The organism is Paraburkholderia sp. GAS33 (assembly GCF_050436645.1).
GTDB lineage: Bacteria > Pseudomonadota > Gammaproteobacteria > Burkholderiales > Burkholderiaceae > Paraburkholderia > Paraburkholderia phenazinium_B.
On sequence record NZ_JBNDMP010000003.1, the window covers coordinates 172,441 to 230,111 of the forward strand.

Consider the following 57,671-nt stretch of genomic DNA (forward strand, 5'->3'; position numbering starts at 1 on the left):
AATCGATGCCTCTTCGCGCGCGAGATCGAGCAGGTAGCGGGTCTCTTCAACCGTGGGCGCCGCCTGGACGACGACCGTACGCTGCACATCGGCGCGCTCACGCAGCGGGGCGAGATCTTGTGGCCCGAAGGTCCGGTACAGCGACTTCAGATCGGGCGTCAGCCAGCCATAATCGCCACGGGCCGGATCCCAGTAATGCTGGTGAGCGTCGATGTGCATGGTTAGTCAATCCTTAGGCACCGGCGCCCGCGGATCCAGCAGACCTTCGTCACGCAATGCCGTCCACAGTTCAGCAGGAATCGGGCGATCGAACGAAGCGACGTTCTCGCGCAATTCTTCGACACTGCGCGCCCCGGTCAGCACGGTCGCGACGGCTGGGTGAGCGTAGGGAAACTGCAGCGCCGCCGCGGCCAAGGGTACATCGTGCGCGCGGCATACGGCTTCGAGCCGCGCCACGCGCTCGATCACTTCTTTGGGCGCAGCGCCATAGTTGAACTTCAGATCCCCTTGAACACCGCGAGCCAGAATGCCCGAGTTAAATGCTCCGCCTAACAGGATACTTACGCCGCGCGCCTCGCAGGCGGGCAACAGGTCGTCGAGCGTTGCCTGTTCCAGCAACGTATAGCGGCCCGCCAACAGCGCGCAGTCGATGTCGAAATCCGCCATCATCTCGAGAACCGCCGCGCCTTCGTTGACACCAAGGCCGACAGCCTTGACCACACCCGCCGAGCGCAATTCATCGAGCGCGCGAAAGCCGCCGCCGTCCGTCAGTTGCTTCCAGTAGACCGGATTCTTATCGCCGTGTGTGACACGGCCGATATCATGAATCAGCAGGATATCGATCTCGACGATGCCCAGCCGCTGCTGGCTGTCCTCGAACGAACGCAGGATGCTGTCGTGGGTGTAATCGAAGATGGCCTCGAACGGCAGCGGGTCTTGCCAGCCTTCGCTGCCGTCATACGGGTTGGTGCGCGGCACAAAGCGCCGGCCGACCTTGGTGGACAGCACATACTGGTCACGTGGATAGCGACGCAGCGCATCGCCCAGCCGGTGCTCGGCTTTCGTATGGCCGTAATGCGGCGCAGTGTCGAAGAAACGCACGCCTGCATCCCAGGCTGCGGCGACCGTGGCGAGTGCCTGTTCTTCCGTCAGATCGTGGTAGAGGCCGCCGAGCGGTGCCGTGCCCAGACTGAGCCCGCTCACCTGCAGATCGCGCCGGCCAATCTGGCGGCGCTTTACGACGTTTGAATCAATCGCTGCTGTCATGCAGATGTCTCCATTGTCGACACGAGTTAGCGCTTTAGCGCTTACTCGCGTCCCATGCAGTTTTATCGCGGTCGGTCCAAGTTAGCGCTTTAGCGCTTACTCGCGCCTCATGCAGTTTTAATGCGAAGCGATCTCCACCACCCGCTGCGCAGACCCCGCGCTCGACGGCAGACACGCCGGGCCAACCGGCTCGAATGTCTTGTACGTCAGGATAAACTCCTGGTGCCCAAGCGTTTCGGACTTCGATGCTACACCTTGCGCCACCGCCACCGTCTGCTCGAACACTTCGCGGCCGACTTCTTCCAGCGTGCCACGTCCTTCGAGAATCCGGCCCGCGTCGACATCCATATCACCCGCGAGGTTGCGATAGGTCGCCGGATTCGCACACACCTTGATGACCGGCGAAATGGCCGAGCCCACCACCGATCCGCGTCCGGTCGTGAACAGGATAACGTGCGCTCCGCAGGCGATCAGCTCGCCGATCTCGGCATTGTCGCTAATGTTGGGAAAGCCAAAGCGCGGTTCGCCATCCGGCACCACGTCGAGCAGATACAGGCCGCCGGTCGGCGGAACATCGCCCGGTTTGATGATGCCGACAATCGGCGACGCCCCGCTCTTCGCATATGCGCCGAGCGACTTCTCTTCCTGCGTGGTCAACCCGCCGTCTGCATTACCCACGGCGAAACTACCGTGGCCGAGGATCGAGTAGTAGCGCGCGGCCTTCGCCACGCAGGCGACGATTTCATCGCCCAATTCCGGCCGCGCGGCGCGCGTTTTCATATGGAACTCGCAGCCCACCAGTTCGCCCGTTTCTTCGAAGATGCAGCTCGAACCGGCCTCGATCAGATGATCGAACGCGCGGCCCACGGCGGGATTCGCGGTGATGCCGCTGGTTCCGTCCGAGCCGCCGCAGATTGTGCCGACCACCAGTTCGCTAAGCGCCATCGGCACGCGCTGTTGCGCCGCCAATTGCTTGCGCGCATCGCGTACCCAGTCCACGCCATACTGGATCGTGCTGCGGGTGCCACCCTTTTCCTGGATCGTGAGCACTTCCACGGGCCGGCCGCTCTCTCGCACCACGTCCACGAGATAGTGCTTGTTCATGCTCTCGCAACCGAGCGACACAAACAGCACCGCACCCACATTCGGATGCGTAGTGAGCTGCTTGAGCATCTTTTCGGCATAGCCATTCGGATAGCAGCCGGGAAACCCGATCAGATGAACCGCTGGCTCGCGCTCGGCTGCGGGGTCATCGAACGCATCGAGCGGCTCGCGAAACTGTGTGACGATTTCCCGTGCCACGTGATGCGCGCACTCGACGAGATACGCGACCGCAACGACATTGCGGATGCCCTTGCGGCCGTCGCTGCGCAAATAGCCTTGCAGCGTTGGCTGCGTGCCGCCGGCCGCGGGAATCGTTGCTTCGGAAGTGTCAGTCATGATCGTTCCAGCGCGGTATTGCACCGCATCAATGATGCACGAACTCGTGACCTGCATCGTGCGTGTACGTGGGCAGGTAGTCGCTTTCGAGGTTGTGGGTATGAAGATGTTCGCCGCGCGCAACGGCTCCGGTCACGTGGCCGATGACCGCGCCGTAGCGCAGCACCTTGTCGTCTTTCGCCAGCGCGCCGCGCGCGACTTTGTGACCAAGTTCGATCGTCTTGGCGAGCGTAACGCGCTCGCCTTCGATCTCAAGCTCGGTGCCGGCTTCGAGCCGCGCCCCTGCAATCAGGCAGTTGTCCTGCGGACTTAGCAGGATCAGGCGGGCGTCGGTATGCGATGGGCTGCTCAAAATTGTCTCCGCAATGGGTCCGTTTTAGTTCTGGCCTTCGCCGCTCGCGAGGCGCGCCACCATCAGCGAGCCGAGAATAATGGCGCCGTAGATGGCCTGAATCCAGAACGACGGCACTTGTGCGAGCGTCAGCAGGTTTTGCACGACACCCAGCAATAGTACGCCGGATAGCGCGCCGAGCATCGTGCCCTTGCCGCCGTCGAGCGAAATGCCGCCGATCACTGCCGCCGCGAACACGGTAAAGATCATGCCATTGCCCTGATTCGCGTTGATCGCGCCAACGTAGCCGGTGACGATCAGGCCGCCAAGCGACGCCAGCACGCTGCCCAGCACGAACACGCCCCACGTAATGCGTTCGACGCGAATCCCGGCCGCGCGCGCCGCTTCCGGATTGCCGCCGATCGCATACAGCGCACGCCCAACACGATGGTAGCGCAGCATGAACGCGGCGACAGCGAAGGCCACTGCGGCGAGCCACACGGAGACAGGCAGCCCAAGCACGATCGTGGTGGCGAGGGTGAAGAACGACGGCGGCATATCGAACAGCGTGCCGCCTTTGGTGGCGCCCACGAGCATGCCGCGCAGCACAATCAGCATCGCGAGCGTGACGATGAACGCATTGAGCCGTAAGCGCACCACCAGAAAGCCGTTGATAAAACCAATCACCGCGCCGACGACGAGAATCGCCAGCAAGCCTGCCGCGGCCGGCCATTGCCAGCCAAAACCGGCGGACGCCGCCGGCATGACCAACATCGCGCCGACAGCGGGTGCAATTCCCACCGTCGACTCGAGCGATAGATCGAACTTGCCGGTCAGCACGATCAGCGATTCGGCGAGCACGACGAGCGCGAGCGCCGCGGAGGCGCCAAGCACGCTGATCAGATTCGCCCTGGTCAAGAAACTCGGGCTGACGAAAGCGCCTATCACAAGCAGTAAAGCAAGCGCGGGCAGCAACGCGAGGTCGCGCAGACGCGCGAGCTCGATCCGCGCCCGGCGGCTGCGCGCGGCAGGCGCGCCGGCCGCTCCTTGAGCCGTAGCGAATGCAGGGCTAGGCACACTATTCTTCATGGAGACTGACTCCTTCAACGGATGCGATCAGGTCGTGGTCCTGCCAACCCGCGGGAAATTCGGCCGCGACGCGGCCACGAAACATGACCAGCACGCGGTCACAGGTACGCAAATCATCGAGTTCGCCCGAGACCACGATCACCGCTTTGCCCTCTTCACGCACACGGTCCACGACAGACAGCAGCGCTTCCTTCGATTTCACGTCCACGCCAGCGGTGGGGTCGATCAGCACGAGGACGTTCGGATCAGTCGCCAAGGCGCGCGCCATCACGACCTTTTGCTGATTGCCACCGGACAGGCCCGATACGACGTGCTCAGGACCCGGCGTGACGATGCCGAGCGCCTCGATCATCTTCTGGCCGAACGCGTTCTTCTTTGCGGGCGAGGCGAGGCCGAACTTGCCGAGCAGGCGCGTGATCGTCATCGAGGCGTTTTCCGCAACCGATTGCGTCAGCACCAGGCCTTCGTGATGCCGGTCTTTCGGCACGCAGCCGATACCGGCCGCCAGCGCCGCCGGCACGTCACCACGCGGCAACGACTTACCTGCTACGCGAATGTCGCCACGGGTCGACGAGCGCAACCCTGCGATCGCTTCCGCGACACTGGTGCGGCCGCTACTCGTCGCGCCAGTCAAACCGATGACCTCGCCGCGCTTCACCGTGAACGACACGTCTTCGTAATCGGCGCCGCCGAGACCCGCGACTTCCAGCGCTACTTTCGTATCGGCCGGTAGCGGCTCACGCGAGGCAGCGTCGGCGACTGCAAGGCCGCCGCGCTCGCCGGTCATGGCTTCGATCAACTGCTCGCGCGGCAACGCAGAAACCGGCGCGCTGACGATATGCCGCGCATCGCGCAACACCGTCACCGCCTGGCAGATTTCGTACACCTCCTGCAAATGGTGCGAGATAAACAGAAACGTCACGCCTTCGCGCTGCAACTCGGTGATGCGACGAAACAGGCGCTTGATTTCATCGCCGTCGAGTTGGGCGGTCGGCTCGTCGAGAATGATGAAGCGCGCGCCATACGACAGCGCCCGCGCAATCTCCACCAGTTGACGTGCTTCGACACTCAGATCGCCCGCGCGTGCATCTTCGCGCACGTCGATCTTCCAGTGATCGAGCAGTTCACGCGCGTCGCGGCGCATGGCCTGCCAGTCGATCATGCCGCGCCGTTCAGGCTGACGGTTGATGAACAGATTCTCCGCGACGCTGAGATCGCGGATGATCGTCGAATGCTGATAGACGCAGGCCACACGCTCGCGCCAGGCATCGCGGTCGGCGAGCGAAGGCGCCGGCGCGCCGCCGAAGCGCACCTCGCCGGTATCCGGCTTGCGCAGGCCGGTGAGGATCGACACCAGCGTCGATTTCCCGGCCCCGTTCCGCCCGACGAGTGCATGCGACTCGCCAGGCATCACGCGGATGCTCACGTCGTTCAGTGCGGCGTACGAGCCGAAGCGCTTGGTCACTTCCAGCGCTTCGACCATCGCCTGGCCAGAGGCAGCCGCCGCAACGCCAGGCGCGTGCATGAGCTCGCTCATTTGACGGTGTTGCCCCACAGGTTCTTGTCGTCGACATTCGCCTTCGTCACGAGCGGCGCAGGCAACTGATCTTCCAGCATGCCCGGCGCGATCTGGATGATCGTGCTGCCGTGATCGGTCGGACCCGGCTTGAAGGTCTGTCCGGCGAGCGCGGCCTTGATGTAGAACAGGCCGTACTTCGCGTACAGGTCAGCCGGTTGCGAAACGGTGGCGTCGATCTCACCCTTGCGGATCGCCTCGAACTCTTGCGGAATGCCGTCGTTGCTGACAATCACGACGTGTTTCGCATCACCCACCGGAAACAGCATCTGCTTGCGGCGCAGCGTCTGCAGCGTCGGCGACAGATAAACTCCGCCTGCCTGCATGTAGATCGCTTTCACGTCCGGGTTGGCGGTCAACAGGCTGTCGAGCGCGGTGGCCGCGACGTCGCCCTTCCAAGCGGCCGGAATTTCCAGCAGCGACAGCGACGGGTAATGCTTCAGGCATGTGCGGAACGCTTCCGAACGGTCACGGCCGTTCACCGACGCCAGATCGCCCTCGATCTGCACGACCTTGCCGGACTTCACATGCTCGCCGATGTACTTGCAGGCCATCTCGCCGTACGCGTGATTGTCGGCGCGGACCACCATCGCGACCTTGCCTTGGGTCGGCGCGACGTCTACGGCCACCACTGGCACGTTCTTGGCGGACGCGGCGTCGAGCGCCCGGCTGATCGCAGCCGAATCCAGCGGACCGACGACGATGCCCTTCGCACCCAGATTCAGGATGTTGTTCATATCGGTGATCTGCTGCGCAGGGTCACCGTTGGAATTGACCGGCGCGAGGATGTCGAGCCCGCTCTGCTTCGCGTAGACGGGCAGGTAGTTGTTGTACGACTGCCAGAACGGCGAGGTGAGGAGCGGCAGATCGAGGCCGATCTTGCCCGAATCGGCAGCGCGGGCAGCGCCGCTCGTCACGAGGCCGGCCACGCATGTGGCCGCTACCCCAACTGATAAAGCGCCACGAATGAAGCGATGGGCCGCGCGCGGCCCCTTAGCGAACGTCATGTCTTGTCTCCTGATAGGTGTTGTTGAACTACCCCGCCGCTCCGCTCAGCGGCCGGCGTATCGCCCTGCGCGTTCTTCGTTCTTATCGATATTGGTGCACGACAATTCACCAATGAACGTATTATTCATATATGCATCATTCGAAGTCAAGGCATGTCCGGCGTAAGAGCCGTCCGTACTTTCCCTGGCCGCACGCGCCAATTGCGCTCTACACTCACGCGCCAGATGACAATGAAACCTGCACTGCTTTGCATGGGAGCGGCGTGAGCACTAAAGCGCCAACTCAGGTCGACACATGGAACTCCACCGATGATGGATGCGGAAGAAAGAGACGACGCCGACCGTTACCGGGCGCCCGCGCTGGACAAGGGGCTCGATATCCTCGAACTGCTGGCCGAGCAGAAAGATGGATTGACGCGCGCCGAGATCACCAAGCTGCTGGGACGTAATGCGAGCGAGATGTACCGGATGCTCGAGCGGCTGGTCGCCCGTCAATATGTGGTGCGTTCGGCGGGGGGCGACCGCTATTCGCTGAGCCTGAAGCTGTATGCGCTTGCGCACCGGCACCCGCCGATGAACCGGCTGATCTACGAAGCGCTGCCGCTGATGCAGCGTTTCTCAGACCGCGCGGAACAGTCGTGTCACCTGGTGGTGTACGACCGCGGCAATCTTCTGGTGATTGCGCAGGTGGACGGTCCGGGCACGTGGGGGATGTCGGTGCGGCTCGGTTCTCGGGTCGGTCTCATCGATACCGGCTCGGGCCGCGTCATGCTGGCTTTCCAGACCGCCGAGCAGCGCGCCCATATGCTCGCCGAGCATACGAAGGTGAAAGGCGAAGTGACGATAGACGAGGAAGCGCTCGAGGCGACCTGCGAGCGGATCCGCACGGCAGGGTTCTCGCAAAAAGACAGCCAGCAGATCTTCGGCGTCACCGATGTCACGTTCCCCATCCTCGGGCCGTCCGGGCAGGCGATTGCCGTGCTGACCTGTCCGTACCTGCGGCGTATCGACGAATACGTCGCGCCCGCGCTCGACGCAGCGACCGCGATGCTGCGGGAAACTGTCGCGGCGCTGTCGATGTATCGCGAAGAAGCGAGCTAGCATCCCCCACCGGCCTGGCCTGGCAATATTTGACAGTCTCCGGGAAGCGGCACGTCAGCCGATCACGGGGCTCGCGCGTTTTATCAGGGTCGCGCTCATGCGCGTACAAAAACCGCAGCATGCACGGCTCTCAAGCAGGCCGGATTGTCTGCGCCTCCCCGATGAACGCGGCGATGCCGCGGCAGGTCAACAGGATCAAAACGATGAAAAAACTCATTCTCTCCATGGCCGCCGTGGCCGGCCTGTTCGCAGCGAGCGCCAGCTATGCACAGGTTCCCGCGAGCGCGCCGAGCGGCACGACGGGTCTCTGCAAGGACGGCTCGTTCTATTCCGGCGCGACGAAGAAGGGTGCGTGCAAGGGTCATAAAGGCGTCCAGACCTGGTACGGCGCAGCGTCGAGCACAGCCGCGGCTTCGGCTCCGGCAGCAGCACCGGCCATGGCGCCGGCGGCAGCCAGCAGCGCCAAAGCGGCACCCTCCAAGGCGCCTGCAGCGGCCAGCACCGCCCAGGCAGCCCCTGGCGGCGGCCCCGGCCAGGTGTGGGTCAACACCAGCACGAAGGTCTACCACTGCCCGGGTGACAAGTACTACGGCAAAACCAAGCACGGCTCGTACATGAGCGAAGCGGACGCGAAGACCAAGGGCTACCACGCCCAAGGCGGCAAGGCCTGCCAGTAAATATTGACCGTCGTACAATCCTGCGTCCGTGCCGGAAGGGCTGCAAAGGCTCCAACGGCCGGACCCAGGATGAGGCGTATTTCGCCTTACGTTTCAAGCTTCACACCGATACATCATCATGAAGAAATCGTCTTGTTCTCTCGTTTTGCTGGCTCTTGCGCTGGCGGGTTTCGCAGGTTCGGCTTCCGCGGCCGGCTGTCTGAAGGGTGCCGTGGTCGGCGGTGTCGCGGGTCACTATGCGGGTCATCACGCCGTTGTCGGCGCGGTTGGCGGATGTATCGTCGGACACCATCTGGCGAAGAAGAAGCAGGCTGAAGAGCGGGCGGCCGCTCACGCGCAGGAAGGCCCGATTCAATAAGGCGGAGCCGCCCGGACGCACGCACAGGCGTGGAGCCCGCCAGGTCTTTCGCCACACTCACATGGTTTAAGTCTGCATGGTTTAGAATGGCGACCCTTTCAAAAATGTCGCCGCGCGGGCAACGACCTGCGCGCGCTATCGATACCTCATGGCGAAACTTCTGACCGATTCCGAATTCCAGCGTTTTTCCGAACTCCAGCAGAAGCAGGCGAGCTTCACGATCACCAGCGAAGAAGCCGACGAACTGCGCGACATCGTGGCCCGCGCGCAGCAAAAGCGCGACGACCGCGCAGCGGCCATGCAGGCGATGGAAGCGTACATCCAGCAATTCGACATCAGCCCGGACGAACTGTTTTCGCCGGAGCAGATCGGCGACGCCGCACGCACCTATGGCCTGATTCCGGCTGCGAAGAAGGAACGCGTGCTGCCGCCGTCGTTCACGTATAACGGCAAGCCGTACCAGTGGACGCGCGCGCTGCCCGACGATATCCGCGTACCGCTGTTCGACGCGTTCAAGGCGGGGCAATCGGTGAAGGACTTCATCGCGACGCCGAAGGACGCCGCTCGCTGCGCGGCAACGATTGCCCGCCTCGAACGTGAGACGGGTGCCGTGTATGCGCAGGCGTGGCTCGAAGAGTTGTCGGTGTCACGCAGCCAGGTGGACGAGGCAGCAGGCAAACTGCCGGCCTGAGCACGCTGCCGTCATGACGACGCCGGATGAAGCTGCCATCCGGCGTTACGATCCGGCCGTCTCAGCGATGGTGATGGTCTATCTTTGCTTGACGACTGCGCCCGAACGACTTCCCAATACTCAACATTGAGTCCCAGTCTCAACGTCATCAGGCGGCAAGGCCAGCCGAGGCCTTAAGGCTTCGTGGCCGTATTGGAAGCGCCCGTTGCGGCGGATGCCTCAACCGCTGCCGATGCATGGTGCTTATGATTTTTGTGATGCTTGTGGTGATGCTTCACAGCGGACGCTGCCTCGGCCGGAGCGGCGCTCTGCTCCTGAGCGGGCGCGGCGACGGGTGCGGATGCCTGTGCAAACGCGCCGAGCGAAAACAACCCGGCGAGAGCGGCGATAGTGATCTGCTTGTTCATCGTTAGTCCTTCCTGAAAAAATCTCGGTTGAGGGTACGACCTGATAACGGTCGTGTGTTTAACGGCCTTCTGCGGAAGCCGTTGACTCATTCATGATTTAATCTGGAATCCTTGACGATTCTTTGCAACATTGCGCACGAGATAAGCTCACGATCCAATAATCGTGATCGCCCATGCAAAGGCACACCCTGCCGGCGCGCCAATCAGACGTCCAAGCGCGCTCGCCTTGGTGAAGTCGCCAATCTGGCATTCAACGCCACCCTTCAGAATTCCCTGATGACGCAGAAGCGGTTCGACGGTGCAAACGACGGTCGCGGCAAGCCATGCAACGCCTTCGCGGCCCAACAGATGGTCCGGATCGATGAGATTGGTTAGCTGAAGCACGAAGATCGAAACAGCGCTGAAGAGAAACGCGAACAGCAGTGATTTGATGAATTGATCGGAGTCGGCGAAGTTATCCATGGGAGTATCGGTCCAGATATATCGTGGTGAGCTCAGCGATTCGGACTTGCCCGTAGGACGGCGAACGACATATGCGTTCACGCCGTGGGCGTGCTAAACGACGCCGTGATTGCGATCGCTGAAGGGAGCATAAAAATATATCGGAAGCGAGCGCGGCAAACACTCGGACGATTCTCAAAGGGACGACACAAGAACCCGAGACGCGACGCAATGGCTTCCGAATCAACCTTGCGCGGCTTCTGCGTCATCCAGCGCCATCCTGAAACCCACCACACCTGGATCTTCGGTGTGCGTCACCGTAAATCCACTCGCTCTGGCCAACGCGATCATCGGTCCGTTCTCGCGCAGCGCTTCGCCCACCAGCCAATGCGTGCCGCGCGAGCGCGCATAAGCGATGATCTTCTCCATCAGCAGTGTGCCGAGGTGCCGCCCCTTCTGATCGGAGCGAATCGCCACCGCGAATTCAGCGGTTTCGTTATCGGGATCCGCCACGGCGCGCACCACCCCTAACGTCCGCGTGAAACCTTCCTCGCATGGAACCGTCGCGATCAACGCCATTTCGCGGTCATAGTCAATCTGCGTCATGCGCGCGAGTTGCGAGTGATCGAAGCTGCCTACGGCGCCGAAGAAACGCAGACGCAGATCGTCGGGCGTCATCGCTTCGACGAAGTCGTGATGAGCCGCCTCGTCTTCGGGGCGAATGGGTCGTACAGTGATCTGCAGACCGTGCCAATCGAGTGTCTCCTCGTAGCGGCGCGGATACGGCATGATCGCGAGCCGGCTGCGCTTGGCGCCGAGCCGGATAGACGGCGCGATGACAGCGACGTGCTCGCGGAATACCCGCAGCACGAGCTTTAAGCCGACTATCTCGCGTACGTCGCATACCGCCTGTGAGAGCGCCGTGAACGCCGCCAGCACCGGTTCGGGCGCAGCAACCCGCGCGTAAGGCGAGCGCATCACCATATCGCGCGCCAGCATGGGATTGAGCGGCGGCAAGCCGAAGACCCGCTCCGGCGCCGACACGCCATCCGCCAATGGCGTCGTGAAACGGAACACGGGACCAAAGTTATCGTCGTCGTGCAGTTCGACGTCGATGTCGACGATCTTGTCCTGCATCGCATCGAGCGGTTCGACATGCAACCCGAAGTGCGCGAGCAGATGTGCTGCGGGTTCCTTCGTCAACGTGTCCTCACCCGCAGCCAACGCCGCGCGCGCCTGCGCCTGAGCGGCGTCGGTCTCAGCGGGGATCTGCGCCGGCAGCCCTTCCGGCGTTTGCATCAATAGCTCGCGCCCCAGCCGGTAATCGACCAGACGAGCGAACGCCCGGGCGAGGCGCTGCGGGGTCGTATGCACCGGAATACCCTGCGCATGCAATGCATCGCGCATCGCCGCGTCCACTCCGCCAAAGAAGCACGCCAGCAAACCGCGATACGCGAATCGCTGATTCGCGATCAGCGCCTGCGCGACCTCGCCGACCGGCGCGTTATGAGTCGACGCGTGAACCACGAACGCCGTCCCGGTGGCGCCTTGCTGCGCGAGAACCTGCAACGCCGTGCCGAAATGCTCGGCACGAGCGTCGTCACCGAGAAGCAGCGGGTTGCCTGGGACCGCGCGCGGCAACGCCTTGGCGACCTCGTCCACGGTCTCCGCGGGCCACTGCGCAAGCGTGTCACCGGCCGCCGCGAACGCATCGCAGGCGAGCGTCGCGACACCGCGGTCGCTGGTGATCAGCGTCGCCGTCGCGCCGGCCGCAACGCGGCCAACACCGAGCGTTTCGATCTCGTCGAGCAGATCGTCGAGCGAGTCGACGCGCACCATCCCCGCGCGGCGGAACGCAGCTGTGTACAAGCCATCGGCGGGATCGGCACGTCCCGAGCGCAGCGCCAGGACCGGCTTGTTGCGAGCCGCCGCCCGCGCCGCCGACATGAACTTGCGGGCCGCGCGTACCGTATCGAGTTCGAGCAGGATCGCGCGGGTGCCTGGATCGCTCGCCAGGTAGTCGAGCACGTCGCCCGCATCCACATCCGCCTCACCGCCGAGCGCCACCGCGTGCGAAAAGCCCAGTCCACGCGCATACGCCCAGCCCAGCACGGCATTGGTCAGCGCATTGGATTGCGAGACCCACGCCACCCCTCCCGCCTTCACGAGGCGCGACGGCGCGCCCAGATGCGCCCGCAGTGCCGGCGACATCACCCCGAGACTGCCGGGTCCGACAATGCGCAGCAGATGCGGCCGCGCCGCCGACAGCGCGTGCCTGAGCGCGGTGCGGTCCTCGTCCGTGTGGACTTCCCCGACGATGATCGCGGCGCGCGTACCCAGACCGCCAAGTTTGTGGATGATGCCTGGCCACGTCGACGGCGGTGTACAGATCAGCGCCACCGTAGGAGCCTCCGGGAGGTCGCCGGCATCGGCCACGGCGGCATGACCGTCGAGTGCGTCGTATTTCGGATTCACAGGCCACAAGGGGCCATCAAAACCGCCGCCCAGCAGGCTCGTCCATACCATCGCACCCGTGCTGCGCGGCCGTCGTGAAGCGCCGATCACGGCAACGGATTTGGGTCGAAACAGCGCATCGAGATTGCGAACGGTCACGGGACACTCCGCGAGTCGAAAGAGGGTGCGTTCAGGAGCAACGCGCATCCCCTCAGGATAGGCGATGCCGGCACCGTTGTGCGGCGCTTCGGGTCAGGAAAGCGCACCGACGGCGCACACTGTCAGACGTGTTCCCAGGCGAGCGAATTTTGTTGCTTGCGCCCGCTCAAACACCATCCGAAATGCGACAATCCACGCCATGACAATCATTGCGGGCGGTAGGACCGCGCCAACCCGGCGCACCGCCGGACGACCAGAAAAACGGAAGGTGAAGTTATGCGGCGCTTGCCATCGCTGATTGCGTTGCGCTTCTTCGAGGAGACGGCACGTCATCTGAGTTTCAATCGCGCGGCGAGCGCCCTGTGCGTGACGCAGGGTGCCGTAAGCCGCCAGATCAAGATACTCGAGGAGTCGCTCGACGCGAAGCTGTTCGAGCGCGATCACAAGGGCATCCGCCTGACCGCGGCGGGCTTGCAGTTGCTGCCGTGCGTGTCGGAAGCGTTCGATACGATCGAGCGCGGCACGCGTCAGATCACCACCGCCAAAGGCCGGCGTCGCCTCGTGCTGTCGGTGCCGCCTACCTTCGCGACTCAATGGTTCTCGCCGCGACTCGGCTCGCTGGCGGTGGAACTGCCCGATGTCGAACTGTCCATCCGCACCGAGCCGACTGAGGATTGCCACTGCAACATCCGCTTTGGGCGCGACGCGCTGCCAGAGGCGCATTCCGAGTTGCTGATGACGGAGCGCCATACACTAGTGGGAGCGCCGCAGTTGCCCGGGCGCCCGCTCGACACGCTGCTCGCAACGATGCCCGCGCTGCATGTGCTGCACAACGAAACGCGGCTCGATCTGTGGCCGAACTGGCTTGCAACCGCAGGCATGCCAGCGCACTACGCTGAGAACGGCATCGAGTTTTCGAATCTGGAGCAGGCCATTCACGCCGCGCGCAAAGGCGTGGGACTGGCCATCGTCGACCGCAACATGATCGTCGAAGAACTGGCGGACGGAAGCCTGGCGCAGATCTCCGAGATCGAGGTCAGCGGGCCGTTTGGGTACTGGCTCGATATCGCGCATCGGCACGAGGCGCTCGAGCATGTGCAAGCGTTTGCCGGATGGTTACGGGAAGAGGTGTTGAAGATGGGGTGAGGAGGCGGAGCCGGCGATCGGAAAACCCTTCACTACGCTCGACACCTTATACTTTCGTTGCCGTCCATACAGCGGCAGTGGGGTTCGACGGCCGGATCTGTCCAGGACTGCCCGGAACCCTGTCCAAGGAAGCCAATCATGAATGAAAGCAAACCCCGTCTCCCAGAAGCGCTGGAAGCACCCGCCAGCGATCAACTGCTCGACGGCATCCTCGCAAAGGCCGCCAACGCGGGGCAGCGCAACGCGGAACAGTTCGCCAAGCTCGCTGCGCTCGCCCGGGCCATCGAGCAATGCAATTCATCGCCGGCCGCGCGCGCAAAGATGCTGTTCCGCTTCGAAGAACTTGCCAGCAGCGCCGAGGCCGAGGCCAGGCTCGACGCAGAATTTTTCGAAGGATTGCGCGACGGGCAAGTCATGAAGCAGCAATTGCGTCGGGAACACGAGCAACGCGAAGAGCCTGCTCCCGAGGTCACGATTCTCGCGCCGTCTACGACGACGAAGCACTGAGGGCTGCGTTACATCGCCTTCTTGAATGGCGCGCCCGAATGCTCGCGCAATTCGTTGAAGACGATCTTCGGCCACGCCTTCTGCGCAACTTCGATCTCGGAGATGTGTGAGGCGAGATACGTCGGTGCGTTCGATGCATCGAGCGCAATCCGCGCCGCATACGCATCGGTGAATCGACGCAATTCAGCCGCGTCGTCGCAGGTCACCCAGCGCGACATCCGATAGCGCGCCGACGCCATCCGCACATCGACCTTGTACTCGGTCGACAGACGGTGCGACACCACTTCAAACTGAAGTTGGCCAACCGCACCCAGAATCATCAAGCCGCCGCCCACCGGGCGAAACACCTGAATTGCGCCCTCTTCGCCGAGTTGCTTGAGCGCTTCGCCAAGTTGCTTGGCGCGCATCGGGTCCACCACTTCGACGGTCTGGAAGATTTCCGGCGCGAAGAACGGCAAGCCGACGAACTGCAGGGTCTCGCCTTCGGTCAGCGTATCGCCGAGGCTCAGTGTGCCGTGATTCGGAATGCCAATAATGTCCCCCGGATACGCTTCGCTCACGGTCTCACGACGCTGCGACAGGAACGTCACCACGTTATTGGCGCGGAACGTCTTGTTCGAGCGCGTCACCTTCAGCGCCATACCGCGTTCGAAATGCCCCGAGCAGACGCGGATGAATGCCACACGGTCGCGGTGCGCCAGGTCCATGTTCGCCTGCACCTTGAACACGACACCGGTGAATTTCGGCTCATCCGGCTCGACCGAACGCTGCACCGCCATGCGTGCCGACGGCGGCGGCGCCAGATCGACCAGTGCGTCGAGAATTTCCTTCACGCCGAAGTTGTTGATCGCTGAACCGAACAACACAGGCGATTGCTGACCGGCGAGAAACTGCTCGCGATCGAAATCAGGCGAGGCGCCGGTGATCAGATCGATTTCTTCCTTCGCCTTGACCCAGGCATGACCGAAGCGGCGCTCGCCTTCTTCGTCGCTGAGCGCGTGGATCGTTTCGACCTCGCCGCCCGCCTTGTCCTGTCCGGCGCGAAACAGACGGACCTGATCCCGCTGCAGATCGTAGACACCCTGGAAGTCCTTGCCCATCCCGATCGGCCATGTAAACGGGACGGCGGCGACCCCCAGATGCTGTTCGATCTCGTCGAGCAGCTCGAGCGGCTCGCGCACTTCGCGGTCGAGCTTGTTGATGAAGGTGACGATCGGCGTCTTACGGCTGCGACAGACCTCGAGCAGCTTCAGCGTTTGTGCTTCGACACCGTTCGCGCCGTCGATCACCATCACGGCGGCATCGACCGCCGTCAGCACACGGTAGGTGTCTTCCGAGAAGTCCTCGTGGCCTGGGGTATCGAGCAGGTTGATGACGGCATCACCATACTCGAACTGCATCACCGAACTGGCTACGGAAATGCCGCGCTGCTTTTCGATCTCCATCCAGTCCGAAGTCGCGTAGCGATTGCTCTTGCGGCCCTTCACGGTGCCGGCAATCTGGATCGCGCCCGAAAACAGCAACAGCTTCTCGGTCAGCGTGGTCTTGCCCGCGTCCGGGTGGGAAATGACCGCGAACGTGCGGCGGCGTTTGAGTTCAGAGACTGACATCGGATCGGGCGGTCACAGATAGAGGTTCAAGCGGTATACGGGGCATCGCCGGCGCAGAACCGCGCAGGGAACGAATGATACACGTCATGGGAAACGACGTAGAGAAACGGGGGGCGACGACGGCGGCCGCAGCGGCAGTTTGCGGCGCGACGTGTCAGGACAACCACGCACGTCGACCGCCAATGTCCTGGCAGATAAGACACTGCGGTCTAAGAAACAGGTGAATCGAAAAACACAATGATCGCAAAAGGCTTAACGGCCCTGAAAACACGGCGGCGACTTGCAGATGAATCAGAGCTACATGCAATTACCGGAAGATGCAAGCAAATAACTTGTTTGCGAATTTTTACTACATCACCTAGGATTAATCGCGGTGATTGAAGGGCCTAACGATCACTAACCCCCATTGGTTCCTCGCCATGGGACCTTCGGAAAACCTGGAGGTATGTGTATGTCCGACGATAACAATCCGGCTTCCTCGACTAAACGCAGGGAATTTTTAAGAGGTGTCGCCACCGTTAGCATTGCGACGGGTTTCGGTGCAGGAGTGGGTGAGGCGTTGGCGCAAAGCCCCGCAGCGCCTAGGCCAACCGGAATTGGCTCAAAGCCGCCTACTAAAGCAACACGAGATGCCAATTCGGTTTACGCCAATCAGCTGGCATTTAACGATACGCAGGATTTTCAGGACGCCACGCGTGGACTGATTGCTACATTACCCGATCCTGGCATTATTCCCAGTTCTAAAGGGGGTGCCGCCTGGGATTTAGGCCAATTCTCATTTATTACAGGCGGACCAGAAAACAACGCACCGGATTCGGTTAATCCCAGCTTATGGCGAAACGCCAAGCTGAATATGAATCATGGATTATTCGAGGTCGTCGACGGTATCTGGCAGGTTCGCGGTTACGATTTATCGGTGATGAGTATTATTCGCGGCGATACCGGCTGGATTGTTATCGATCCGCTAATGACCGAAGATGCTGCCGTGGTTGTCTGGAAGCAGCTGGTTATTCCGCACCTGGGCGATCGCCCGATTACCCATATCATTTACACCCACAGTCACGCAGACCATTATGGCGGCGTTCGCGGTGTGGTCGACGAAGCGGACATCAAGGCCGGCAAGGTAAAGATTTACGCGCCAGCGGCTTTCACTGAAGCCGCGGTGGGCGAAAACGTGATTGCCGGCAACGCCATGAGCCGGCGGGCGGCCTACATGTACGGCAATCTGCTGCCGAGAAGCCCGACGGGCGTGGTGGACGGCGGGTTGGGCAAGACGACCTCCATCGGCGCAATCACGCTCATCGTGCCAACCGATTTCGCCAACTCGACGGGCCAGAAGCTGACCCTGGACGGTATCGACATGACCATCATCATGGCGCCGGAGTCCGAAGCGCCGTCAGAGTTCATGTTCTACATCCCGAAGTTCAAGGCCTTCTGCGCCTCGGAAGACGCCACCCACACGTTGCACAACCTCTATACGCTGCGTGGCGCGAAGGTTCGCGATGCATTGCTGTGGTCGAAGTACCTGCAGGCTGCCATCGATATGTTCGGCGGCGAAATGGAAGTCCTGTTCGCCTCGCACTACTGGCCGACCTGGGGCAACGAGCGCATCGTCGACTTCCTGCGGGCGCAACGGGACATGTACCGGTATCTGCATGACCAGACCATGCGTCTCGCCAATACCGGCCTGACCCCGCTGGAAATCGCCGACACCCTGCACCTGCCCGATAGCCTCGCCAGGCACTGGTACTGTCGGAGCTATTACGGCACGGTCTTTCATGACCTGATCGCGCAGTACAACTTGCGGCTGGGGTTCTTTGACGGCGTGCCCGCCAACCTTCACCGGCTGCCGCCGGTCGACAACGGCAAGCGCTATGTCGAGTTCATGGGTGGCCCCGCAGCGGTGCTACAAAAGGCGCAGCACTACTACGACAAGGGCGACTACCGTTGGGTCGCCGAGGTGGTGAACCACGTGGTCTTTGCCGATCCAGACAACGTGGCCGCCAAGCACATGCTGGCCGACGCTTACGAGCAGATGGGCTATCAGGCCGAGTCGGCCAGTTGGCGCAACTTCTATCTGACCGGCGCAATGGAGCTGCGTAACGGCGTCCATAAGGTGCCGTTCGGCAGCTCGCAAAGCCCGGACACCATCAAGGCCATGCCTCTGGAGATGTTCCTCGACTACCAGGGTGTGCGCCTGAACGGGGCGCGCGCGGCTGGCAAGACGATCAGTTTCAATTTCGTCATGACCGACACGAATGAGAGTTATGTGGTCGGTGTCGAAAATTCCGCTCTGCATTATTCCAAAGGTAAAACTTCGGATACAGCGGATGCGTCAGTGACGATGACACGCACTGATCTCAACGAAGTGATGATGGGTAATACGTCAATGGAGAAATTGGTCATGGCTGGTAAAGCCAAGATTAGCGGGAGCGCACCGAAATTAGGTGAATTTGTCTCCTGGCTCGATAATTTCGACTTCTGGTTCAATATTGTCACACCGTAAAAACCGACTAGCCCTAAAAACGGAATCAAGACGATGTGTGCAATCTGCGAGCTGAAGATTGAATTTAATATCGGGCATCCTCAGGCGCTCACGGTAGCCGTTGCGACGCGAGAAGCAATGGATACCGGAGTATTGCCGGAAACGCAGGCCGAGGGCGCGTTGAGCAATATGAAGCTGCGATTGGCGGCTATTGATGCGCTCAAGGGCCTGCAAGACCGGCTAGAAGCCGCTGCGCCGACTACGCAATTAATGGCACTCCCTGATTTCTATGTGCTCCTGATTGAAATCGGAACCTGGGGATTTTTCCATGCTACTGAGACTGGCTTCGACCCCGACATTCAGCCCGAACCACCCGACGTGACCTCGGAAAATCAGGCTGATCGCGATGTGGTGTTTGTTTCATCCGAAGCAACGATGCAGGCCATTATGAATGGGAAATTAAACATCGACTCAGCGTTCGACGATAATCTGCTCATTCTGGATGCAAGCGAGACGCATACGAAACTACTACGATCCGTGCTTGATCGCGCGTTTCCTGTAGAAAGGGGCCGAGCAGTTAATTTCTAGAAAAGGTGCAATACCAAAGACTGTTTCTATTTCATCAGCATTGCTGTTACGGAATATGGCCGAACATTTAACGTTCGGCCATATTTTTTGGACACGATGGATTTTGTCTGAAGCAATGCAACGCTATGCGCCGCTCGCCTCATTCAACGTCAGGTGCTTCGTTTCCGGCGCCCATGCGGTCGACACCACCATGCCAATCAGAAGCACTACGGCTAGCGCCATCATGGTCGCGTGGAAACCCAGCTGTGCAATGCCCAGCGGTAGCAGAAACGTCCCCACCGCCGATCCGAGCCGGCTACAGGCAATGGCGAGACCCACACCACATGCCCGCACCTCAGTGGGAAAGCACTCCGGCGGAAACACGCCCACCAGATTCGAGAACGCCGACATGGTCAACGTGAAGATCGCGAACGCCACGATCATCGCAATCGTCGACGACTCCGGCAGCAGACTCAGCGCCACTAGCGACAGGCAAGTCACCGCGAACGAACCAATCAGAAACACGCGACGCGGCAGCGCGATGGTAAGCCAGATGCCGATCAGCGCGCCCAGCACGAGGAATCCATTCAGCAGAAGATCCGCTCCAGAGCCGTCGTTCAGATGGATCGCCTTGAGGATGGTCGGGAGGAATGTGTAGACCGCGAAATAAGGAATCACCAGGCACACGAAGAACGCGCAGTTGAAGAGCGTACGGCGAATCAGATCTTTTTTGAACAGGCGTGCGAATCCGCCCTGCACTTTGCTGTGATCGTCGGCACCGTTGCCGTCGAGCGTCACGTTCGGCCCGAAGTGTTTGAGCAGGACGGCCTTGGCCTCCGCAATACGCCCTTTGCCGTGGAGCCAGCGCGGCGACTCCGGCGTACCCATACGCATTACCAGCACGATCAGCGCGGGAACGCCCGCCGAAGCCAGCAACCAGCGCCACGCATCCGGTGAAGCGTGCGCGTACTGCATGCCGAGTACGTTCGCAACGACGTAGCCGACTGTCCACACCACACTGAACGAACCGAGCAGCGTCCCACGATGTTTGCGCGGCGAGAACTCGGCCAGAATCGCATGGCCAACCGCGAAGTCGCCGCCCATGCCAAATCCGATCAACACCCGCAACACGCACAACTGCGCCGGCGACGTCACATAGAACTGCGCGAACGCGGCTGCCGTGATGATCAAAAAACTCAGCAGGAAAATTTTCTGGCGGCCCATGCGATCCGATAGCCACCCAAACACAAGACTGCCCAGAAAGATGCCCATCAGAGCGGAGCTGCCAATCATGCCCATCCAGAACGCGTCGAGCGGCATCTGACGATTCAGCGAGGCAAGCGCATAGCCAATCGTGCCGAGCGCGTAGCCTTCGGTGAAGTGCGCCCCAAAGGTCAGGCCGGCAATCTTGACGTGGAAGGCGTTCAGTGGAACGTCGTCGAGGGGAACACAATCATGTGCGGACGCGGTGTGGTTTGCACGCGGCGGCGTTGAGGCAAGATCAAGTGCACTTACCTGGATATCCTGAATACTCACGCTGTCTCCTCCTTGTTCGAGCAGCCGTGCGCAGCCAGCTTGTCGCCGGTCATCGCGCACGGTACTGCGTCATCCGCTTCGCGCATGCGCAACGCGAAGCGGACCGTTACAGATAACGCGACGATCAGCGACCAAGGCCGCCCATCATCATGTACTTCAGTTCCATATACTCATCGAGACCGTACTTCGAGCCTTCGCGGCCCAGACCCGATTCCTTGACGCCGCCGAACGGCGCCACTTCCGTCGAGAGGATGCCTTCATTGACCGCCACCATGCCGCTTTCCAGGGCTTCGGCCACGCGCCACGCCCGGCCGAGATCGCGGGTGTAGAAGTACGCGGACAAACCGAACGGCGTGTCGTTAGCCGCTGCGATCGCTTCTTCTTCCGTCTTGAAGCGGAAGCAGGCGGCGACAGGGCCGAAGGTTTCTTCGCCAGCAACCAGCATCGACTTCGCCGCGTCGATCAACACCGTCGGCTCGTAAAACGTGCCGCCGAGCGCGTGACGTTTCGCGCCTGTCAGCACCTTGGCACCCTTCTGCAAAGCATCCGCGACATGGGTTTCCACTTTCTTCAAGGCGGCTGCATTGATGAGCGGACCTTGTTCGACTTCGCCTTCGAGCGCATTGCCGACCCGCATCTTCTGTACGGCCTTCGTCAGCGCCTGGGTGAAAGCGTCGTAGACGCCGTCCTGCACGTAGAAGCGATTGACGCACACACAGGTCTGCCCAGTGTTGCGAAACTTTGAAGCCATCGCACCTTGCACGGCGGCTTCAATGTCCGCATCGTCGAACACGATGAACGGCGCGTTGCCGCCGAGCTCCAGCGAGAGCTTTTTCAGCGTATCCGCGGATTGCTTCGCGAGCAGCTTGCCCACCCGCGTAGAACCGGTGAACGACAGCTTGCGCACCACCGATGAGGCCGTCAGCGCCCCGCCAATCGCAACGGCATCGCCGGACACGATGTTGAACACGCCAGCGGGAACGCCGGCCTGTTCGGCCAGCACGGCCAACGCGAAAGCGGACAGCGGTGTCTCCTCGGATGGCTTGAGAACCATCGTGCAGCCAGCCGCCAGCGCCGGGCCCGCTTTCCGCGTAATCATTGCGAGCGGAAAGTTCCACGGCGTAATCGCCGCGACGACGCCCACTGGCTCGCGCGTCACGATGATCTTCGCTTTCGGATTCGGGCTCGGAATCACATCGCCGTAAGCGCGCTTCGCTTCTTCGGCGAACCACTCGAAAAAGCTCGCCGCATAACCCACCTCACCGCGCGCTTCAGCAAGCGGTTTGCCCTGTTCACGCGACATCAGTTCAGCGAGCGCATCGCGGTTCTCGAGCATCAACTCGCCCCAACGCTTCACCCGTGCGCCGCGTTCCTTTGCGGTCAACGCACGCCACGCAGGGAATGCACGTTCGGCGGCGGCAATCGCCTGAGCGGTTTCAGCAGCACCGCCTTTGGCCACGTTGGCAATCAGCTCGCCGGTAGCCGGATTCGACACGGCATAGGTCTCGGCGCCTCGATACCATTCGCCGTTGATGTAATGCCCGGTACGGAGAAAATCGCTCATGCTGCTTTTTCCAGAGTTTGGGCGAACGCCGCTTGCGCCGGCCGCGGCTCGCGGGCGATGCGCTTACCTGCCGTGTAATCGTTGATGAGATCGCAAGGCGTGTAGTTGCGTTCGAGTTCGAAGAGTTCGTCGGCGGAGAGCTTGGTGTCGAGTGCGGCGAGCGCGCTATCGAATTGCGCCGGCGTATCCGCGCCGACCAGCATGCTTGCCACGCCGCCATGATTCAGCACCCACGCCTGGGCGATCTGCGCGGCGGACACGCCACGCGCTGCGGCCACTCGCGCTACGGATGCGGCAATCTCACGCGAGGCCGTATCGCCGTACATTTGCGCGGTGAAGAAGTCGGTCTGATTGCGCGTCGAGTTCGGATCGCTCGTCAACAGACCACGAGCCAATGGACTAAACACCGAGACACCCACGCCCTGATCGTCGCAATACGGAATCATCTCGCGCTCTTCCTCGCGATAGGCCAGATTCAGTTGCAACTGCATGTTGATCGGCTTGTGCCAGCCGTTGCGTTCGCATACCTGCATGATCTTGGCGAACTGCCATGTGTACATCGTCGATACGCCGATATAGCGCGCCTTGCCGGCACGCACGATATCGTTCAGCGCACCCATCGTTTCTTCGACCGGCGTGTTGACGTCGAAAAAGTGCAGCATATAGATATCGACGTATTCCATGCCCAGACGCTTCAGCGAGCCGTCGATGCCATCCATGATGTGCTTGCGCGAATGGCCGCCGGCGTTCTGATACGTGCCCATGTCGTAGCCGACCTTGGTGGTCACCACGATCTCTTCGCGCCGCGCGATGCGCTTTAGAATGCGGCCTACGACTTCTTCACCGACACCCGTCGAATAAAAGTCCGCGAGATCGATGAAGTTGACGCCGGCTTCGAGCGCGTGGCGCACGATCGGCTCGCTTTGCGCTTCGTCGAAAATCCAGGGCTTCCAGTCGGGCGTGCCCATGTTCATCGTGCCGAGGCATAGGCGCGACACTTTCAGGCCCGATTGGCCGAGGCGAATGTATTCCATTTTGTTTGTCTCCTGATGGCGGCGACGCTCGTGTGGCGCGAGCAGCGGCGCGCCAGTTAGCGTTTTTAGCGTTGCTTCGGCGTATAGAACGGGTTCGACACTTCGCGCGCGGCGGCAAATACTTCGTCGCGATGCGGCAGACCCTTCATCGCAGCGAGGATCGCGTTCTTGCAGGCGCGGTAGTTGTTCTCGAACACGGCGTCGAGATCGTCGGTCTTCGGGTTGACCCAGTTCGCCGACACGACAACCCAATCGTTTTCCGCTTCCGGCGGCAGCGTGCCGTTCTCGAGCGATTCAGCCACGGCCTTGGCGATACCCGCTTGCGAAGCACCCCAGGTGGCGTTGCCATGGAAGTCGCTGTCGATCTGCGCCTTGTTCACATATAACGTGAGCGGCTTGGTCGGGATACCCGGACGGGCAATGACGACGAACGGCGCGTGACCCGCAGACGGCGTCGACAGCGCGGTGGCGAACGCCTGGCCTGCCGGGCCATTACGCGGGCCGACCAGAACGTTGATGTGCGCGAGATTCACGCCCGGGCCTTCGAAGCCCTCGCCGATAAAAAGTTGCTTTTCTGTCGTTACGCTCATGTCTGTTCCCATCAAGGGTTAGGTGGATGAGCGGATTGTGCTATTCGAGATGAGCGACCATGAATCGATGTTTTTTGATCTGGGGTATGAGACGCGCTCAACTCCGGGTATACCTGCCCGCTGGCCAGACGTGAGCCGACGTGTATCGCCCGTTACGCTGCTAGACAGACTGCAATTTACGCGCGGTCTCGTGGCGCGTCGTCAAGGTCCCGACATTCTTCCCCATTCCTTAAGGTGAGGGTTTTCGGGACCTGCACAGCAAACCGCAAAAAGACCGCTTGAGGTGACGGCCAACCTCATTGCGCATGCACCGAACGTTTTGGATGTGGGAGTAGTTCGAAACGAAGTGAGGAGAGCAAAAGAGCGCATCGGACATCACTCATTCACCGCAGAAAGTGCGATGGACAAATCGCGCAAAGCCTTGTCAGACAAGGTGTTCCGACTTCACAACGACGGCGTCGACGCAAACGTCAACTCGATCGAGGCTTGCGCAATCGCACCGCGAGCATCAGACAAAAACGGCTCGCAAAAGCCCACGGCAGCGAAACGCAAAATGCAGTCATCCGCGGAATCAGTGGCTGCGACCAAACGCAAAGGTGAGAGTTTTCGGGACCACCGCGGCGGTGCGAAAAATTCTCACCGCCGCATCACTTCACTCGGAGATCAGGAAGCGTTCGCGATTCTTACCCGCCAGCCAGGCCGGCGAACGCCCACGGCCACTCCAGGTTTCGCCCGTCTTCGGATTGCGGTACTTCGGTGGTAAAGGTGCCTTTTTCGGCGTTGAACGTTTGCTCGAAAAGCCAAGTTCCTCTGCGGTAATGCCGTATTCCACAATCTTCTGCTTGATATCAGCAATCGCCTGCTCAATTTCTTTTTCGCGAGCAACCGCGACTTCCTTATGAAGTTTTTCGAGCTGCGCAGTCAATTGTTTGTAAGTGGCCATGAAGAATCGCCTCCAGTCGGTTGGATAACTGCAGTGTGACCCTATCAGACCTAAAAAGTGCCGGGTAGCATCTCCTGTCCGTTTTCGGATTAGATGCGTGTGAAACGTATCCTGAGTCAGCAACGCGGCAATCGCCCGAGCGCCATCCGGCATGAATGATACGTAACGTTAAGTCATCGTCGGCAACAACGTTACCGCACATCGGCTGACGCGAGCGCTAATCCTTCTCGCGCCTCGAGCGCGCTCAGTGCCACATGGAGCCGTCTGACGCGGCTCGCCAGCGACGGCACCAATGCCGCGTCCGATACCGACTTGAGCCGGTTGCGCCAATACGATAGCGGAATACGGTCAGCGGCGGAAATCCGCGTAATCACGTGTTCGAGATGCTGAATGTCTTTTTCTAATTGATGGTGATTCATTACGTCTCCCCCGATATTCCCAGGCACTATCCGACCTTAAAGCATGAAGCGTGCCGTCGAGACCTATCGATCAAGCAACGAGGCAATAGATCGTAAGGAAAAGAGGAATAGCGGCGATAAAGTCGCTTATGTATTCCTGATTCTTCGGGGGAAAGCATTCATGGATTCGCAAAGCGCTCATGGCATCGCATCCTGAACGCCGCGATATAGGGAATTAAGCCGAGGTCAATACGATCGCTTTGCGCGCCGCATTTATGAAGCGGAGTGGGTGGTCCGGATCGACGCGCGGCAGAAAGAGACGCTGCGGCCTGGGCGCCGCCCGAGCCCCTTACACCGCGCTTGCCGCTGCAATTCGCCCAGCATCTTCCGGGCGAACCACTCGCTACTGAACGCCCGACTTCGCAGGACACGCGTAGATCAGGCTGTGCGTGCCCTCGTCATTCGACTGACGCACCACGTCGAACTGGCCGCCGCAACTGGCGCGCGCCTGCTGCGTACACGAATCGGAGCCCTCCGGACACTGGACCAGCGTAGTGGGCCGGCCGTCAGGCAGGAACAGCGGCGGACTGCTGCTGCAACCGGCCAGCGCCGCAAGCAAGGCGAACCCGGAAGCCGCGCCAAGCGCCGCAAGTTTCACGCGGATTACATGTTCCATTCGAGCAGAAAATGAGTAGCTGCGTTTCATTGAGAACCCCGGTCCCTTTCTAATTCTTTGACCCAGCGATTGTGCCATGCGCACGCTGCACTGCGTCACTTGGGAGCCGTGTCTTCGTCGGCATGGCCATTCGCCGGATCGTCAGGCGCAGCAAGCGTCTTGTAGGGAAGCGGCCCGTGGGGATCCGCGCCGATACGCATGAAAACCTGCTCGACATCGGGAATTGCTTCGAGCTCCTGTTGCAGCGCGTGACGATCGAACGAGCGCGGCGCGCAGCCGTCAACGTAGACAAAGCGACGCTGCACCATGATCCAGATACTCGTGCCGTCGAACGCGTGGGGATCCGTGAAACGCGCGTGAATCGCGTCGGCGATCGGTGCGTCGTACAGGTACGAGTTCGGCTTCGAACATTTATGTGCAAGCCAGCAGGTTGTCCCGCGCTCGACCCGGTAGTGCGCATCGCTTTCCATCTGCGCGTGCGTCATCAGCGGCCCGAGCGGCACCGGACAATCGGCAAAGCCCTGCGAGAGGGTGAAGAACGGATCGTTGTACCAGTTCTTGAGGTCGCTCTGCTGCGCATGCAGCGAACTGCCAAACAGGAATAGCAATGTAGCGACAGGCCAGGTCTTCATCGCACCTCCCGACTGCTTCGAGATCGCTCTAGCGCTCATATTGCGCAATTCCCGCATGTTGCCGGGCCGCACGCGCCGACACAAGAGAAGTGACGCGTCCTGGTGCTCCATTGAGACGATTCGGTACAATCGGTCGCGTCGGTACAAGTAGAACAACCCAGCTTTCGGAGACTCAATGTCCTTTGTCATCGTCCTCGCCGCCCTGGCGTTCCTGATGCTCGCCGCATATCGCGGCTACAGCGTGATTCTCGTCGCGCCAATCGCCGCCCTCGGCGCCGTCCTGCTGACCGATCCATCGGCGGTCGCGCCAGTGTTTTCCGGCATCTTCATGGACAAGATGGTCGGCTTCGTGAAGCTGTACTTTCCGGTATTCATGCTCGGCGCCGTGTTCGGCAAAGTCATCGAACTGTCGGGCTTCTCCGAGTCGATCGTCGCCGCCGCGATCCGCTATATCGGCCGCTCGCGCGCCAATGCGGTGATCGTCGCGGTCTGCGCGCTGCTCACCTACGGCGGCGTCTCGCTGTTTGTCGTCGTGTTCGCGGTGTATCCGTTCGCGGCCGAACTCTATCGCCAGAGCAATATTCCGAAGCGCCTGATGCCGGGGGCGATCGCACTGGGCGCATTCTCCTTCACGATGGATTCGCTGCCGGGCACTCCGCAAATCCAGAACATCATCCCGACCACCTTCTTCAAGACGACCTCGTGGGCCGCCCCGGTGCTCGGCACGATCGGCTCGGTGTTCATCATCGTCGTCGGGCTGACCTATCTGGAATGGCGCCGGCGTGCTGCGATGGCGAAGGGTGAGGGCTATGGCACGTCGCTCGTCAATGAGCCGGAACGCGTCGAATCGAAACAACTGCCGAATCCGCTGCTGGCCGTGGCGCCGCTCGTGCTGGTAGGTGTGGCGAACTTCGCGCTCACCAAGCTGATCCCGGACTGGTACGGCGCCTCATATACGATTGCGCCGGAAGTGCTGCCCGGCATTCATGCGCCTGTCACGACATCGATCAAGGCCGTCGTCGGGATCTGGGCTGTGGAAGGCGCGCTGCTGCTCGGCATCGTGATGGTCATGCTGACCGCGTTTCCCCGCATGCGCGAGCGCTTCGCCTCCGGCACCAAGGCAGCCGTCGCGGGCGCGCTGCTGGCCTCGCTCAATACGGCGTCGGAATATGGCTTTGGCGGTGTGATCGCGGCGTTGCCCGGCTTTCTGGTCGTAAGCGATTTGCTCAAGAGCATTCCGAACCCGCTCGTCAATGCCGCCGTGTCGGTCAGCTCGCTCGCGGGGATTACCGGTTCGGCATCGGGCGGTATGAGCATCGCGCTCGCCGCCATGTCGGATACCTTCATCAGCGCGGCGAACGCGGCGCATATTCCGATGGAAGTGCTGCACCGGGTGGTGGCGATGGCGAGCGGCGGGATGGATACGCTGCCGCACAACGGCGCGGTGATCACGCTGCTGGCCGTGACGGGATTGACGCACCGCGAGTCGTACCGCGAGATTTTCGCGGTGACGATCATCAAGACCCTGGCTGTGTTCTTTGTGATCGCGGTGTACTACACCACGGGGCTGGTTTGAGTAGTCTCAGGCGATCCTCATTCGCCAATCTTCATACGTCATAGATCGCCTCCAGATAAGCCGCCTCCATCTTCAACCTCGACATATGCCACGCCCAGCGCTCCGCACCCTCACGGATGTCGAGCAAGGCTGCGGCGTGATGAGCACGACCGTTCATGCAAGGTTCCGGCACGTCGCCTTCCTCCAGCAGACGAAAGGTCTTGCCGTACGCTGGTGGAAAACGGCGCTCAATCGTGAGTTTCTGCCGCGAGGTCATCACGAGAATAAAAGTCGCCGCATCGATCATCCACGGGGTGACGGCGTGAGCACGGTGATGTCGAATATCGAGGCCCTCGGAGTCCATCAAATCCACGGCCTCGCCGTTCGGCGACGCTCCCTCCACGACAAACAACCCTCCGGACAGCACCTGCGTACCCGGTAGCGCGCGGGTAAGCAGCCCCTGCGCCATCGGGCCACAGCAGACATTGGCTGTGCAGATCACAAGAATGGTATTCATCAGGCCAGTCAAACTCCAGAAGGACGATTAGCTTGCTGAAGATGTCGATGCGGCTGCGCCGTCCTGCGTTCAGGTACTGCTTCCGGTTCCACCCGTCGGCGTCGTACCGCCGCTAGCGCCTTTACCCACCGCTGCACCTGCCGCCGTCACCGACGCCACCAGGGTGGCGGACGGAGATCCGTCGCTATTGATTGCGCCTGCAGCCTGCAAAGCATCGAGCTCCGAGTCGATACCCGGCTGACCCGGTGTGAACGACGCCGTCAAAAACGATGTAGTCGAGAGCGAAATGCCATACGTTTGCTCCAGTATCTGCACAACCGCAGTTTCCGCGCTTGCGATCAAAGCGCTGTTGGTCAACGCACCCTGAAACGATGAATTGCTCGAAATACCGGCGAGTAACGCCGACAACGTCGTGCCTTGCTCCGCCGCAATGTAGTCGAGGAGCAATTCGGTCAACGGCGTCACGTTGAATGTCCCGGCCCCCGAAGCAAACGAGTCAACCGTCACAGCGCCGCTGGATGCGGTAATCGCGCAAGGTCCGTCAAAGCTGAAAGTCACGGAATATGCACCATTCGCGTCCGTGGTGGTGTTTCCCGAACCGTTCTTGCACGTTAGCTTGACCGTTGCATTGGCCAACGCTGCCCCGATCGCTGCCGTGCCGCCAACCGTGCCAGACGGAGGGTTCCCGCTAGATCCTCCACCGCCGCACGCCACGATCGTACTGGTTAGGAAAGCTACAGACCCGAATTGCAACGTGCGCCGCATTGAAGCGTTAAGAAGTTTCATTCATTCTCTCCAGGAAAAGGTAATGCACAATTGACAGAACCAGGTTCTTGGTCTGCTGTTTCGTGTGAGGGATCGTCAGTCATGCCGGCAGCGCACCGTAAGCGCGCTGTCTGTGACACACTCGCAGCCGGGCTTGGCCCGCCGGGTTCGTGTGTCCCTTCGGCGGGTTGCGCGTAACGCAGATAGGCGTCACGCATGCGGTAAAGCTGTGTCGAGAAGTACTCGCCGCTGAAGCGGCCTTGATTCAACAGATACTGTTGTGCGCCATAAGCGAACGTGACGTTCTCAGCCGCATTGCCTGGCAGATAATTGGTGGAACCTGCACGCGTGCGGAAGTCGAGCCCAAAGCTCTCGTCGCCATACAACTGCGTGATGCCAGGTTTCATGCCTTGACGCGGAGTCAGCGGGAAACTCACGGTGGCGCCCACAAAGCTGCCAAGGCCGCTATGCTCTGCGTGGACACTGAACGAGACGTCGTCGAACCAGCGCGTAAACGTGACCAACGGCCCCTTGTCCCCGCCCACATAACGCGCCACGCCCGCCTCAACCCAGACGTTCCAGTCCGGCTCGACCCAGCGATACGTCAGCACCGCATTCTTCTCGGTTGGAACGGTGTCGTTACCTGGTTCGTGATGCAACCCCGCGAGCAGCAAACGAACGACGTCCGGGCGGCCCGGTACAAACGCCGTTGTTTCGTTCTCCACACCTACGTAATCGAAATCGAACTTCCCGATCGCTGCGACGTTGAACACGCCCGGCACTATCCAGAAGCTTTGAGCCAAAGCTGCCGATGCGAGACCGCCGCGCAGGCGGTAATCGCTATAGACATGACCGTTATCCAGGTTCTCGCTGTTGAAGAGCGGCGCAATGACGCTCGCGTACAGTTCAGCGCCTCGCCAGAGAGGAACGAACCCCTGCACGTCGGCCCCGACCGAATAATCGAAGTTGCCGTACTCGGTGCCGTACAGATATCGCGTCACGGGCAAGATCTGGATGCGACTCAGACCGTGCGGACTCTCATTGCCGGACCACGCCACCGCGGAGGAGTTGTAGGTCGGGTGCATGCTCATCGTGAGCGTCGCCCCCGCGGCTAAAGCTGGACCACCGGCCATAAACCGGGCATAGGCATCGCGCTCGACACTCACCTCGCCCAGCGGCTGGTCAGCCTTCTTGATGATGACGCGGATGCGCTGGATGTCGCGTGGCGCGCTGGAACTGGCAACTCCGAGGACAATCCCTAGCGCATCAGCCTCGTTCTGGTTGTAACGGTGATTTTCGTACTCGACGATAAGGTCGCGTCCAGCGACCCCGACACGCACGCGTTCGAGCCCTGCCGCGATCAGCCGCTGTTTGATCATGTCCAGCGCATTCGCATCGAGCGCGTCGGGCAAGCTGGGCGAAGCCGACGTCCCGGCCGTCGCGGCGTCTTCAGCAACGAGGAGCCCCGGCGATGCGAGTTCAGGTACATAGTTGATCGGTGTGGTGTCGAGAGGACTGGCCGGGGTCGTTGACGCCAGAATCGGTGGCAGGCCGGTGAGCATCCTGGTGTGAGGTGTCTCTGCCTGACCCGCGTCGGCGTTGGCGTTGGCGTTGACATCGATCGGAGCCGCCGTCGACTCGTCACACAAGCCACTGTGGCAACGCGGCGCATCGAAACGCTTGCCCAACGGAATCTGGATAGCAATCGATACCGAAGTTCTTGGCGTTACACCATCAGTACTCCGCATCGAACGCATGACCGTGCCGACGATGCTCGCATCGGCGAGCCAGCGTATCTCCGGCGAGTGATAGCGTACGCCGGCATACGGGGTTTTCGAGTCGTCTTCGGCAAGCAACGAGACCCCCGTGTGCCATACCGACAGTTCCGCGCCGCCGAACAGGCCATCGAGCCGGTCACCCTGGCCATAGCCGAGTGTGAGCGTAGCGGGACCGAGTTCCTGAGAAACGACGCCGTATTTCGAGCGAAAAAAATGCGTCTGGCCACCGACGTCCGTCATGCCAAATGCAATGGCCGGCTGATACTGGAAGAACTGAGGTACTTCCACCTTCAGATCGCCCATCAGATGCCGTAGAACGAAATGGTCGGCTCCGGAAAACGGCGCGTGCACGTCACCCGGATAATTCGCGAGGCCACCGGAGACTTCGACATAAGGCAATAGCCCGACGGCGCCCCAGTAGACCTGGCTGCCCGTCGCCACATTTCCGTAGCGCGGGTCGATATAGTTGTTGTATTGAGCTTCGACAGTGCCCGTAGGCAAGACAAAACCGTATGGAATCATCAGTCCGCCGCTTTGGCCTAGCGCGTTGAGCGTCGGGTCTGCCGACCAGGCGGCTGTCGAAAACGCCAATGCTGCGCCAAGCGCAATGGTCTTAGGCCCCCGAGTGACTGCTGGTAGAGCGCACAATCGTTTAAGCATGGTTTTAGTCGTGGCGCTCATGGGCGCTTTTCTATGAATAGAACGGTAGGAAAAATGGCAGACAACCCGCACTGTCATCAAACCCCGGTCGACATGGCGAGCATCAACGCAATCAACGCTGGCGTTTACCCCTCGCCTGGCGTCTTGCAGAAGGGCGTACCGCCCCTCCTCACTTCCCCGTTGCCAAGCCGCGCCTTCAAGAGGTCGTCCATCGCCGTCCCTGTTTTTTATTGGTGGTGCTTGTGCACCGCGTCATTCGAGAGCAACTAATGTGCCAAAAATTACATAGGCGACACCGCGCGTCGTTTGGTGGACGAACGCGCGTCGGTGCCATGCCCTGAGGAAAGAGCCGGCTCTTTAGACGCGGCGTGGCGATGCGAACGAGTTCGAAACGGGTCGTGCATTACGTAACGTTCCCCGTTACAGGCGGTAACACGCAGGGAACATGACTTCACTCCGTGAGTGCTTCCAGCAGCCTCCCGCGCGATCCGCTGTCGATGATGTTGTCGTAACCATCGCCGACGTCCTTGGCATAGATCTCGCTGAACCCGTTCACCGGCTCGCTATCTGTCGGCAGTCACCGCCACCGCATTTAGCATTGCCTCTTTTCAGAAAGGCTAAACGTTGAACATCGCTTTCATGATCGTCGCGCACCACCAGTTCGCCCACCTTGATCGACTGTTAGGCACACTAAAAACTCGCGATTCGACTTGCTATCTGCACATTGACGCCAAAGTTGCAACGCTCCCGCACCTGCGCAACGATGCGGTACTAACCGCTAAAAGATTTGACGTGCAATGGGCGGGCTTCTCACAGGTCGAGGCGACCCTGGAACTGATTCGCACCGCTGCAAAGTGTGAAGCGCACGACTATTTCATTCTCCTTAGCGGTGCCGACTACCCACTCAGGCCGATTTCGGAACTCGCGGCGTTTTTGTCGAAGCATCAACAAGACTGCATCAACCTGACGGAGTTTGGGCGCCTGGGAAAATCGATCGATCGCGTGGTGATTCCGTATCTCGAACGAGGCGGTGGACGCAACGCAGGACTTGGCGCCTCGATGAGCCGCTACGCCAATCTTTTCTTCCGACTCGCGAACCGGCTTGTAGGAGCGCGCCGCAAACTGCCATGGGGCTTCGAGGAACCCGACTTTCTGGCGGGTTCGTCCTGGTTCGCGCTGAAGAAAAGCACCGTCACGGCGATCCTGAACTTCATCGACCAACGGCCGGACTTTGTCCGCTATTGCGCGCGCACCAGCTTTGCTGACGAGTTTTTCTTTCAAACCATCTTGCGCCAGTGCGGCCTGGACAAAGACTGCCGCCCTAACCTGCACTACACGGACTGGGATAAAGCTGCTCCACCCTATCCAGCGGAACTGACCGGGATACATCTCGAAGATCTGGTGCGAGGGTTCGTTCGCGAGGACGGGTATGGTCCACAACGACCTGCGTTCTTTGCCCGAAAATTCGGACCGCGGTCCAGCGCATTACTGGAGCTTCTCGACGTGCAACTGGCGGCGCAGGCCCTCGCTGCTGCAGAGATCTGATCCGGTCAAGCCTGGCCGTAGCCGCGCCAACGGTCTCCCGGCCGGACTCAGCTTGTCGCTACTCCACTCCGTGGTCATCGCCGCGATTCGAAGATGAAAAACCGGTGATACGGATTGTCGTGCACGCGATAGGTCTTGCTGAGACCGCAAATCTTCGAGAAATCGGCAACGATTTTCTCTAACGAATAATCGCGCTTATTGACTTCCCAATAGTGCTCACCATCGAATTCATGCGCCCGTGGAGCCGAAAACGGCTTGGGAAGCAAAAAGTTGATGATCCCAACCTTCGGAAGCTGAAAGGAATAAGGCCAGACTGCTTTGGAGTCCGGAAGACTGATCACGACATTCTTGCGGGTGACGCGTACCATTTCTCGGAATGCGGCCAGTGCATCCGTGTAAGGCAGATGTTCGAGCATCTGGAAGGCGCAGACGACGTCGTACGTCTTGTCCGCGAACGGCAGCGCTGTTGCCGAACCGACGTAGTCAGGCATGAGCTCCGGATCGAGATCGACGGTCTCGACCTTCAGACCGAAAACAGACGCGGTGTTTTTGAATACTCCGGTTCCAGGCCCGATCTCGAGTACATGTTCTGGGGCGAGCTTGATTATTTCATCAAGTTGATGCCATACGCTGCTCCAGCGCCTCTTATCCATGTATTGGCCAAAAGCATAGTGTGAGCGGCTAACCTGTTTCATTGATCCTCGCTGCTTTTATTCATGTCAGGTCCGCTGCAGGATGCCGAACTTTGATGCCAGCGAATGAGGGTAACGAACCATCTTCTTCGCGAGCGCTCTTAGCAGCCCCTTCGCCGTGGCGTTATGCAGCAACCCATCTGGATGACAATATTTCCTCAACACGTCCAGCTGAATGGACTCTTGCACTGTCAACTGCGCAAAGAACGCATCCATCTGTACACCTGCTGTGTGCCGCCCATACCCCGATCCTTTCGGATGCAGGATCGTAATCGACAGGTCGCGCAGCACCAGCAGGTTGTTAGCCATCGAGTAAGCGATAGCTGCCCATTCGACGCCCCAACCCATATTGTTGACGTCGTAGGCAAGTTCGCTCAAACGGCGGACCACAGACTCCGACATACTCCAAACCACCCCATCCGTATTGGCGACCGCAACCGTTTCGGCGCTATCGACGCGCCTGATTGAAACCCGCTCCGTCCCCCACGCATTAAAGTCGACGTTCGGTGCCCATACACCGACGTTGGGCTGCGTCCGGTATGTCTTTCGGCATTTCTCAACTACGGCCCTCCAATCGCGAGAGCTGGCATCCGCCTGGATTTGCAGCATCACCCCGGAGGTATGCCGACGAAGACATTCCTCGAACTTCTTTCCATAAAACCATTCGTTTGGGACTTGAATCCAATGTCCCTTTCCGGTTTCGATCGAATCGTCTTCGTTTGAGTAAATCACCGTTACATCGTCGGCAAATTCAAACACCGCATCGGCTATGTCACTTGCGCGGCGCTGCATCCCTTTCCAGCTGATGATGAATGCATGAACCCTCACGTGAGGGTTGTCGTGGCCGGCGATTTTTTTCATATCAAGTAACCAGATGAGCGTAGTGATAGCGAACCGATCCTCATCGACACTGCACATAGCAGTGCTCACGGCGCCGGTGGGGAACGTAACCACTAAAGCTATAAGCGTGCCAGTAGCCGCGCTCGCGGCAGCGCTGGACGAATGGCAGGAACCCTTGAGTCAGAAGCGTGGTGTACCCGTAACATCGCGGGATGTTACGTCCGGGCTATCAAGACATAGGCTAAAACGGCAACACAAAGCATCGTCCTGGAGACTCAATTCCGATGGCACGCTTCTCGCTTAATCGTGATTGATCACGCGACCTCGCATTTCAGATATCCATCGTGCCCGCCAATCGCATGGGGCGACGAGGCGCAAAATAACTATCGAAATTTCGGGGAATCACGCCTGCCATGCAAACAAGCCGACCCATGCCGTTGGTGAGCGTCTATATACCCACCAAAAATCGGATTGAGCTCTTAAAGCGCGCCATCGATTCCGTTCTAAGCCAGTCGTATCCCAGCATCGAAATCGTGGTGGTGGATGACAACTCGACCGACGGTACTCGCGACTACCTGGAGGCGCTAAGCAAAACATCGCGCGTACTACCTGTTTTCATGCCGGTTAGCGTAGGGGCTTGCATTGCCAGGAACCTGGCCATCAAGGCGGCAAGTGGACACTTTGTGACAGGCCTCGATGACGATGACTATTTCGAACCCGACCGGATACAGACTTTCGTTCAAAGATGGCACGCGCTGAGCGGGGCGGAGGCCCGCATCGCGGCCCTATTCGACGGCATTCAGGTTCTTCGGACAAGCCGCCTGGATCGAACTGCATCGCCTCAACGAGCTGATCGCGACAAGCTCAAGATTCACAACGCCGTTGGAAATCAGGCCTTTGCGCCACGCGACCATCTGATCGGCGCGGGTCTCTTCGACAGTTCGATGCCATGCTGGCAAGACTGGGATCTGTGGCTACGCATGGCAAAAATGTATGGGCAGTTCATCAACTGCGGCAATTCATCTTATGTGCTGGATTTGAAAAGCACATCGGATCGAATCTCTACGCAACCCGGCTTCGTTATCCGTTATGGACTCAAGCGCTTCAGGATGAAACACGGACCGTACTCCTTGAGAGAAAGTGCCCGCATCCTCGGCGCGCTTTGCGACTACCCACAAGTGAAGCTCTCCGTTTGGGAACTCGCCCTGCTAGCCGGTTCGTTCCAGTTGCCCGCGCTAGCGCGCAAGCTTGCCCAACTTCTGCTCCCGCAATCCTTCTACTCCCGACTGCGCAATCGTTACGCTGCTGTCTCCGCCCGGACCGCCGACACGCTTGGCAGCTAGTGGATTCTCAGACCAAGGCATTGAACCGCGCCTTTCAAACATTGAGCCACACGGGGCAGAACCAGGAATGTCGAACGTCAACTACGAAATTCGAAAAAGCGTTGCAGTCAACTTCGTCGGACGGTATAGCAACATTGTGATTCAGATCGCGGTGACTGCGGTACTTGCGCGAATGCTCAATCCGGCCGACTTCGGCGTCGTGGCAGCCGTCGCGGTCCTTGTGACCTTCGTCTCCTTTATCAGCGAGATGGGGTTGGGCCCGGCCGTGGTTCAGTTCCAGGATCTGAAAGCGCCGCAAGTAGCGGGGCTTTTCTGGTTCACTGTCCTGGTGGGCACAGTCGTTGCCATCCTTTTTGCCGGCTGCGGCCCCTTGATTGCGCGCTTCTACCGCGACCCGGAATACATGCGCATTGCGCTTGCTCTGGGTCCGACCATCGCCCTCTCATGCTGGGTCATCGTTCCCCTTGCGATGCTAAGGAGAGCGCAGCGGTTCAAAGCCATCGTTTCCGTTGAAGTGACCTCCGCTGTCTTGTCGGGCATTCTCGCGGTAGTTGCGGCCTTTCACCACGCCGGCGTTTTCGCACTGATTTTGAAAAGCACCGCCTTCTCTGTATTGATGTTCGGCCTGTGTGTAGCACGCTGCAAGTTCAATCCATTCATCAGACCCAGCTTTGCTGGCATGCGGCAGCTCTACTCGTACTCGGGCTATCAGTTCCTGTTCAATCTGATCAACTATTTCACGCGCAATCTGGACAAGATCTTCATCGGTAGAATCATGGGCGCCGCCACGCTTGGAATTTACGACATGTCGTATCGGCTCATGCTAATGCCGATTTACAATCTGACCCATGTCATTGGTCCTGCGCTCCAGCCAATCTACGCCGCTCAACAGCAGGACATGCGGTCGATCTTCGCTTCGTATCAGAAGGTCATTCGCTTGCTGGTGATTGCCGGCGGCTTCGTCGGAGTGGTCTCGTTCCTATGTTCGCGCGACATCATTTACCTGTTTTACGGGAGTAAATGGACAGCTGCCGTTGACGTGTTCGCGATCCTGAGCCTTTCGATCAGCGTGCAGGTCGTTCTGGCATCGAGCGGAGCAATTTTCCAGTCCATTGGCCGCACGGACCTGCTTTCCCTCTCCGGAACACTTTCGACGCTTACCTCGATCCCCGCGATCGTGATAGGCGCGTGGTCGGGTAATCTGAAGTTGCTGTCCTGGCTTCTGGTGGCAAGCTTCATGGCCAACACAACGGTGACCTTTTTCGTTCTTGCGCGGTTGGGATTCAAACGCACCGTCTACGAATTGTTCCAGCCTTCGGCAGGCTGCATTGCTGGCGTGTTGCTGCTACTCGCCGCATCTGCGGCAGTAAAAATGAACCACACCCTCGGCGAGACAACGTCGCTATGGCTACTAGGCGTTAAGGTTCTGGCTGTGGCGGGCTCGTACTGGTTGCTGATCAACTTTACCGGAGACCTCGATTTCTTGCGAAAGGCAATGGCGCCGCGATTCAACAAAAGGACCCGACAGAGTTCCGGCTCCGCTGTGGGGCTTTAGACTTCGGCGCGCGCACCGCGGTTATCGATGACGTATGGCAAACACGCGATCGACGCACACCTGATCGTTTGAGCCGAGATTCGCGGCTTGAACGTACACTCCACGGTCGTGATCGGTACCGTAGGCGAAAGGGCCGCCCGGCACACGAATCTCGTGGTAGTCACTTTCTTCGAGCGCTGCGCCGGGCACATAGGAGAAAAGCGTCATAGGCGGGTACGATCCCACTCGCACTCCGCCCTGACTATTTGCCCGCGGTGCGGTATTGACCCGTATGCTGACGTAGAGATCCCAAAGTCCTTCGCGTGGCAAATTGTCGAACTTGAACTGAACCGCCCAGATCGATGAATTGCCTCGCATGCACGACGCGGCGCCATCGCTCGCCGTTGCATCGGCAACGATATGCGCAGAGTCATAGAGATCCAGGCTCAAGTCCTGAAAGTCTCGCCAATCCGAATCGGCAAGACCGACTGCCAACGCGGGCCTCACTGCCACGCTACGCTCGACGCTCAGCAACTGGTCGAGCTGCTGCAAATTTCCCCCTTGCCGGAATCTCACAAGACGGCTACTGCGCACGGCTTGCTTGAACCGTGCAAGGCGGTTTGAATAATCGAGTTGCCACGTGTCGCCAGCGGAGCTCGACTCATACTCGTTACGACGCACCAGAATGACGAAATCGAGCGGCATGCGCGCTTGCCGCACCCGCTCGATCAGCAACGGATTTCCGGAGACAGCTCGTTCGGCCTGAGCTAAAAGCCGATCCGCCCGCACAACGAATTCGCGCGTGTACATCTTCATGGCAACCGGGGTCTCCTCTGCCAGCACGTCGCCACTCGTCGCGTTCGCGCGATGCATCAGGTCGATATAGTCGAGGACATACGGACCCGCGTCCCCGAAATAGTCGCGACAATACTGCGCCACCAAAGCATGAACATCCTGCGAGGGATCCCACAACAACCGCGCGATCAGCCATACCCGCAGACTCGCGAACTCCGCACCCGGAGTGAACCAGCTCCCCTCCGCAAAATAACCCGTGACGTGCTTTAGCGTCGCAAGCCATCGAATGCTTGCGCCGATCGGGTAAATGTTCGGCGTCGGCTGTATCGAACCTCCGAAGTTGGTGACGTGATCCCACACGAACATATGCTGGGAAATGGCGTTCCACCCCGCCAGGCCTTTGCCAAGCTCAACGTTGCGTCCCGAATCGAGCGGTGTGCTGTAGTCCACCTGAATCGTCATCGGATAGACCAGAACATAGTCCGGGACCGACATCCCGGTTGGCGGAGCAAAGCCCCAGTGATAAGCGTCGAACGCGAATCTGGCGCCGGGCAGGACCTCGCGCACCTGCGCAGCGACGTCCATCACCATGTCCAACAGCGGAGCAGACGGATTGCCACCATGAAGATCCGCGAACGCTTTACTCGCGGGGTCCATGTCCCAACCCCAATCCATATCGTGCAGACCGAACCAGACTTTGGTGTAATCGGGCAAACGCTGCATTCTCGCGACAATATTCGCTGCCAGCACTTTGCGCACCGCCGGGTTCATCATCGCGACCTGACCGCCGGCATACCACTCCGGGTGCTCCTTTGCATAACGCTCGCGCGGCAACAATTCCCAGAACGATGCATCACCGCCTTTCGCGAGCCAGCTGTGGTCCCAGTCGTCAATGCCGGCTGGCGATGCCGAAAACGAGGGACCATGCGATTCGCCGGCGAGCAGATTGTGGGCTCGAAATGCCTTGTCCTGACCTTCGCTGCTCAAGACTTCGCGATAGGCAAAACGCGGTATCTGTCTTTCATGTGGCGCAGCCATGTTCAACGTGGTCTGCCTGGGCACGTAGATCGCATCGGGCGCCAGCCATTTGACGCCCAACATTCGATCAAGAAACCAGTTGACGCCATACATGGTGCCGCGCGATGTGTTGCCTGCTATGACCAGATTTCTGCCTGACGTACACAGAACGAAGCCGTCGTCTCCTAACGTGTCGAGGTCAGCAAGCGGACATAGCGGTTCCGTGAGTCGATTGGAGCGACCGATTACGATCAGCGGTCCAGGTTGCGGTGCGTTGTCATCCGAAATAGCTGAGAAATCTGCACCGGTGATCTGCTTAAGATAGTCAGCCAGTTCGCTTGCCGCATGCAGCGTGATCGCATCTGCATCCGCGCCAACATGGATGTGGTAACGCGTCGCGCCATCTCCCGCCAACTGCAACTGCCTGGCGGGCGCACCGCCCGAACGGATCACTGCTGCGAGTGCCGCTTCGCGGTCCGCGTCGGGGAACGGTGCCCGAGAAAAGCTTGTACGCGTTTGCGCCGCCTGTATCGCGGCCGCCGTCGTGACGGGTTCATCGGTGGCTGTGAGACTAACCTGAGCAAATTGCACAACGCCCGCAGTCCCTTTCACCTTGCGTAGATAAAGCAGTATCTGAGTTGCTTGCGGCGGTGCCTGCACGACCACGTCGTAGTTTGTCCACGGACCGCTCGCTTCGCGATCCACGATTACTGCGGCTTCAAATCCCCATGGTTGCGCGATACGCTCGACACCGCGCCAGCCCGTATCTACGTTTGGCCCTCTGAAGCTGACCTGGACAAAGGCGGAGCCTGACGGTGCGTCGACAGTACGGAGCCGCAACTGGATCCGGTAGCGCAATCCTCCTTTGACGGCAATGCGATCCTGCGCAACGAAGCCGCCCGCTAGTTCCAGTGCGTCACCGACATCCGACTGCCTGACGACTTTCGCCGCGTCGCCCCACCACCCGCTACGTCCTGCTGAGAAGTCCCCGTTGATCAACAAGGACTCTTCGGCTGCATTAACTGCCAGACAGTACGCTGCGAGCAGAAGGTAAGCGAGATATCCGGCAATACGAAGGAGCGTGATCCGGGTCGCGGCCATGCCCCTCTACCTGCCGATACCGTTGATACCTGGCGGAAAGGTCAACGGCACCCGGAATTTATTGCGGAATCGAAGCAGGCTTTGCAGATGATAGCGGCTAGCACGATTCATCAATCCACCCGCTGACTGGCGTTGATGTTCATGCACAAGACGCGCCCCTGGTACGCACACCACGCGATAACCTGAATGCCACACGCGTGCGCACAGATCGACATCTTCCATATAAAGAAAGTAAGCCTCGTCCATGCCACTCAACTCTTCGAAAATTGAGCGCCGCACGACGAAGCCCGTGCCCATCACCCAGTCGGCGTCAAACGGAACACCTGGCGCCCAGGCGTCCACCATAAGGTGCCTCTTGATGCGCTCGCGCAATATTCCCGATCTTCCGAGCGACGTACGCCGCCCTACGATATCGAGCATGCTATAAAAGCGCCTCGCCGAGTACTGGCGTGTGCCATCCGGATTGGTGAGATCAAGTCCCACGAGACCAATCGCCGGTGCCGCTGCCAGCACATCGAGCGCTCTTTGCAGACTCGCGTCGACGAAGTAGGTGTCGGGATTCAAAACGAGCACGTACTCGTGCATGCCCGCCACAACGCCAAGATTTACACCAGCTCCAAAACCGCGATTCAGGGACGAACGGACCAGACGAACGCCGGCAGGCAATTGCGCACGTAGTCGCTGATATGAATCGTCGGGCGAAGCGTTTTCGACTACCACCACGTCTTCAGGCTGCGCGATCCTTAGCGCAAGAACAGAATTGATGCAATTCAACGTGAGATCCGGTGTCCGGAAATTCACGATCACGACGTTCAAGCGAACTTGAATGCTCATACTCCCCCCGGATTTGAACAACCAGTACAAGCGCAGCAAGCAGTCTTTACGCTGCTTGAGACACGCCTTCGACGATGCTCCAATGACCAGCGGCCGTCTCGTCCCAACTAAACCGCTTCGCTCTTTCGACACCTGCGCCAACGAGGTCCTCGCGCAAGGCAGGTTCATCCGCCAGACGGTTCATTGCCGTCCTGATGTCCGGAACACTCAAAGGATTCACAAGTAATGCTGCGTTGCCCGCAACCTCCGGCATCGCTGACACCGTGGAGGTCAAAACGGGGACGCGCGACGCCATTGCCTCGACAATTGGCAGTCCGAATCCCTCGTATAGCGATATGAAAGCGACGAAGAGCGAGCCCCGATACAAGCGCGGCATGTCTTCATCGGCGACCTTTCCGATAAATTTCACAAATGGCTGTATGGACAGCTTTTCTGCAAGCCCGCTGAGGTTTTGGTCAGCGTTACCGGTCAGCACGAGGTGGACGCCCTTCTCAGGCAACGTCGATTGCGCGTAGGCCGTCATTAGACGGTCAAGGTTTTTGTAGTTGCGCCGGTTACCTGGATAAAGCACATAGGGGTAGGGAAAATCGAGCGTCAGAGTATTGCGTGTGTAGGCCTCACCCACACCGTTTGGAACCACGTGCACCCGCCGGGCGTCGATCCCGGACCACGCGAGAAATTCATTGCGAGCGCAATCCGTGCCGCACACGATCGCTGCGCAGCGCCGATACATGCGACGCAACAGCACGTCGTAGTAGGTTCGGTGCCACCGTGAATAGAAATGCCGATGCGTCAAGTCGTGCACGGTCACCACGGAAGGCAAGCCGGCCCACGCAGGCGGTACAAAGCCGGGACTCCAAAATACGCCGCCTGTGCGTCTGCTCAACAGCGCCTTCGAGATCGACATGGGTGAAAGCGGACTGCCAATTGCGCCCTGCACATCCAGCGATTCGATCGTCGCTTCACCAGGCGCCCGTTCGAGACACGCAGTCATTACATTGCCGATACCCGTCTGCGCCGGCCAACGCAGGTCCGCATAGACAGTGTAGGTACGACGTGAAGGCACGCTCAGCGAGGTAGAGGTCATTTTCATCCCCTGTCGGCCCAGCCGAGCATGCGCTGCGTTGAGGCAATCCAGTAGTAGCGGGCGCGCGCGACATCTCCATCGAACAGCGCAAGCAGACACCCTGCCATCGGCCTTGCAAGCAGGTACAGGACGAAATGCCACGGATAGCCATTCAATCCGAGCACACGGCCAAAGCCCCGGTTGTACAAGCGCCCGCGCGTGAAACTCCTTTCATCGAAGCTCTGCAGCGGTTCCGGATGCGCTATGCGCAAAGCCGGGTCGTACCGAACGGCAATGCCCGCGCGCAAAACACCCAACAGAAAATTGACTTCCTCGCCGGCGCCCCACGGCGAGCCCGATCCCACGCCCAGTCTTTCGTCGAACCTGCCAGCCGCCGCGACGGCCTGTGCACGCAGGAAAATCGTATAAGACGTCGCGCTGGTCCAGACGTTAAAGCGGTCAACCAGCGTCGTCTGATTCGCCCAGCGTCCTTGTGACAACCTGCCAGTGTGATCCACGCTGCAGCCTGTGATACCACCCAGGCTTCTGTCCTCGTCAAGCCTCGTGGCGACAAAGGAAAGCACATCCCGGGCATACCAGCAGTCGTCGTCCGGGAAGGCGATGATCTCCCCGCGGACGGCCCCAAGACCCACATTGCGAGCGCGTGACAAGCCCTTTTCAGAGCGCAGATAAACAATATCCATCTGCTCGCGAAAGCGGTTCACGATCGCTTTCACACGATCGTCCGGATTCTGGTCAACCACGATCAGTTCGAAATCGCGGCACGACTGCTCCGCTAGCGAGACGAACAGACGCTCGACTTCGACGCTGCGGCCGAGCGTGGCCATCACGAGAGAGAATTTCATACGCGTCCCCCGCGGAATTGACGTGAACGTGCGTGATGAGGGAATAAGTACGAGGCGTCGGTAAACGTAGCGGTTTCGCGTGGGACGAAGACACCGCTCCCCCAGGACACCAGATAGCCACAAAACAGGTACACCATCTCGCTTTGATGCATGGGGTTCACGAGCGACCAGGCCGCGACGGGTGCCAGGCACAACATGGTCCGCCAGCCATGTCCGGCTCCGCAAAAGAACACCAGCCATAGAATCACGCCCGGTACGCCTGCGATCAGCATCAGGTCGAGTGGCGCGCAAAAGATCGAATTCGTCCCTGCACCCAGCCCGATCACACTGACCGGCGACGAGGCGAAGTAACTTTCTACGAAACCGAAGCCGTAACCCGTCCAGTCTTTAACGACCAGCGCGACGCTCATCATGAAAGCGAGACCGCGCTCCTGTTCCAGCCGAACGTTCAGTTGATCGCCTGAGAGCGCATTGTGGAAGCGGAAATAGTAAAGCGCCGCACCTGCAGCAATTGCCGCCATCTTTAGCGCGGTGCGGCCCTTGATCTGCGTCATCAGGACGATTGCACAAGGGATCAGTTCGGTCTTGGACTCGCTGAGTAACGCGACGACTGCACTCAGCACAATGAACCACAGAGCATCGGCTTTCCCGCGCTTCGACTGGAGGAACAATGCATAGCTGCAAAGAAAGAAAAACGTGGCCAGCCAGTTTTTCTCCTTGAACGAACCATGCAAAGCGTCCTGCATGAAATCCACGGTCTTATACAGAATCGGAATGTTCAGCTTTTGAAGTGCAACCTGGTATGCCAGGAACATGAATAGCGCGATGTAACCGAACGGCAATTTGTTGCGAAGATAGTGCCTGCCAAAAGCGCGGCCGACGAGATAAAACACGGGATAGACCACCACGAACTTCGCAATCTGCTCTGCCGCCTTGATACGCGGATAGCCACTCAGTGCAGTGAGCAGGAGCGCGACGCCAATGAACAGAAAGTACGCCAGCATCTCGTGACCTTTGACGCGAATCGCCTTCCTCATGACGAGTAGCGGTATCAGCGCAACGGCCCACAGCTGACCTGGCTGCGCACCGCCGATCAGCACGAACTGCACTGACAACAGCGACAGTCCCAGCACCAACTGGATGTTGATGAGTCGTCGCGGCATGTTCGGGACACTCGAACGCGACAGAACGAGTGGGTGTCCCGTGCGATAGCTAGCGGCTTTCATACGCGTAGTAACCCGTGCTGTAACTGCCATACCCGAGACGGCTCTGCGGAACATCGGTCAGCACGACGCCGCGAACCACGATATCTGCATTGCGGATGCGCCTTGCCGCCTCGCTAATCTCGTTGACTGTCTGCTGGCCGTGGCGTACGGCCAGCAGCGTTGTACCGACATGGCGGGCAATCAACATAGCATCGGTGACAGCAAGCACGGGTGGCGTGTCGACCACCACGACGTCGTATTGCTCTGAGAGTCGATCCAGCAGCATCTTCAGCCGCGCGCCCATCAACAGTTCAGCCGGATTGGCAGGTGCCGCGCCGCGCGGCAGAAAGTCGAGACCGGGGAGCACTTTGTGCTGGATCAGTGGATCCGCCGCGTCGCTTGCGAGGGCGTCGGCAAACCCAGGAACCAAACCCGTGCCGAAGTAGGTGTGGATATTTCCGCGCCGCAGGTCAGCATCGACCAGCAAGACCCGCTTCCCGCCAGCAGCCATGACCGCCGCCAGATTCGCGGCCAAAAATGACTTACCGACGTTTGGACGCGACCCGGTGACGAGGATGATGTTATTGACTGCGTCGAACGCGCCGAAATACAACGCCGTTTGCAAACTACGAATTGCTTCGATCGCTACGTCATCCTGAGCGGTCCGGGCGAGCAGCAGTTGTCCGGCACGTCCTTTGCGAATCTGACGCTCGATCGCGTTTTGCCGTTCGCTGTGCGGAATCACCGAGTACACCGGTGTGCCGAGAATCTGCTCGATCTGCTCCGCATTTTCAATGTGAACCTGCAGTGCGCGCCGAACAAAGGGAACCGCTACGCCGACAACAATGCCGAGTACCAACGAAATGCCCAGCACAATCAGCTTGCGCGGCTTAACGGGATCGTCGGGCCGCATCGCCCAGTCTACGACGCGTACATTGCCGAGTTGCCCCGCCTCTACCACTGCCAGCTGCTGTGAACTGTCGAGCAGGTTGGTGTACAGCTCCGTATCCACCCGCACGTCGCGCAACAGCCGCAGCGCTTCCTGCTCGGTGTTAGGTAGCGCTCCCACCCGATCAGAAAGACTCTTCTGCTCACCGGCGAGCGCAGCGATGTTGTCGGTAAGCGCAACGACAGCAGGATGATCATCAGCGAAGCGCTGCTGCATTTCGCTGCGCTTCTGCTCAAGATCTATCTGCCTGGACTTCAGGTCGACGAGCTGCCCCAGCAACAATTTGCTTTCTTCGCTCAGATCGACGGTTCCCTTGCGATTGCGAAATGCGTTGTATGCGTTCTCGGAGCTCTCGAGCCTGGCCTTCAGCGTAGGCAACTGTTTGGACAGAAAGTCGAGAGTCGACTGCGCCTCATCACGCTTTCGTTTGACGTTCTGTTCTACATAGTTCATCCCGATGCTGTTGACGATCCGGGTGATCTTGCTTTTGTCCAGACCATCGAGCGTCACACTGATCACACCCGATTGCTTAGTCTTTTCTTCAATGTCGAGTTGGTCCTGCAGACGATCAATCGTCTCGAGCTCGCGGAAATGCTTGAGCGCGAAGTGTGCTCCGGTATTGGCGACCAGACGCTCGACGCGTATCGTCACCGGCTCGTCGTCGACTTTCCCGTTGCAAGCCTGGCCGACGACACAACGAGCAATCACATCGTCATTGTTATCCCGTACTTCAAACGTATGCCCCGCACCTGCAATCAGCGTAAAAGCAGTGTCGTACGGAAAATCGAACCGGCTTACATCGATGTCCTCACCACCCCAGGAAAACCGGTTCATGCCTAGCCATGGCGCAGCCAATTTACCGGGTTTGACATGCCGTGCGATAAACGCGCCTAGCAGAGGAAAGTAGTCCGGCCTGGCGTCGATGTCGAGATGCAGGTCGCGCATAGTCTTTTGCACGACGAGTCGCGACCCGACCAGTTCGATTTCGGCTGCGGTACTCGCGGTCGTGTCGAACAGCGACGCCAGTTCACCCAGCGGCGCCTTCGCGTCGGCCGTCCCATCTTCTACCTGGATCATCGCGTCCGCGCGATAGACGGGCGTGCCGAAGATCGCGTAGCTCATCCCCAGCATAAGGATGACCAGTGCGATGATCGCGATCAGCTTCCAGTTCTGCAGCACCACTGAGACGTATTCGGAAAGCGGCGGCTCGTCGGCACTCAGGAGATCATCGCGGCCGCGATGACTGGATAATCCCCCGGACGGGAGGAGGTTTTGTTCGGGGTGGTATAGGTTATTCATCGCGCGACGACCGCTCCAGTTAAACCAGCATTGATAGCGGGCAACAGCAAGCTAAGCACGCGGCTAAGCCGTACCAGACCGTTTCCATCTATGTAGACCACATCGTTCGGGAGCAACTCGAACTGGTTGGCCAGCACCATTGCGATCGGTGAGGCCGCATCCAGGTGATAGATCTGCGGAGTCGTCGACTTCGAACCACGAATGACAAAAATCTGTCCGGCGTCTGCACTGTTATTGTTCAGGCTACCCGCCTGCGTCAGTGCGTCGCTTAGCGTCAAGGTGCCGTCGCGTAGTGGCGTCGCAAACGTCGGTTTGTTCACTTCCCCCATCACGTATGCGCCGTTCTGGTCACGGGAAGTCACACGCAACACGTCGCCATTCCTCAGCACGATCTGGGAGCCGCTGATTTTCTGGTCGCGCATCGCGGTAAGGTCGACCTGATACGACTTTCCGCCGCGGACCAGCACAAGACGGCTCTCATCGGCCGAAGGTTCAAATCCACCGGCGCGATTGACGGCTTCGTAAAGCGTCATAGGCACGTCGTTGATCGGCTGGATTCCTGGCGTATGGACCTCACCCTCGACGTAAACCTGTTTGCTACGGAACGACGCAATCCGCACAGTGACCTGAGGATTCTTGAAGTAGGTAAGCGCTCTTGTGATAGCGCTTTGAGCTTCATCCGTGGTTTCGCCACTCACTTTCAGCCTGCCGATGTAGGGAAACTGCACCTCTCCGGCACTATTCACCACGAAGCCCGCAGCCGGATCGGCAGGGCGCGCCGGCGTGCTATTGAGGCCACCGGCAGTACCGGCAGCGTCGAGTTCGGGGTGATCCCACACGGTAATCTGCAGAACGTCGCCGGGTCCAATCACGTAAGGCTGCGCCGTGTCGCTCAGCAGCGATGACAGATCCGACTCCAGTGGTGTGGCAGGTGCATCGTGAAGTTGCTGCACAAGCGAGACGTCGATCTCGCGTACCGGCACGGGGAGCTTCACCGCTGCATGGTCCGCGGTCGCAGCCGAAACCGGCAGAGTCGGGTTCGGCGACATCCGCATGCCGGGCGCGACCGCACAGGCCGCCAGCCCCGCCACCAACCCCACAATCGATGCCGCACGAACACTCCATTGCCATCGCGTTGCCCTCGATACATCCATTTTTGTTTTTTGCTTGGGTCTCATTAGATCTATCCTGAAGCTAACTGTTTCGTTCACCTGGCAGGCTGGCCGGGTGTCTGTTTGTTCTTGGCGTTTCCCTCGTTGTATTTCATTAGCAAACCCATTGACCACACCGACGACCTACCATGGAGACGGGTAAACCGATGCCCCGTCGAACGGTAAAACTCCTGGCGATGCGATCAGGCCACGGGCTGGCGACGTTTCCGGCATTGCATAAGCGCTGCTTGTAGTGCTCCGACGCCCCAGCGCAGATGGCCGCTTGTCTGATTCACTCGCGTTACCGGTTCCGGTTTTCGTCGTGCCGTCGTCCGCATCGGAAATCAACGCTTCGGTCGGCGTGGGTGGCTCCAGACCCTTCGCACCCGACTGTTCCGACGATGCATCGATCGGGCCGCCTAAACGGTCGAGGTAGTCGCCGTCGTCATCGTTCGGTCCACCTAGAAGCGCTTGCTCCGCTAACGGCACTTGCGGATCAGTCGCGCTTCGGCTATTCCCCATGCTGCTTCGCTGGACTGCCGTAGAAGAGGCGTTGCTGGCGGGATGCGTAGTCGCAGGCGCGAGCAACTGGGCTCGTGCCGTTGACGGCATCGCGGCAGCGAACACACATATCGCCAATGCGCTCAACCCATCGTGTATCAAACCGGTTTTCTCGAGTCGGTTTAGCCACATTTCGGTATCCTCTGAATCCAGTTCGTAACGCCACTCTCGATCTGTGCGAAACACGTCTCATATGTCTCGATGGAACCGAGATACGGGTCTAGAACATCCTGATCGTCGTGCTCGCCCAGCCTGTACACCTTGCCTCGTGCGAACGGGTATGCGCGCTCTACCGTCGTGCGCTGCATCGTGGTCATGGTCAGGATGAGTTGCGCTGCTCGTACCTGCGGCAAGCCAATCAGATTCGCCACATGGCCCCGCAGGTCGTAACCGCGGGCCGCCATCAATTTCGACGTGAACCCATCGATCGTGCGGCCCGGTATCGCCCGGGTGCCGGCCGAGACAACCGTCGCACCCCGCAGTCTCCTCGCGAGAATGGCTTGCGCCATGGGGCTACGGCACATGTTGGCCTCGCATACCACCAGGATCGAATCGAACATGACTAGCACTTCCTGTCCATAGGGCGAGCGTCACAATCAATACGCGTTCGTGTGACGGAACCCGCGCCAGATAGTCGCCGCAACAATCCGCATATCCAGCGCGAACGACCAGTTACGCAAGTAATACAAGTCATGCTCGACACGGCCTTGCATCTTCTCGATCCGGTCCGTTTCGCCGCGAAAGCCGTTGACTTGCGCCCACCCTGTAATGCCGGGCTTGACCCGATAGCGATGCATGTAGCCACTCACGACTTTCCGATAGAGCTCGTCGTGTTCGATCGCGTGCGGCCGCGGCCCGACTACCGACATATCGCCGCTTAGCACGTTGAAGAACTGTGGCAACTCGTCGAGACTGGTACGCCGCAAAAAGGCGCCGACCCTGGTGATGCGCGAATCACCGCGGCTGGCCTGACTGACGACACCCTGTTCTTCGCTGTGCACGTGCATCGTCCGGAACTTGTAGATCTGGAAGACCTTTCCGTCGGCGCCCTTGCGCCGTTGCCGGAAGATCACCGGCCCTGGTGACGAAAACTTGACCGCCGCGGCGATACCAATCAGCAGAGGCGCGAGGGCGAACAGTGCGGTGGCCGCGAAGACGCGATCGAAGATCTCCTTCTTGCCAAGCGCGTGCGACGACAACGGCGACGCAACGAGGTTGATCGCGGGCACGCCGATGAGATCGATCATCCCGCTATCGAACAAGGCGAGACCGCTGACGTCAGGCATGAAGCGGATGTTCACGAGATCGTCGCGGAACTCCTGCACGACCTGCAAAATCGTGCGTTCCTCCGACAGCGGGAGCGTCAGCCACAGTTCCTGCACGCCCTCAGAGCGAACATGGCGCGCGAATTTCGCCAGATCGTCGAACACGGGCATGCCAAGGCTGGCAAGACCGGTTTCGGGGAAAATGTCGTAGGCGGCGGAAGCGCGGAAGCCACTTGCTGGGGCAGCTTCGATATTGCGCACCATGCGTTGGCAATGCGCCCCCTGCCCGACGACCGCGACCCTGCGCAGGTTCAGACCGGCCTGGCGAACGCGCCCCAGCGCGGCGTGCACCGTCAGCCGCGAGACGATCAACGCGCCACCGGTCAAACCCGTCCAGTAAGCGAACCACAAACGTGAGATCAGATCGGTTCGGTGCAATGAAAACATCAGTACCAACGCGCACGCCTGGACGACCACCCACGCGAGTGAGATCTGGCCGGCGAGGCGCAGCATGGAGCGCCCACGCCACGACTGGTAGATACCAAAGACGGGAAACAGGGAGATCGCCAGCGCGGTAGCAAACGCGACGAAAGCGGCATCCGTGTGATGCTGCAACAGATCGTCATAGCGAATCTGCGCTGCTGTTATCGCTCCGCCAACGATCAGCGCGATATCCAGCGCACGTGCAACGAGGCCCTGAAGCCCGTGCATCTTTCGCGTTTCTTGTGCGAGGGTTGCTACGTTCATCATTTTTGCTCGGCCCTCAGGATCACCTTGACGTTTGCGGATAGCATCAGGCACGCGTTACAGAACGCGGGATAGATCCGGCGTGCGGCATTCTGTTCATGTTGCATCTGTCCATGCATGGTTAGTTATCCTCTATTAGTGGGTTTGCGATCCCCCCGGATCGATCGATAACCCCACATCAGCCCATCTTTCGCAAGGCAATACTTTCCCTGCACGCGTTAAACGCGCGCCTTAGGACATTCCGCTTCGTAGCACACAGTCACAGCTTGCCGACTGCGTCCGGCATCAAACCTTCACGTCTCTATGCCCAAGGGGAAGCCAGCCTCACCGGGCTACCTCGCCGGTTGCACTGGAACGGCACGATCCGAACGAACGCCGGAACCACACCGCATGCTTGAAAACCGACCGGTTTACCCCCGGACCTGGTCGGTCGTTTGAAACTGATACTCAATGACACCCTTACTATTTTTGTCTATCACTTTGTGCGCTGCGCCATCCTTAAAGCAGCAACTATGCCAACGAGTATTTCGCGGTACGTTGTCGCTAGGGCTTACCACCGACGTACGTCAGACGGGGCTTGGCGCCCATGTTTCGAAAAGCTCGTCAACCCAATCAACCATTGCGCGCCGTGCAGCAACGTCACCGTTACGTAACGCGGCACGTAACGACCCGTGTGGCGAATCCATTCTCTAAAGTGAAGAGACCGGCGGCATCAACTCAGACAGCGCCCGCACCGGCCTCGGCCAATGGGCACCCCGAGCCATAATACGAGGCCATTGACGCAGCCAGCGCGCCTGCTCTTCAGTCTCGACACCGTCCACTACCACGCGTATATCCAGCGACTCCAGCAGCGCTAGCAGGCCTTCAACGACCTTGCACGAACGCGTGTCGTTCGGCACCGTTGCCACCAGCTCTCGCGCCAGCTTCACGGTGTCGATATCGAGCGCACCCAGGCTCGCCAGTGATGCCCGTCCCGCGCCAAAGTCGCCATACGAGATCCCCACTCCCAGATCCCTGAGGTCCGCCGTGAGCGCCCGAATCGAAAGGACACGGGCCGCGTCCTCACTTTCCGGGAATTCGAGCTCAAGCAGATTCGGTGCGACGTCATAGAACAGCGCGATGTCGCGGATGTCCTCCGCAAAGCGCTCATGCACTGCCGCCGACGCCTGGACGTCAATCGAAACCGGGCAAGGCGTCAGTCCCTGGCTAAGGCAGACACCAAGCTCACGACAAGCGCGCGCAATCATGAAGCAACTCATCTCATACGCGACGTCGGACTGCTCGAGCTGCGGCATGAATACGCCAGGGAGCAGCAGCCCATAATCCGGATGCATCCATCGCACTTGCGCCTCGACATGCGACAGCTGTCCGGTGCCGACCTGGTAGGCGCCGCGAAACATCAAGTAAAACTCGTCGGCGCGCAGTCCCTGCGAGATGCGCTTCGCCAGACCATCGTGTACGTGTACGTCGTTCATCTGATTTTTCTGTTGCCCCGTGACGCCGGTCGCATAGACGGAAGGGCGCCGATGCGCAGACGGATCGTTGATTTGAACAAGGTGCATGACGCGTGATCGCTAAGAATGCTAACCAGACGACCGATTGCACATTGCGTGCCAACGCCAGGTCGAAGCGAATGGAGAACCGATCAAGGCTCGGCAAAGCCTTTGCAAAACATGGCTTTACCTTGCGAGCTCGACGTGGCATCGAGTGCACATAAAGCTCAGGGAGAGGCTGTCATGGCCGTGTTGTTACGTCGGCCACGTTACGGTGTTACGGCCAGGCGGCGCGAACACGTACACGCGGCGCTAGCCGTCGGAAGGCCGCTGGATCGAGCAGAAATATCTCGGGAGAATCAGCCGCAGCCGCGCTGCCGCTTGCACAGAAGCTCAACGGCGCGCTGCAATTCACCTGAGCGGCGCCACGCGATGTACTTCGCGTAGCAGGTCTGTTGCGGCGGAAAGTTCGCCGGCAACCGATGCCACTTTTCTCCGGTTTGTTGAATCCAGAGAATGGCATTCAAAATATCGCGCGCAGCGCGACGCGGTCTCCCACGTGGCGACGGGGATTCACGAAATAGATGCTCGACGTGCATCCAGTCGTCATCGGACAAAGGAATTTCAATCACGGGATTCTACGAATGGCTAGGGGATAACGCAGACTGACCTTTCCTATAGATATCGCAGCCAGATTTCTAAAGCCAGTAAAAATCGAATATCGACCCGCGTGCTGGGGTCAAGAAGCTTTCTTTGCTTACGAGATCTCGCCACGCTCGAAGGCGAGCCAGATAGTGAAACGTTTTCGTGCTGGCTTCCTCGCGCAGGTGCATTGGGACAGACTCCGACCTCGCCTGATTTAATCCTTCGCACTACATATTTTTTTCAATGGCATGAGCTCACGCGCGCGGTGTATCTTTGACTTTAGCAAGCGAACCGTCGTGTCGCCCTCTCTGCGCGAAAGCGGTGTTCGACTTCGAGTCGCGGCTCGTCGGAAAGCCCACTGCCAGACGAACCGTCGTGATGGTGCGCAGGTAATCCGGCGAACCGGTTCGATTCGTTAACTCACAGCCTTCAAATGGGGAATGGGTATTTTTTACCGTGAAATGTCACAAAGAAGTAAATTATACGAATCTTTTAGAGAATGGGTCAGGAGGAGTTGCATTGCAGCGACGCAACGCCCAATGCCAAGACGCGTTGGCCCACGATAACCACCCGCGGGCCACGTTGAGGAGACTCATTTACATAACGAAAACGCTTCACGGGCGGCAATGTCGCCATTGCCGTAGATTCCCACCACCGTGCAGTCCGCCGCCACGCATTCATACGTGCTGTCCTGGAACGTCAGGACGTAGTGCCGATAGCCTTCTTGCGCGGCCGCCGGCCCCCACGAATCGGCCACCAGCGACGAGTTCACGATTTCATGCGCGCAATAGCCGCGTAGGCCCTGCGCGGACAACGGATGAGCGTACAGCCCTTCGTCGTTGGGTGGCCCGAACTGATGAAACGCCGCCGCCGAAAACTCCACCGCGCAGAACGGATCGTCATCTTCATCGAACGGACCGAAGCGCTCGAAATCCGTCGCGGCAATCCGATAGGCAATCACCACACGTCGTTCATTTGCGACGACAAACGGTTCCGGGGTATCGGCGGCGGGGCTAGGCACGTCGTCCAGCAGGACGACCTGGTCCTGCTGGTAAGAATCGAGGGGGCTGGTCATCGGCTTCGCTTTACTCCTGTACGCAGTCGCTTGTGAATGGGTCGCACTATGCCACGGGCGCCCCGGCGACGGCTACCGTCACATCCGCCTCGCGTCTGCTGCACGCCGGCCGCATGGGCATTTCACGCCAGTTTCAACCAATCCGCAACCCGCCATGGCGGCTGCACAGCCTTGCCTCCCCTTCTCTCGAAATTGATTGACTTCCCAAAATTACCCCGTACAATGAGTTTTTGTTGCACTGCAACAAACCACTTTCAGCCCTTGCGGCGCGCGGATTTTGTTCACTTAGAGCCGTCTCGCACTCGCCGCCTTACCCTTTGGAGCAGTGATGAGCACGCTTACCCCCCAACAATTGATCGCCGCACAGCAAGCCAGCCTGCAATCGTTTTTCGGCTTCACGAACCTGGCGTTCGCAAGCTTCGAGAAGCTGGTCGCACTGAATCTGCAAGTCGGCAAAGCATCGCTCGCCGAAACGCAGGAAATCGCAGCCAAGGCTCTCTCGGTGAAAGATCCGAGCGAACTGGTCGCGCTGTCGGCCAGCCTGTCGCAACCGGCATCGGAAAAGGCAGCTGCATACGGCCGCCATGTGCATGAAATCCTGTCGGGCGCCCAAGCCGAATTCTCGAGCGCCGCTACTGCACAGTTTCAGAAAGCCCAGAAAGACGCACAAGGCTTTATCGAAAGCCTGGCAAAAAATGCACCGGCCGGCAGCGAAGGCGCGGTAGCAGCATGGAACTCGGCATTTTCGGCTGCCAACGCTACGTACGAATCGGCTAGCAAGGCTGCCAAGCAATTCGTGGCAACCGTTTCGGCCGGCGCATAAAGCAAAGCGTCAGACGCAAACGAAATGTTTCGGTCGCTGCCCACGGGCGGCGAACCGTTGCAAAAAGCGAACTTCGGTTCGCTTTTTTTATTGTGCGAGCGTGCTGGAGCGGTTGGCGTGAGATTGACGATGAAGTCGCGGCAGCCCGCTCATGCCGGCGCAAAGATCACGGCCTGCCGGTCCTCGATATAGCGGTGCGTCCGCGTGAAGCGATAAACCTGGCCATCAGCGGTGATCCGGTTCAATCCCGGTTCGGTCAAAGCAAGCATCTCATCCGCGAGGTGGGCCGCGACCGCGTCGCTGCTCGATAACGCATCCAGCGAGTTGGCCGGGTCGCCGATGTACACCGAGCGATGACCCTCGCCATAGCGCATCACGACCACGGATTGACCGGCATCGAGCGCCAGTTCGAGGTAGTTGGCAAGCTCCCGCAACGACGCGGGTGTGCTTGTTCGCATCGTGTAGGCTGAACCGGTTGCTGTTGTCATCGCACCGTTCCCCCGTCAAATGTGCGAGTCAGGAAACGGCAGACCCGTTTCTTCTGTCGACCCGGCACACTTCTACTATAAGCAATCGGAGCGCAACGGCAGCGCTCTTTTTGAAGCGGGCGACAAACTAAACTGTGCGCGACTCAGAAGCGCAGGCCGTTCAGGAATTGAAACCACAGCCCGCCGAGCGTACTCCCGCTCGTGGCCGTGGCACTGTCACTCCGTGCCGAGGCGTGGTCCGCAGCCTGGGCCGACTTGTCGTTATTAGTCACCGGTCCGGGGGACACGTTTTTTTGCTGACGTGACGCATGCAGCGCCAGCACGCTGTCTGCAATCTGGCCAGCGCGGCTGGCCTCGCACTGCTGCCCGAGCAGCACGCCGAACACCACATCGCGGTTGTAGCCTTCGTCCGCAAAACGCATCGCGAGCGCCAACAACTTCGCGTACGCCGCCTGTTCGGCTGCGCGAGCCGCTTCTTCCCGCTCGGCGCGTTCCCGCTCCATGCGCTGAACGCGGGCTTCCCATGAACGCATCTTCTGGGCGAAGACGTCGTCGTAGATTTTGCGTTGCGCTGGATCGGACAGAATGTTGTACGCGTCCTTGATATCCAGAAACGCCGCGCGTGCCGTCTCTTCGGAACCGGCGTTGCGATCCGGATGCCAGCGCATGGCTGCCTTCCGGTAGGCGCGCTTGATCTCGTCTTCAGTCGCGCTCGGCTGAACGCCGAGCTTCTCGTATAGTGTTGCCATTGCTCGCCCAACCCTCCGTCACATCGCGACCCATCGTAGCATGCGCAAAATGCCTTCCGCGTGACATTGCACGGGCCCGTTTTTGGCGAGTTACTTTCGACCTCGCCGGCAAGTCCGGCTATTTCATCATCAATGATCTGAGCGGAGAAACAGCATGACGCAAGGCCCCACCTTCTGGATGATCCCGGACGCGCCGACACCCGTGGCCCCGTTTTCACACGCAGCCGAATCTGATGGATGGGTATTCGTGACGGGACAGATGCCCACTTCACCCACCGACGACGCAGCCCCGCTACCCGAGGGGGTCGTCGCGCAGACACAGCGCGTGATGGACAATCTGAAGATTGTGCTGAAAGGCCTTGGACTGGGACTCGAACACGTGCTGAACGCACGCATTTTCCTGACGGAATTCAAGCGTGACTACGCGGCGATGAACGACGCATACCGGGCGTACTTTCCGCCCGGCGCCCTGCCCGCACGAACCTGTATCGGCGTCACAGGCCTGGCGCGCGATGCACTCGTGGAAATCGACTTCATCGCGCGACGGCCTGGTTAAAGACGGCCGCGGCGCGATAGATCGAACGAAAGCACGAAGGCGTGCCTTAAAACCGGTACGTCACGCCGACCTTCACGATCGGATAGAAACGATAACGGTCTACAGTGTTCTGCAGCGATTGCTTCTCGGCGTCGACGTTCGCCTGACCCGCTTCGGCCACGATATCGGCGGGCACATCGAAGTCCAGATGCGGCTTGCCATAGGCAACGCCCGCGTCGAAGAACATCGAAAAGCCTTTGGTGGCGAGCGGCGAATGGCCGAAGCCGATGCCAAGGTACGGACGCACGGCCGGGTAGGTGGCCTTCGCGTGAATGCTTTGACCCAGCGTCGAATAGGCGACGCCATTGATGGTGTAGGTACCGGACGGGCTGGTTGCGGTCGCATTCACATGATCGTCGCCAATCAGCAAGCCGGCGGTAAGGCGAAACGGCACGACGCTGGGCATCGGGAAGAAGTCGCCATAAAGGCCGGCATGGATGAGCGTCGCCGTTCCGTCGTAGTGCAGGTCGCCTGAGTTGAAGCTATGCGAGAAACTGACACCGTTGACTTCAGCCCGCACGTTGGCGAGTGAGCCGAGCGGGTGACCGTAGCCAATACCGGCGCCTTCGGTGCCGATCTGCCCGTACACTTCATCCGCCATCGCGAGCGGTCCATAGACGGCGGTAAGGCCTGCAAACAGAGCGACAACCAAGCGTTTCATCGTACAAGTTCCTGTGGCGTTTTATTAGACGTGGCGAGAGGACCGAGGCGGGTAGATCTACCCAGGGGACAAGGCCACATGCGTGACGCATACGGCCCGCAAACTCGTTTACGACGCGCGCACAGGAATCTTGAGGTTCAGGTTCGAAGAAGCTTGATGGGTGACACGGGAAGGCGCCGCCTGGCGCTCCCTTCAGCGCAGCGACGCCTCGTCGAGGCCGAAGTGGCTGCGCAGACCTTCATGCAACGCCAGGGCGAGACTGGCCATCTGCTCGCTCCACGGGTCTTGCTTGCGACACAGATCCTGGAGCTCACGACATTGCGTCGCGAACTGTGGTTCGCCCACGATCAGGAAACCGCCCGCGGCACTATG

General features: G+C 59.8%; 55 protein-coding genes (2 of these 55 only partly in view). 14 read left to right on the plus strand and 41 right to left on the minus strand.

The window, feature by feature from the left end; all coding sequences use genetic code 11:
- The 7 genes from P3T24_RS10975 to P3T24_RS11005 all read right to left on the minus strand — a co-directional run.
- A protein-coding gene (locus P3T24_RS10975; RefSeq protein WP_429434500.1) for an amidohydrolase family protein crosses the window boundary here: on the minus strand, nt 1–219 show its 5' portion. It extends 615 nt beyond the left edge of the window; only the first 219 of its 834 coding nucleotides appear in the window; it begins with the start codon at nt 217–219; the stop codon falls past the left edge of the window.
- A 6-nt stretch (nt 220–225) separates the two neighbouring features.
- Complete coding sequence (locus P3T24_RS10980) at nt 226–1,266, minus strand: aldo/keto reductase (RefSeq protein ID WP_429434503.1); 1,041 nt, start codon at nt 1,264–1,266, stop codon at nt 226–228.
- A 117-nt stretch (nt 1,267–1,383) separates the two neighbouring features.
- Nucleotides 1,384–2,706, minus strand: coding sequence for a UxaA family hydrolase (locus tag P3T24_RS10985; protein WP_429434505.1), 1,323 nt, complete (start codon nt 2,704–2,706; stop codon nt 1,384–1,386).
- A 28-nt stretch (nt 2,707–2,734) separates the two neighbouring features.
- Nucleotides 2,735–3,058, minus strand: a complete 324-nt coding sequence (locus P3T24_RS10990) for a UxaA family hydrolase (protein ID WP_429289134.1) — start codon at nt 3,056–3,058, stop codon at nt 2,735–2,737.
- A gap of 24 nt (nt 3,059–3,082) precedes the next feature.
- Nucleotides 3,083–4,126 (minus strand): ABC transporter permease, encoded by a 1,044-nt coding sequence (locus P3T24_RS10995; RefSeq protein ID WP_429434508.1) that lies wholly within the window; start codon nt 4,124–4,126, stop codon nt 3,083–3,085.
- On the minus strand, nt 4,116–5,663 hold the full coding sequence (locus tag P3T24_RS11000; protein WP_429434511.1) for a sugar ABC transporter ATP-binding protein: 1,548 nt from the start codon (nt 5,661–5,663) through the stop codon (nt 4,116–4,118). Before P3T24_RS11000 ends, P3T24_RS10995 begins: the two co-directional genes overlap by 11 nt.
- On the minus strand, nt 5,660–6,709 hold the full coding sequence (locus P3T24_RS11005; protein WP_429289137.1) for a sugar ABC transporter substrate-binding protein: 1,050 nt from the start codon (nt 6,707–6,709) through the stop codon (nt 5,660–5,662). The genes P3T24_RS11000 and P3T24_RS11005 overlap by 4 nt, the downstream gene beginning before the upstream one ends.
- Before the next feature lie 312 nt (nt 6,710–7,021).
- Between P3T24_RS11005 and P3T24_RS11010 the strand changes: the two genes are divergently transcribed.
- The 4 genes from P3T24_RS11010 to P3T24_RS11025 all read left to right on the plus strand — a co-directional run bounded on the left by P3T24_RS11010 (nt 7,022) and on the right by P3T24_RS11025 (nt 9,536).
- Complete coding sequence (locus tag P3T24_RS11010; protein ID WP_074269240.1) at nt 7,022–7,810, plus strand: IclR family transcriptional regulator; 789 nt, start codon at nt 7,022–7,024, stop codon at nt 7,808–7,810.
- 203 nt (nt 7,811–8,013) lie between these two features.
- Entirely contained in the window at nt 8,014–8,487 is a 474-nt protein-coding gene (locus P3T24_RS11015; RefSeq protein ID WP_429434514.1) for a DUF3761 domain-containing protein, read from the plus strand.
- A gap of 118 nt (nt 8,488–8,605) precedes the next feature.
- Entirely contained in the window at nt 8,606–8,845 is a 240-nt protein-coding gene (locus tag P3T24_RS11020; protein ID WP_074266671.1) for a hypothetical protein, read from the plus strand.
- 148 nt (nt 8,846–8,993) lie between these two features.
- The gene (locus P3T24_RS11025) at nt 8,994–9,536 is read left to right on the plus strand and encodes a hypothetical protein (RefSeq protein WP_074266672.1); all 543 of its coding nucleotides are present in this window, start codon (nt 8,994–8,996) and stop codon (nt 9,534–9,536) included.
- Between the two features lie 173 nt (nt 9,537–9,709).
- On the opposite strand, the gene P3T24_RS11030 is transcribed toward P3T24_RS11025, so the two are convergent.
- The 3 genes from P3T24_RS11030 to P3T24_RS11040 form a co-directional block, all read right to left on the minus strand.
- Complete coding sequence (locus P3T24_RS11030) at nt 9,710–9,943, minus strand: hypothetical protein (protein ID WP_429405834.1); 234 nt, start codon at nt 9,941–9,943, stop codon at nt 9,710–9,712.
- Nucleotides 9,944–10,090: 147 nt separating this feature from the next.
- Complete coding sequence (locus P3T24_RS11035) at nt 10,091–10,405, minus strand: hypothetical protein (protein ID WP_074266674.1); 315 nt, start codon at nt 10,403–10,405, stop codon at nt 10,091–10,093.
- 222 nt (nt 10,406–10,627) lie between these two features.
- Entirely contained in the window at nt 10,628–12,997 is a 2,370-nt protein-coding gene (locus tag P3T24_RS11040; RefSeq protein WP_429434517.1) for a GNAT family N-acetyltransferase, read from the minus strand.
- A gap of 276 nt (nt 12,998–13,273) precedes the next feature.
- Between P3T24_RS11040 and P3T24_RS11045 the strand changes: the two genes are divergently transcribed.
- Together P3T24_RS11045 and P3T24_RS11050 are read left to right on the plus strand one after the other, a co-directional pair.
- A complete protein-coding gene (locus P3T24_RS11045; RefSeq protein ID WP_074266676.1) occupies nt 13,274–14,143 on the plus strand; it encodes a LysR substrate-binding domain-containing protein in 870 nt (289 codons plus the stop codon).
- Between the two features lie 138 nt (nt 14,144–14,281).
- Nucleotides 14,282–14,650 carry a hypothetical protein gene (locus tag P3T24_RS11050; RefSeq protein WP_074266677.1) on the plus strand — a complete coding sequence of 123 codons (369 nt, stop codon included), beginning with the start codon at nt 14,282–14,284 and terminating at the stop codon, nt 14,648–14,650.
- Between the two features lie 8 nt (nt 14,651–14,658).
- On the opposite strand, the gene P3T24_RS11055 is transcribed toward P3T24_RS11050, so the two are convergent.
- Entirely contained in the window at nt 14,659–16,260 is a 1,602-nt protein-coding gene (locus P3T24_RS11055) for a peptide chain release factor 3 (RefSeq protein WP_074266678.1), read from the minus strand.
- Nucleotides 16,261–16,711: 451 nt separating this feature from the next.
- Here P3T24_RS11055 and P3T24_RS11060 point away from each other — a divergent pair, with 451 nt between their 5' ends.
- Both P3T24_RS11060 and P3T24_RS11065 read left to right on the plus strand, forming a co-directional pair.
- Entirely contained in the window at nt 16,712–18,766 is a 2,055-nt protein-coding gene (locus P3T24_RS11060) for an alkyl/aryl-sulfatase (RefSeq protein WP_429289143.1), read from the plus strand.
- A gap of 33 nt (nt 18,767–18,799) precedes the next feature.
- A complete protein-coding gene (locus tag P3T24_RS11065; RefSeq protein ID WP_429434520.1) occupies nt 18,800–19,333 on the plus strand; it encodes a hypothetical protein in 534 nt (177 codons plus the stop codon).
- A gap of 123 nt (nt 19,334–19,456) precedes the next feature.
- Here P3T24_RS11065 and P3T24_RS11070 read toward each other — a convergent pair whose 3' ends face one another.
- The 8 genes from P3T24_RS11070 to P3T24_RS11105 all read right to left on the minus strand — a co-directional run bounded on the left by P3T24_RS11070 (nt 19,457) and on the right by P3T24_RS11105 (nt 26,685).
- Nucleotides 19,457–20,848 carry an MFS transporter gene (locus tag P3T24_RS11070; RefSeq protein WP_429434523.1) on the minus strand — a complete coding sequence of 464 codons (1,392 nt, stop codon included), beginning with the start codon at nt 20,846–20,848 and terminating at the stop codon, nt 19,457–19,459.
- 124 nt (nt 20,849–20,972) lie between these two features.
- A complete protein-coding gene (locus tag P3T24_RS11075; RefSeq protein ID WP_429434526.1) occupies nt 20,973–22,412 on the minus strand; it encodes an NAD-dependent succinate-semialdehyde dehydrogenase in 1,440 nt (479 codons plus the stop codon).
- Nucleotides 22,409–23,446, minus strand: coding sequence for an aldo/keto reductase (locus P3T24_RS11080; protein WP_074266683.1), 1,038 nt, complete (start codon nt 23,444–23,446; stop codon nt 22,409–22,411). The genes P3T24_RS11075 and P3T24_RS11080 overlap by 4 nt, the downstream gene beginning before the upstream one ends.
- A gap of 65 nt (nt 23,447–23,511) precedes the next feature.
- Complete coding sequence (gene fae / locus P3T24_RS11085) at nt 23,512–24,036, minus strand: formaldehyde-activating enzyme (protein ID WP_429289148.1); 525 nt, start codon at nt 24,034–24,036, stop codon at nt 23,512–23,514.
- Between the two features lie 652 nt (nt 24,037–24,688).
- Nucleotides 24,689–24,979, minus strand: a complete 291-nt coding sequence (locus P3T24_RS11090) for an H-NS family nucleoid-associated regulatory protein (protein ID WP_429405850.1) — start codon at nt 24,977–24,979, stop codon at nt 24,689–24,691.
- Between the two features lie 191 nt (nt 24,980–25,170).
- Nucleotides 25,171–25,398, minus strand: coding sequence for a hypothetical protein (locus tag P3T24_RS11095; RefSeq protein ID WP_429434529.1), 228 nt, complete (start codon nt 25,396–25,398; stop codon nt 25,171–25,173).
- Nucleotides 25,399–25,780: 382 nt separating this feature from the next.
- Complete coding sequence (locus P3T24_RS11100; protein ID WP_429434532.1) at nt 25,781–26,083, minus strand: hypothetical protein; 303 nt, start codon at nt 26,081–26,083, stop codon at nt 25,781–25,783.
- Between the two features lie 65 nt (nt 26,084–26,148).
- Entirely contained in the window at nt 26,149–26,685 is a 537-nt protein-coding gene (locus P3T24_RS11105; protein WP_429434534.1) for a BON domain-containing protein, read from the minus strand.
- 175 nt (nt 26,686–26,860) lie between these two features.
- Here P3T24_RS11105 and P3T24_RS11110 point away from each other — a divergent pair, with 175 nt between their 5' ends.
- Nucleotides 26,861–28,261, plus strand: a complete 1,401-nt coding sequence (locus P3T24_RS11110) for a GntP family permease (RefSeq protein ID WP_074266688.1) — start codon at nt 26,861–26,863, stop codon at nt 28,259–28,261.
- A 31-nt stretch (nt 28,262–28,292) separates the two neighbouring features.
- On the opposite strand, the gene P3T24_RS11115 is transcribed toward P3T24_RS11110, so the two are convergent.
- From P3T24_RS11115 to P3T24_RS11125, 3 genes are all read right to left on the minus strand, one after another.
- Nucleotides 28,293–28,757: a hypothetical protein gene (locus P3T24_RS11115; protein WP_074266689.1), complete on the minus strand. Its 465-nt coding sequence runs from the start codon at nt 28,755–28,757 to the stop codon at nt 28,293–28,295.
- A 69-nt stretch (nt 28,758–28,826) separates the two neighbouring features.
- A complete protein-coding gene (locus P3T24_RS11120; RefSeq protein ID WP_429405857.1) occupies nt 28,827–29,315 on the minus strand; it encodes a hypothetical protein in 489 nt (162 codons plus the stop codon).
- A 224-nt stretch (nt 29,316–29,539) separates the two neighbouring features.
- A complete protein-coding gene (locus tag P3T24_RS11125) occupies nt 29,540–31,960 on the minus strand; it encodes a YjbH domain-containing protein (protein ID WP_429435291.1) in 2,421 nt (806 codons plus the stop codon).
- Between the two features lie 624 nt (nt 31,961–32,584).
- On the opposite strand from P3T24_RS11125, the gene P3T24_RS11130 reads away from it, so the two are divergent.
- Nucleotides 32,585–33,505, plus strand: coding sequence for a beta-1,6-N-acetylglucosaminyltransferase (locus tag P3T24_RS11130; RefSeq protein ID WP_429405859.1), 921 nt, complete (start codon nt 32,585–32,587; stop codon nt 33,503–33,505).
- A 74-nt stretch (nt 33,506–33,579) separates the two neighbouring features.
- On the opposite strand, the gene P3T24_RS11135 is transcribed toward P3T24_RS11130, so the two are convergent.
- Both P3T24_RS11135 and P3T24_RS11140 read right to left on the minus strand, forming a co-directional pair.
- A complete protein-coding gene (locus tag P3T24_RS11135; RefSeq protein ID WP_429434537.1) occupies nt 33,580–34,200 on the minus strand; it encodes a class I SAM-dependent methyltransferase in 621 nt (206 codons plus the stop codon).
- A gap of 24 nt (nt 34,201–34,224) precedes the next feature.
- Nucleotides 34,225–35,058: a hypothetical protein gene (locus P3T24_RS11140; RefSeq protein WP_429405863.1), complete on the minus strand. Its 834-nt coding sequence runs from the start codon at nt 35,056–35,058 to the stop codon at nt 34,225–34,227.
- Nucleotides 35,059–35,468: 410 nt separating this feature from the next.
- On the opposite strand from P3T24_RS11140, the gene P3T24_RS11145 reads away from it, so the two are divergent.
- Together P3T24_RS11145 and P3T24_RS11150 are read left to right on the plus strand one after the other, a co-directional pair.
- Entirely contained in the window at nt 35,469–36,380 is a 912-nt protein-coding gene (locus P3T24_RS11145; RefSeq protein ID WP_429405864.1) for a glycosyltransferase family 2 protein, read from the plus strand.
- A gap of 67 nt (nt 36,381–36,447) precedes the next feature.
- Nucleotides 36,448–37,935, plus strand: a complete 1,488-nt coding sequence (locus P3T24_RS11150; RefSeq protein WP_429434539.1) for a lipopolysaccharide biosynthesis protein — start codon at nt 36,448–36,450, stop codon at nt 37,933–37,935.
- 21 nt (nt 37,936–37,956) lie between these two features.
- Here P3T24_RS11150 and P3T24_RS11155 read toward each other — a convergent pair whose 3' ends face one another.
- From P3T24_RS11155 to P3T24_RS11215, 13 genes are all read right to left on the minus strand, one after another.
- Nucleotides 37,957–40,827, minus strand: a complete 2,871-nt coding sequence (locus tag P3T24_RS11155; RefSeq protein ID WP_429434542.1) for a DUF4838 domain-containing protein — start codon at nt 40,825–40,827, stop codon at nt 37,957–37,959.
- A 6-nt stretch (nt 40,828–40,833) separates the two neighbouring features.
- Nucleotides 40,834–41,661 (minus strand): glycosyltransferase family 2 protein, encoded by an 828-nt coding sequence (locus P3T24_RS11160; RefSeq protein ID WP_429405869.1) that lies wholly within the window; start codon nt 41,659–41,661, stop codon nt 40,834–40,836.
- Between the two features lie 46 nt (nt 41,662–41,707).
- Nucleotides 41,708–42,568 carry a glycosyltransferase family 4 protein gene (locus P3T24_RS11165; protein ID WP_429405871.1) on the minus strand — a complete coding sequence of 287 codons (861 nt, stop codon included), beginning with the start codon at nt 42,566–42,568 and terminating at the stop codon, nt 41,708–41,710.
- A 182-nt stretch (nt 42,569–42,750) separates the two neighbouring features.
- Nucleotides 42,751–43,593 carry a glycosyltransferase family 2 protein gene (locus tag P3T24_RS11170; protein WP_429405873.1) on the minus strand — a complete coding sequence of 281 codons (843 nt, stop codon included), beginning with the start codon at nt 43,591–43,593 and terminating at the stop codon, nt 42,751–42,753.
- Entirely contained in the window at nt 43,590–44,756 is a 1,167-nt protein-coding gene (locus P3T24_RS11175; RefSeq protein ID WP_429405875.1) for a hypothetical protein, read from the minus strand. Before P3T24_RS11175 ends, P3T24_RS11170 begins: the two co-directional genes overlap by 4 nt.
- A 49-nt stretch (nt 44,757–44,805) precedes the next feature.
- The gene (locus P3T24_RS11180) at nt 44,806–47,046 is read right to left on the minus strand and encodes a polysaccharide biosynthesis tyrosine autokinase (protein ID WP_429434545.1); all 2,241 of its coding nucleotides are present in this window, start codon (nt 47,044–47,046) and stop codon (nt 44,806–44,808) included.
- Nucleotides 47,043–48,224, minus strand: coding sequence for a polysaccharide biosynthesis/export family protein (locus P3T24_RS11185; protein ID WP_429405880.1), 1,182 nt, complete (start codon nt 48,222–48,224; stop codon nt 47,043–47,045). Before P3T24_RS11185 ends, P3T24_RS11180 begins: the two co-directional genes overlap by 4 nt.
- A 117-nt stretch (nt 48,225–48,341) precedes the next feature.
- Nucleotides 48,342–48,890, minus strand: coding sequence for a hypothetical protein (locus tag P3T24_RS11190; protein ID WP_429434548.1), 549 nt, complete (start codon nt 48,888–48,890; stop codon nt 48,342–48,344).
- Nucleotides 48,881–49,318: a low molecular weight phosphotyrosine protein phosphatase gene (locus tag P3T24_RS11195; protein WP_429405884.1), complete on the minus strand. Its 438-nt coding sequence runs from the start codon at nt 49,316–49,318 to the stop codon at nt 48,881–48,883. Before P3T24_RS11195 ends, P3T24_RS11190 begins: the two co-directional genes overlap by 10 nt.
- Nucleotides 49,319–49,354: 36 nt before the next feature.
- Nucleotides 49,355–50,734 carry an undecaprenyl-phosphate glucose phosphotransferase gene (locus P3T24_RS11200; protein ID WP_429406462.1) on the minus strand — a complete coding sequence of 460 codons (1,380 nt, stop codon included), beginning with the start codon at nt 50,732–50,734 and terminating at the stop codon, nt 49,355–49,357.
- 725 nt (nt 50,735–51,459) lie between these two features.
- A complete protein-coding gene (locus P3T24_RS11205; RefSeq protein ID WP_429434551.1) occupies nt 51,460–52,332 on the minus strand; it encodes an EAL domain-containing protein in 873 nt (290 codons plus the stop codon).
- Between the two features lie 290 nt (nt 52,333–52,622).
- A complete protein-coding gene (locus P3T24_RS11210; protein ID WP_429289157.1) occupies nt 52,623–52,880 on the minus strand; it encodes a transposase in 258 nt (85 codons plus the stop codon).
- Between the two features lie 620 nt (nt 52,881–53,500).
- On the minus strand, nt 53,501–53,983 hold the full coding sequence (locus P3T24_RS11215; protein WP_429434554.1) for a hypothetical protein: 483 nt from the start codon (nt 53,981–53,983) through the stop codon (nt 53,501–53,503).
- A gap of 328 nt (nt 53,984–54,311) precedes the next feature.
- Between P3T24_RS11215 and phaP the strand changes: the two genes are divergently transcribed.
- Nucleotides 54,312–54,806 (plus strand): TIGR01841 family phasin, encoded by a 495-nt coding sequence (gene phaP, locus P3T24_RS11220; RefSeq protein ID WP_429289159.1) that lies wholly within the window; start codon nt 54,312–54,314, stop codon nt 54,804–54,806.
- A gap of 149 nt (nt 54,807–54,955) precedes the next feature.
- Here the strand turns inward: phaP and P3T24_RS11225 are convergent, their stop codons facing one another.
- Nucleotides 54,956–55,294 (minus strand): hypothetical protein, encoded by a 339-nt coding sequence (locus P3T24_RS11225; protein ID WP_074266694.1) that lies wholly within the window; start codon nt 55,292–55,294, stop codon nt 54,956–54,958.
- Nucleotides 55,295–55,437: 143 nt separating this feature from the next.
- Nucleotides 55,438–56,043 (minus strand): J domain-containing protein, encoded by a 606-nt coding sequence (locus P3T24_RS11230; protein WP_429289160.1) that lies wholly within the window; start codon nt 56,041–56,043, stop codon nt 55,438–55,440.
- A gap of 154 nt (nt 56,044–56,197) precedes the next feature.
- Between P3T24_RS11230 and P3T24_RS11235 the strand changes: the two genes are divergently transcribed.
- On the plus strand, nt 56,198–56,599 hold the full coding sequence (locus P3T24_RS11235) for a RidA family protein (protein ID WP_074266696.1): 402 nt from the start codon (nt 56,198–56,200) through the stop codon (nt 56,597–56,599).
- A gap of 46 nt (nt 56,600–56,645) precedes the next feature.
- Here P3T24_RS11235 and P3T24_RS11240 read toward each other — a convergent pair whose 3' ends face one another.
- Both P3T24_RS11240 and P3T24_RS11245 read right to left on the minus strand, forming a co-directional pair.
- Nucleotides 56,646–57,299, minus strand: coding sequence for a hypothetical protein (locus P3T24_RS11240; RefSeq protein ID WP_074266697.1), 654 nt, complete (start codon nt 57,297–57,299; stop codon nt 56,646–56,648).
- Between the two features lie 192 nt (nt 57,300–57,491).
- Nucleotides 57,492–57,671: the 3' end of an ATP-binding protein gene (locus P3T24_RS11245; RefSeq protein WP_429434557.1), read on the minus strand. 3,297 nt of this gene lie beyond the right edge of the window; 180 of the gene's 3,477 nt are visible here — the last part of the coding sequence; its start codon lies beyond the right edge, outside the window; its stop codon occupies nt 57,492–57,494.

Coding starts and splice junctions, on each gene's coding strand:
- P3T24_RS11185 (WP_429405880.1), bottom strand. CDS start 48,224: ATGAGACCCAAGCAAAAAACAAAAATGGATGTATCGAGGGCAACGCGA.
- P3T24_RS11145 (WP_429405864.1), top strand. CDS start 35,469: ATGCCGTTGGTGAGCGTCTATATACCCACCAAAAATCGGATTGAGCTC.
- P3T24_RS11010 (WP_074269240.1), top strand. CDS start 7,022: ATGGATGCGGAAGAAAGAGACGACGCCGACCGTTACCGGGCGCCCGCG.
- P3T24_RS11060 (WP_429289143.1), top strand. CDS start 16,712: ATGTCCGACGATAACAATCCGGCTTCCTCGACTAAACGCAGGGAATTT.
- fae (WP_429289148.1), bottom strand. CDS start 24,036: ATGAGCGTAACGACAGAAAAGCAACTTTTTATCGGCGAGGGCTTCGAA.
- phaP (WP_429289159.1), top strand. CDS start 54,312: ATGAGCACGCTTACCCCCCAACAATTGATCGCCGCACAGCAAGCCAGC.
- P3T24_RS11115 (WP_074266689.1), bottom strand. CDS start 28,757: ATGAATACCATTCTTGTGATCTGCACAGCCAATGTCTGCTGTGGCCCG.
- P3T24_RS11200 (WP_429406462.1), bottom strand. CDS start 50,734: ATGCACGGGCTTCAGGGCCTCGTTGCACGTGCGCTGGATATCGCGCTG.
- P3T24_RS11190 (WP_429434548.1), bottom strand. CDS start 48,890: ATGTGGCTAAACCGACTCGAGAAAACCGGTTTGATACACGATGGGTTG.
- P3T24_RS11175 (WP_429405875.1), bottom strand. CDS start 44,756: ATGCCGCGACGACTCATCAACATCCAGTTGGTGCTGGGACTGTCGCTG.
- P3T24_RS11205 (WP_429434551.1), bottom strand. CDS start 52,332: ATGCACCTTGTTCAAATCAACGATCCGTCTGCGCATCGGCGCCCTTCC.
- P3T24_RS11125 (WP_429435291.1), bottom strand. CDS start 31,960: ATGCTTAAACGATTGTGCGCTCTACCAGCAGTCACTCGGGGGCCTAAG.
- P3T24_RS11050 (WP_074266677.1), top strand. CDS start 14,282: ATGAATGAAAGCAAACCCCGTCTCCCAGAAGCGCTGGAAGCACCCGCC.
- P3T24_RS11230 (WP_429289160.1), bottom strand. CDS start 56,043: ATGGCAACACTATACGAGAAGCTCGGCGTTCAGCCGAGCGCGACTGAA.
- P3T24_RS10980 (WP_429434503.1), bottom strand. CDS start 1,266: ATGACAGCAGCGATTGATTCAAACGTCGTAAAGCGCCGCCAGATTGGC.
- P3T24_RS11080 (WP_074266683.1), bottom strand. CDS start 23,446: ATGGAATACATTCGCCTCGGCCAATCGGGCCTGAAAGTGTCGCGCCTA.
- P3T24_RS11160 (WP_429405869.1), bottom strand. CDS start 41,661: ATGAGCATTCAAGTTCGCTTGAACGTCGTGATCGTGAATTTCCGGACA.
- P3T24_RS11095 (WP_429434529.1), bottom strand. CDS start 25,398: ATGAATCACCATCAATTAGAAAAAGACATTCAGCATCTCGAACACGTG.
- P3T24_RS11045 (WP_074266676.1), top strand. CDS start 13,274: ATGCGGCGCTTGCCATCGCTGATTGCGTTGCGCTTCTTCGAGGAGACG.
- P3T24_RS11140 (WP_429405863.1), bottom strand. CDS start 35,058: ATGAAAAAAATCGCCGGCCACGACAACCCTCACGTGAGGGTTCATGCA.
- P3T24_RS11055 (WP_074266678.1), bottom strand. CDS start 16,260: ATGTCAGTCTCTGAACTCAAACGCCGCCGCACGTTCGCGGTCATTTCC.
- P3T24_RS11105 (WP_429434534.1), bottom strand. CDS start 26,685: ATGAAGACCTGGCCTGTCGCTACATTGCTATTCCTGTTTGGCAGTTCG.
- P3T24_RS11020 (WP_074266671.1), top strand. CDS start 8,606: ATGAAGAAATCGTCTTGTTCTCTCGTTTTGCTGGCTCTTGCGCTGGCG.
- P3T24_RS11180 (WP_429434545.1), bottom strand. CDS start 47,046: ATGAATAACCTATACCACCCCGAACAAAACCTCCTCCCGTCCGGGGGA.
- P3T24_RS11235 (WP_074266696.1), top strand. CDS start 56,198: ATGACGCAAGGCCCCACCTTCTGGATGATCCCGGACGCGCCGACACCC.
- P3T24_RS11030 (WP_429405834.1), bottom strand. CDS start 9,943: ATGAACAAGCAGATCACTATCGCCGCTCTCGCCGGGTTGTTTTCGCTC.
- P3T24_RS11005 (WP_429289137.1), bottom strand. CDS start 6,709: ATGACGTTCGCTAAGGGGCCGCGCGCGGCCCATCGCTTCATTCGTGGC.
- P3T24_RS11240 (WP_074266697.1), bottom strand. CDS start 57,299: ATGAAACGCTTGGTTGTCGCTCTGTTTGCAGGCCTTACCGCCGTCTAT.
- P3T24_RS11025 (WP_074266672.1), top strand. CDS start 8,994: ATGGCGAAACTTCTGACCGATTCCGAATTCCAGCGTTTTTCCGAACTC.
- P3T24_RS11090 (WP_429405850.1), bottom strand. CDS start 24,979: ATGGCCACTTACAAACAATTGACTGCGCAGCTCGAAAAACTTCATAAG.
- P3T24_RS10985 (WP_429434505.1), bottom strand. CDS start 2,706: ATGACTGACACTTCCGAAGCAACGATTCCCGCGGCCGGCGGCACGCAG.
- P3T24_RS11135 (WP_429434537.1), bottom strand. CDS start 34,200: ATGAAACAGGTTAGCCGCTCACACTATGCTTTTGGCCAATACATGGAT.
- P3T24_RS11170 (WP_429405873.1), bottom strand. CDS start 43,593: ATGAAATTCTCTCTCGTGATGGCCACGCTCGGCCGCAGCGTCGAAGTC.
- P3T24_RS10995 (WP_429434508.1), bottom strand. CDS start 4,126: ATGAAGAATAGTGTGCCTAGCCCTGCATTCGCTACGGCTCAAGGAGCG.
- P3T24_RS11195 (WP_429405884.1), bottom strand. CDS start 49,318: ATGTTCGATTCGATCCTGGTGGTATGCGAGGCCAACATGTGCCGTAGC.
- P3T24_RS11015 (WP_429434514.1), top strand. CDS start 8,014: ATGAAAAAACTCATTCTCTCCATGGCCGCCGTGGCCGGCCTGTTCGCA.
- P3T24_RS11110 (WP_074266688.1), top strand. CDS start 26,861: ATGTCCTTTGTCATCGTCCTCGCCGCCCTGGCGTTCCTGATGCTCGCC.
- P3T24_RS11035 (WP_074266674.1), bottom strand. CDS start 10,405: ATGGATAACTTCGCCGACTCCGATCAATTCATCAAATCACTGCTGTTC.
- P3T24_RS11215 (WP_429434554.1), bottom strand. CDS start 53,983: ATGACCAGCCCCCTCGATTCTTACCAGCAGGACCAGGTCGTCCTGCTG.
- P3T24_RS11100 (WP_429434532.1), bottom strand. CDS start 26,083: ATGAAACGCAGCTACTCATTTTCTGCTCGAATGGAACATGTAATCCGC.
- P3T24_RS11165 (WP_429405871.1), bottom strand. CDS start 42,568: ATGTCGATCTCGAAGGCGCTGTTGAGCAGACGCACAGGCGGCGTATTT.
- P3T24_RS11225 (WP_074266694.1), bottom strand. CDS start 55,294: ATGACAACAGCAACCGGTTCAGCCTACACGATGCGAACAAGCACACCC.
- P3T24_RS11000 (WP_429434511.1), bottom strand. CDS start 5,663: ATGAGCGAGCTCATGCACGCGCCTGGCGTTGCGGCGGCTGCCTCTGGC.
- P3T24_RS11155 (WP_429434542.1), bottom strand. CDS start 40,827: ATGGCCGCGACCCGGATCACGCTCCTTCGTATTGCCGGATATCTCGCT.
- P3T24_RS11150 (WP_429434539.1), top strand. CDS start 36,448: ATGTCGAACGTCAACTACGAAATTCGAAAAAGCGTTGCAGTCAACTTC.
- P3T24_RS11065 (WP_429434520.1), top strand. CDS start 18,800: ATGTGTGCAATCTGCGAGCTGAAGATTGAATTTAATATCGGGCATCCT.
- P3T24_RS11075 (WP_429434526.1), bottom strand. CDS start 22,412: ATGAGCGATTTTCTCCGTACCGGGCATTACATCAACGGCGAATGGTAT.